A 57,671-nucleotide genomic window follows, 5' to 3' on the forward strand; every position below is an offset into this window, starting at 1 on the left:
TTAGCGTGGACCATGAAGGCCTCCCTGGACGTGAAGCGGTTCCTAGACAGCTCCACTCTCACCCCGGGAGGCCTTCCCCATCGCCAGATCAAACCCGTGTCACGCAACAACGTCCCTGGACATCACAGCTAGCTCCGCAAGTACCGATGACGCAGCCGATGACGGGCGTCCAAGTCGGCGGCCCATACTTCGTGCATTCAGCGACCGCCGTGCCGCAGTCGGTGCTCGCGAGTCCCGCGAAGCATTCCAGGAACTCCTTCAAACCCGCCGGCTGAACTTGCGGCGTTTCCGACATCACCAACGGCGACGTCAACTGCAGGGAGGCCGGTACTGTTCCCGATGCAGGTTGCTGCTGTGGGTTTTCCTGTGGCCGCGGAAGCTGACCCCAATGCGATTCCAGCGATCGCCGCCCGTCCTGTCTGGTGAGGAGGAGAGCTGCGTCGTTGTTCGGGTCGGTCTTGGAGGCGAAGGTTGCGAAGACGAACACCGTGCCGTCGTCCAGCCTCGCCCCGCAGTGGTCGACCTTGCCCAGGTCGTAACCGGCCGTTTCGATCTCGGCCAGCGCGGCATCGATGCCGGGATTTGAACCAAGATCCTCGAAGCGACGGCGAGCGTCGTCTGGCCCGCCCTGCAGTCGCTGCCAGGGCTAACGATTCGCTTCGGGAAGTTCCGGGTGGACAAGAAGTACGCCTACCTTGGGTCAGTGGTCGGATGGCCCGGGCCTCGGTCGTCGAGGCCACCGGCGGAACTTCTTTACGCTGACGAAACGAAGCCTAGTGTCCAATTTGGCACGGGACGGGGTTGTGCGCACCGCTAGCAACCTCTGGAGCCTACAGATAGTTCGCCCGAATACCTACGTATTCGAGCCCCGAGCAAACCCAACAGGAGGCCAACGAATAATGCGGAAATTCTTCGCCACCCTTGTCGCGACTGTCGCGCTAGCGGCGCCGTTCTCCATCGCGACGGCTACAGTTTCAAGCGCAACTGTCGTCAGTCCAGCAGATTTCGCTCCGGCCGACAATGACATCTGCGGATCTTGCGGCGGTGCTATCGGGCCGGGTGGGCATTGCGGGTGTTCGTAAGTCCAACACGGCGGGGTGAGGCCCGGTGTCCATTGGTGGGCTTGCCGGGCCTCACTTACGTTTCTCGGCACGTTATCGGAATGCGCTAACCTGAACTCGCAACAACCCATCTCGCTCGACCACATACTCGTCACGCTGATTGAGTTGCACCATCCGTTGTACCGATTCTGGTTGAGCAACCTTCTGTGAGAACTCTCCAAAGAATGCGCCGCCTAGGCGCAACGCATTACGGACTAGCTGCCCGAACAGAGACTCTTCCTCGGCTGATGGTATCCGTACGTAGGACATGGACACGGCATCCCATGCGGAGTTTTCGACGCCCTCCAGCCATCGGATCGAATCTGCACACCTAACAGAAAGCGACCGCCCAAGTGTGGACGCACGAGTTCTCGCGGTTTCGCAACCAGCAGTCGTCAGCTCGACCATCGTCACTAGGTGGCGATGTGCGGCCCAAACTGCGTTCCGTCCCTCGCCCTCGCCTAGGAAGAGGATGCGGGACGCGTTAGGAAGTCGCTCAAGTTCTCCTCGCACGAAGTCGTTCGGATCTCTAAGGGGAACGCGCCCTGGAGTCAAGTACCGCTCGTTCCAATGAGTGGCTTCGGAAAGCAACTCTTGATGATCGCGTGGTGACCGGAAATAGAGGTTGTCCACATCTCCAATATCGCAGTTCTCGAACCGTGCAACGATCGGAGGTGTAGGTGCGATCGGTGGAACGACGGGAAGGCACCCCAATCGCCAGACCGTGACGAGAGAACGATTTCGGGCTAAGGGCTCGGCTCCAGCCACGCGATACAGAATCGGTGTACGATCTGCTTCGGTGTAAAGGAACAGCAGCTCACATGCAAGCAACCGTTTCCATCCGAGCGGCACGCAGAGTGTGTTGTCGTCTCGCCGAGTCCATGGCCGGGATCGGACAACTGCGCAGCGAATTGGCCTAGATGTGGGCATTCTCCAATATTAGTCATCTAGTTGCCGATTCAGTGAGCTGTTTGATGCTACTGTGTTCCAGAATCTCGGTGATCCTGGAACCGCTCAACACAGAACAGGCCTGCGTCCGACGCGAGATCAAGAAGGAAGGCCGGGGTCATCCAGCCTCGGGCCGTTCGTTGCCGTGCGCCCTTGCTAGACGGCATCCGCGAACAGCGCGCGCATCCGTTCTTCGGTCCCTTCTCACGTACTCGTCTCGGAGTACGAGGAGCCCTACTTGGGATGGTCGACCGGGATTGCAAGGTTGGCACCACGGAGGAGAGCAGCGATGTCGCCGATCTCGTGGCGTTGGTGCAGTTGAGAGTCAGGAACACGGGACGGGGTCGGACCGTGGAGCTTGACTGGGAAGTCAATCAGGTTGACGGGCTTCGCCCCGGTGCCGTCGACAAAGAGCTTGCTGCCGCGGGAGTCACGCTGCCAGCGCAGATCTAGCCGGCGGTTTCCCTTCGCCTCCTTTTGGGGTTGGGGTGCGTGTCGCCGGAGTTGGATCGGTTGCAGGTCGCCGAGAATCAAGATCGTGGCCGAGCCCGAGCAGATCGAGACTCCGCCGGCTCGGACGATCCTCTACGTGGATGGGTTCAACCTGTACTACCGGCTCCGGAAGACGCCGTACAAGTGGCTGGATCTCGGCGCCGTGTTCTGTCGCTTGCTGCACGATCACGACATCGTTGGTATCCGGTACTGCACCGCCCGGGTCAAGGAACTGCCGGACAACCCCGGCGTGTCGGCGCGGCAGGAGGCCTACCTGGCCGCCCTGCGGTCGGTGCCGGGCCTGACGATTCACTACGGCAAGTTCCGAGCGGATAAGAAGAAGGGCAGCGACGTCAACCTGGCGACACGGATGCTGGTCGACGCGTTCGACCAGGCCTGCGACGTGTCCGTGCTGGTGAGCAACGACTCGGACCTGGTCCTGCCGTTCTCGCTGCTCGGCAGTCGATTTGGTCAAACGACCGGCCTGGTGAACCCCTGGGACGCGCCGCTGAACCGGGAGCTACTGACAGCTCGCCCCGCGATCATTCGCCGGCTCCGCGACGGGTTGCCCGCTGTGTCGCAGTTCGATAGCCCGCTGACGGTCGGTAACCGGACCTTGCACCGGCCGGCGTCCTGGCCTGCTCCGCCGAAGCCGCGGCCACGATATAAGAAAGCAGAAACCCCGCCGTAACGGGGTTTCGCGGCCAACTGCTCAAGTCAGCTGGTGGGTTATAGCTCCAGACTAGCAGCTACGTCGCAATTCAGACGACCGACGGCCAGCGGACCGTCACGACAACGGCATCTGTCACGGCCTGCCACGAGTGGTCTGTGTCGGGGCTCCCTAGCACGTAGTCCCATTGCCACTCAACCCGGTTAAAGGTGCACCCAGCAGGTGGGATGCATCCAGACTTGAGGACGAGGCGGAGTTCGTTCGTCGGCTGGAGAAGCGGGGCGTGCCGGTGACTGTATGCGATACGCGAGGCAGGGAGATCGACGCCGCCTGCGGCCAGCTTGCAGCAAGTGAGCGGAACTAGCGAGGGCTGGCGCACGGACTTCTATGCGCCAGCCCTCATTATGCGAGTAGTGCCTTCCCCCCCTAGCGCGGGTGATGTCTTGAACGCAACCGCCATCCGGCCGTCACGAAGACGGCAGTAAGAAGGGCGCTTGGAACGCCGAAGATGAGTGCTCTGAAGAACGTATCTGCAAGGGGGGATCCAGTCGCGGCTGCAGAGGCCGGTACTCCAACGATCATAAGAACCACGAAGAGGGTCGCAAAAACGATTAGGAACCGTGCGAACCAGTGTTCGGGTAGCTTTGGTGCCGTCATCAGCATGCCCTGTTCCAGTCAATCATGAGTTCAATTGTGACCTTAACACCTCCACATACTAGTCCCGGAACGACTCCAGCAAGTGCGGTTGCCCCACACAAGCCACCAAACCCAGCCTGCCAGGCCAGAAACGCGCCCCCACGCCTTCCAGCATGGGTCGGCCCCAGGACTCTTTGTCGGTGGCTTCACGGTGGAGGCAATGATCATGGATTGATCCAGCGTGATCACATAAGGAGACTGTAACGGATTCCCATTACACTCTCTTAACGCGCGGCATGGTCTACTAGACATCAAGCCCTAATAGGGTTTGAATCTGCGGAAGGATTTGCCACGGCGGAATGGGTCATTCGGGTTAGCGGTCGGCGCTCTGAGTCGGCGGCCCGCCGACCCGGATACCTCGACCCTGGCGTCACCCTAGTCAGACTGAATGCATGTTCAGTTGATTGGGCCATTCGGTACTATCGCTAGATCATGCCGTATGAAGGATAGGTGAGTTCGGGAATGAGAAGTAATGCCGCTATTCGAATGCTGGTCACGGGTGTTGCGACCGCTGCTCTTGCGGGGGCATTGGTGGGGTTCGGAGCCCAAGATGCTCGTGCAGGGAACGATCAACCATGCCCCCGTCCCACGCAAGAAGTGAGTAACGGAGCATTCGCGGCGTTGCTCGAGGAGGGAGTTCCTCCGGAGAGGTGCATCTGGGAATTCATTTCAGCCGACCAGCAGCTGGGCATCGTGATCTCCCCTCGAAGCTGGATCGAATTCGGAGTTGTATTTCAGAGAGCGGATGGGACTCGCGGCCTATTCGAATTCACAGTCACGAATCATAACTTTAATCGGGGGATGCATCTTCTGACACGTGACACTATTATTCAGAACACGCTTAGGCGGGTGGCTAGTGGTGAGAATATAGCCGTCGACGGTCTCGAAGATTCCACGTTGGTTGACATCGACTTCAGAGCTGAGGGCTCGGTGGTTGAGGGAGTGGACTATTCGCGATACGGACTTGTAATCGGCCAGCCCCGCGATGATTTGTAGGATTCGCATGGGTTGGCACCTAGCGCAGCTTGGGCCGACTTGACCCCTTTCTCGTGCTTCGAGGGGGCTGCATATGCCCAAAGAACCTCGCCGGATTCAAGTACACCTGGGATGAAGATTTGTAACCACTTCGGCTAAGCACAGCTCAATCGTGGATGCAGCCTGGCCCCTTCTCCTCTCGGAAGTGAATGCCCGCAAACCTTCCGAGTGGGGAAGGGTCTGGTCTATTTTGCCTCGACCGTCCGAGGTAACTGCATGGAGGATGCAGTTGAGTAGTGGACGAACCGTCAGGCTCAGGTCGACCTGCCAACCAATGGAGAAACCTTGTAGGACTGAGTGCTGGCAGCTGCCTTGCGGCCAGCGGGCGGCTGGGAGGTTCCCTTGGTGGGTGTGTCGCAAATGCAAATGAGTAGGGGCTAAAGTGTGATTAGTGAGAGTGGCGAACAAGATGATTAAGAACCCGTCCGCAGCTCGGTTTCTGATCGTGCTCTTGGCGCTAGTTTCAGCATGGTTAGGGGCGGGCACAATGGTCCCTCAGTTCAAGGATTTTGCCGGCGCCTTTGCGATTGCTGCGATCGTCCTGCTTGTTTTGGCTGTGATTGTCGGCATCCGTGTACACGTTCGGAGGGTTCGCTGAAGTCAGTAGTGAGCAGTGACTCCAGGTTCCTTTGCCTGTCGTAGTCCTGGCGGCGGCGGAGGGAGTAGTCCGTAGAAGCAATTAGGGCCGCGGTCTCTGGGTTGTGAGTAGGCCCGATTCTGTCCTAGTCGTCCACCGGGTCGGGTGCCGGCGCGCTCCCGGTCCTCGCCATTGGCCAGGATCGTCCCATGTGTCCGCGTCAGTTGCCCTCGGTCCCGCATCATTCGGGTTCACTTTTGGGCTCACGGTCAGCTGGCCATGCCGCGCGAAGTCTTCCAAGCTGTGGGCGAGTACGACGAGAGATTTTTCCTATCATGTTTGAAGACGCTGACCATGCGCTCAGGATGCGTAGCGCAGGGGTTCGACTTGTCGCCACTGCCATGGTTACGGTTGAGCATGAATTCCGTAGGGGTTCCTATCCCAAACTCCAAGAAAAGTGGTTTGCGAATCTATCGCTCCTCTATTCGAAGCATGTACCTCTACGTACATCCGTTGAGTGGATTTGTCGAACTTCTGAATTGTCTGGCAATTCGGACTTTTGGTGCGAATTGGTCGAGGCATACGCCTTTAATGGACAAGCTGAAGCGCAAGGCGACTGGGATCGCGTCAAGTCGATGTTCGTAAATGATCCGAGGCGCGAACTAGCTGTCACCCAGCGACTTAGCCGAGTGTTGGGAAGAGAGTACGCGCTGCTCGCGCGGCGAGGGAGGTTTACCTCGTTGGGCGCAGCTGCGAGCGGTGACATACTGCTCGATATAGTCGACGATTCTGTCGTCAGGACCGAATTGATAACCGAGTCAGGTCAATGAACTCGCTCCGGGACATGCTGGAACCATTGTACTGTCCTGACCAGGAACTTCGATTGTGGGTAGGATTCTCGTGAGCGATTCTCGACCGGCACTAGACTCGGCGCTGTGGCTATTTCGCCACGCGTGGCGAAATCACAAGCTGCACCTCCTGTTCGCGATGACTTCGGCCATTGTGCTGGCGTTGATCCCGGCTCTCCAGGTACAAGTCGTCGCGCAATTGATCGGCGCGTCGAGTGACGTCCGAACCGCGGCCGTACCCCTGGTTGTCCTGATCTTGATCGTGACCATGGCGCAGATCCTGCACTCGACCGACCTTTTCACGAGACAACGAGGGGGTGTCCAGTTTCACCGTTCCCTTCAGGAACATCTGCTGACTTCCATAGCGAACTCAACTCCGCGTGAGCTCTCGAATACTGACACAACTGGGCGGATCCAGTCGGTACGATCCGGACTGCAGAGGATGGCAGAAGCCCCTTGGTCATTACTCAGCGCAGCGTCAGCGGTTCTGGCGTTCGTTGCGCTGTTTGTGTCGATATGGACGATTTCGCCGGCAGCCGCGCTCCCTGTTGTCCTTTCTTTGGTGCCGAGCATCGTTCTGTTCTCATGGGCTGCGAAGAAGCAGCAGCGTTGTTTGTCGACGCTGGCGAACGGCTCCGCCGGACCGGATATTTGGTGGAACAACTGGTTCAGCAGCGGACGGCTACAGAGCTTTCTGCCTTGGGATCGGGTAGTCGAATCGTTGCCTTGGCGTCGAAGAGCCAAGGGAGTGCCGACGCGATCGTTGATCGTCTGCTTTCACTCTTGACCAGGGGTTCTGCCATTACTGGAACAATCGGTGGTGCCATGCTCGCCGTTTCGCTAGTGGTGTTGATTGTGTCCGGAGTTGGTGGTGCCGGCGTGGCGGCTGGAATTCTGGGTGTCCTGTCGGGGATCGAGGCCACCAGGGGTGCCGCCTTTGCGTTAGGGGATGTCATCGGCGCGCTTCCAATCGTCGGAAACTACCGTAAGTTGGTTGGCAAAGTAGTGTCGACGCGGCATCCGCTGATCGCCACGCGGGCGCAGTGCCTCGAAGCTGAAGGTGTGTCTGTGCAGTATCCGGCCTCCAGTGGCTATGCACTTCAGGATGCTTCGATTATCGTCCGCCGCGGAGAGATGGTCGCATTCGTGGGTGCAAACGGTGCTGGCAAGACATCGCTGGTCAATGCGTTGCTGGGAATAGCACCCGCGGTAATTGGATCCGTCACGATAGACGGCAGGCCTGTGAATGAAATGCCTGCGGAGGAGCGGATATCATATTTCGGCCTCTTGGCTCAGGAGTTCGGCCGGTATGAACTTACTGTGCGTGACGCCATCTTATTGGGACTCCCGCCGAATCGGACTCCGCCGGATGACCATGTGTGGAAGGCGCTAGCTGAGTCCAACCTGTCTGAGCACGTACGGTCGCTCCCGGATGGACTGGACACCCAACTAGGCGAGCAATTTGGTGGTCCTGGATTGTCTGGAGGTCAGTGGCAAAGGCTTGCGCTAGCACGGATTGCCGTGCGGGGAGCCCCGATTTGGGTTCTGGATGAGCCTACGTCGGCGGTGGACGCGGAAACCGAGCGGCAGATTTTTGGTGAACTCGCAGTCAATCGATCCGACCGAATCACAATCGTTGTTAGCCACAGGGTCAGTACGCTTCGGCACATGGACCGGATCTATGTATTCGACTTCCGGTCGGATCGTGCAAGTTGGCACGCATGACGAGCTCTCGGGATCTGCGGGACCTTTCACCGATTTGTTCAAGGAATAGCGGCGGCTCGTGTTGCGGTTGCTCGTCGGAGGCGGGCATGTCCTGGCCCGTGCCGGCCAAGACGGCTCCGCTTACTCCGTTCGATCGACTGGCCTGAGCTCCACTCCGCTCGAGTTATCACCCGAGTCGAGCGCGGCCAGGTGATCTGCACGGAGGGCGAACAAGGCAACGCCCGCGGTACCACCTGCACCTCGAAGTTCGCCGCGACGGCGCCGTCATGAACCCTGATCACCTGTCTCGAGCAGCAGGGTGCCCTTCACCGCGAAAGGGATTAGGCAGCTCAAGGTGGCATAGGCGAGAAGTCCGCCCGAGGAGACTTGTCCGATCTGCCCGAGGAAGCTGAACAGCGCGATCATGACGGTGTAGCGATCGGGGGTGCTGAGCAGGATCAGCGGGTTCAGGAAGTCGTTCCAGGAAGCCATGAAGACGACCAGGATCACGCTGACCAGGCCGGGGCGTATGAGTGGCATGGTGATGTGGCGAAGGACCTGCCACTCACTGGCACCATCGATCCGGGCGGCTTCCTCGAACTCGACTGGGATCTGCCGGACGAAGCCGATCAGCAGCCATATGCCGACCGCGGACGAGGGGATCAACTCGGCGGGGGACACGCCGAGCAGGGTGTCGGTCAGCCCGATCGAACGCAGCGTTACGTAGACCGGGATGATCACCACGATGCCACCGACAACTTGCGCGATCCGGATCCAACCCGTCATCACGTGGGTAGACAGATTGGTGTGTCGGGCGATCACCAGCGCTGCCGGTGCCGCGATCACCAAGGTGAGCACGATCGTCGTGACGGCATAGGTCAAGACTGCATTTCGATTGCTCCGACAATATCTACGTCCAGATCTTCGGATCCAAGAGCTTCTACATTGGACCCCCGACCTGAATTGCACTCGATCCGCCGCAGGACAGCGTACATTGGCGCAAAATCCGGATGGATCCGCGAGTGACTCCTGCGGATGGATTGCGAGAAATAGTATTAGACCCCGGCGACGTCCTCATCTTGCCGGCCTTCTGGCTTCATGATGTACTTGCTATCGACGACAGTGCAGCGGTGAACTTTTGGTTCTCGCCCCAAATAGATTCTTGCGAACCCGAGACACTTAGACGAATATATGCATTCGCACGCACGTGCGGAATGCATCAAGTCTTACTCCAGGAGTTGCCAGTGGGGCAGAGGCGCGATCTTCTGCGCATCGTGGGGGGTGTCCCTATGTCGGATGTCAAGCCGCTTTGGGGAGTCGGGGTTGGTAGGGGGTTCCGGGTTTTGAGCATGGTGTGGAGGACGTCGCAGCGGCGTCGGGCGAGGCAGATGAGGGCGGCGTTGTGTTTCTTGCCCTCGGCTCGTTTCCGGTCGTAGTAGGCCCGGCTGGTTGGGTCGGCGCGCAGTGCGGCGAACGCGGAGAGGAAGAATGCACGTTTGAGGTGTTTGTTGCCTGAGCGGGCTGGGAACTCGCCGCGGATCGAGGTGCCGGAGCGGCGGGTGACTGGGGCCAGGCCGGCGTAGGCGGCGAGGTGGCCGCTGGTCGGGAAGCTTGAGCTGTCGCCGACCTCGACGAGGATCCTGGCTGTGGTCCTGACTCCGACGCCGGGCATCGAGGTCAGGACCCGGGCAAGAGGGTGCGCATCGAGGACCTGTTCCACCTCGGCAGCGAGCTGGGCTCGCTGGTCATGGGTGTCGGCCAGGCTGGTCGCGAGCCTGGGCAGGACGCGTTCAGCTGCGGCCGCGCCGGGAACGGTGACGGTCTGCTCGCCCAGCACAGTCATCACCGCGTCGATCAGGGCTGTCGCGCCGCGGGGGTTCGCGGCCTTCGCCGTCTTGATCAGCCGTGCTCGTCCGGCAGCGGCCAGGCCGATCGGTCCGCCGTATTTGGTGATCAAGGCCAGTACCGTCTTGGTGTGCAGGCGGGGCCCGAGGACGCGTTCCAGGGCAGGGAAAATCTGGGTCAGGAGGCCGCGGATCCGGTTCGTCAGCCGGGTCGCTTCGCCGGCCAGGTCGTCGTCGAACCCGATCAGGACCTTCAGCTCGGCCAGTACTTCCTCGCCGACATCGACGCGGCGCAGGGTGTGCGGCATCGTGCGGGCCGCGTCGGCGATCACGTAGGCGTCGCGGGCGTCGGTCTTCGCGTTGCCCGGGTGCAGATCAGCGATCCGGCGCATCGCCAGCCCGGGCAGGTAGGCGACCTCGATCCCCAGCGCCCGGGCGACCGCGACCGGCAACGCGCCGATCGTGTTGGGCTGATCGACCACGACCAGCACCCGGCCGTGTTCGGCCAGTCGCCCGAACAGCTGTTCCAGCCGTTGTTGATCTTGGGGCAATTCGGCGTCGAACACCCGCCCGCCCTGCTGGTCCAGCGCGCAGGCGTGGTGAGTGCTCTTCCCGGCATCCAGACCGCACCAGATCGAGAACGGTGCCTCTTCGTTGATCAACACTGGCCTCCTCTGCGTGATGACCGGTCACCGATCAGGCATCAAGTCCCGGCAGCCACGTTACAAAGAGACCTCGTTGGGCCGTGTCCCTATCAGCGGTCACCTGACGCCACCCGGCCCGGCGACAACACCCCCCGGATCATTGATAACAGGGGCAGTAAGTCATACCAGGCCCGGCGACCGTGGCCCGTACCTCAAGGACCACCTGCGCGACGCCGCCGAACACCCCTCACGCACGATGCCCGCCGTCCTGGGCGTGACCTTCTCGCTCCTGGCGGCATCGAGCCTCGTCGTGATCGGCGCGTCCGCCCACGCCAACGCGAGGGAGAGTTCGGAGACGATCGACTGGCAAGGCACCTTCTTCGTCGCGCCGCGTGTGCCCATCGACCCGGAGTTCGATCGGGCACTGACCGCCGGAGTGATCGATGACCTGGCGAAGACCATGCCGCAGATCACGGGCGGCCACGCCCTCGAAGCTGTCGCCCACGGCTCCTCGGTCGGCGTCGAAGCCCGGCTCCCCGATGGCCGCAACTGCCCGGCGGGAGAGCTGGTGCACGCCGCGTCTTGATGGGAATCGCAACCCTCACAAGGCGGGCGGTTCGCGTGCGCACGATGCGACTACCTGCAGCTTGAATCAGTACAGGGCAGTCGTGTCCGGGTTATCTTTCCCGCCCGTGCGTGTCACGCGTTGCCGTGCCGGACCTGAGGAGGTGCAGGCGAACTGTCTTGGCGTCGAAGCCCAAGGTCGAGCCGATCTGTGCCAGTGATTCTCCACGAAAGTATCGATCCCTCATCTCTCGCACCTGGGTCTCCGATGGACCTCTCGGGCGTAGTCTGACGCCGTTCTGTTGAAGGAGCTTCGATAATCGGGCTCGGCTTACCTGTAGTCGACTCGCGATCGATCGCAACGATTCGCCGGAGGCATAGCTGGAGGCCGCGTGTGCGGCGTACTCGTCGGTGAGGCGCTTAGCAGTTGACGCGGTGTCGGGTGATGGAGTCCCCCTTGACGAGGGGCGTTGCCGGATCTGGTTGTGAGTCCTGACGGCGCGGAGTATTGGCGGGGCAGGGTTTGAACATCGTCGTGTTAGGTCCACCGGACTCAGGACGATCCTGCTCAGCTGCTTCGCAGCTTAGGCGGGGTCGTCCGGTTGTTTCTGGGGTGTAGACCCCGGGCACCGCCCGGAGGGCTTCGCCCCAGGGCCCCGTGCGGTGGTCGGGTCGGCGTGTCGTGTGGTGGGCTTTGCCCCGGCCCCCAGTGCCTGATCCGGATGGCGGAATGGAATGAAGGGTTCTGGGCCGGCCGGCAAGACACGTTTGCCGGCCGCGGGTCGAGACAGCCATCGATCCAAAGATCGCTACGCCGAGCTTGGTCCCTGCTCAGCCGGGATTCGTGTGCAGCACCCATGCACCGTCGTCTCACGGCTCACCCGTCGGGAACTGAGGTGTTGATCACTGAGGGTCGCGAGTTTCCATCGGCGTCAGACAAGCGGGTGGTGGTCGGATAGGTTCTGGCGCATGCGGATTGGTCGGGGCAGGTTGCGGGTTGTTGGAATTGTCCTTGGCCTGGCGATTGTGGCCGGGCTCCTCTGTCCGCCGGGCGCGCTGCCCCAGGCAGAGGCCGAGCCACAAGCCGGTCGAATTGAGGTCGCTGCGGCATCACCGCCGGCTGGATTGCCGGACGTGGACAGCCCTCGCGTGTCGCCTCCGTCAGACGGAGGTGGAGATCCGCCAGTTGACTTCATCCCGGTGGCGCCGCCTACACAGACGAATGTGTCGTATGCGGCGGAGGGGTTGCCGGCTGTCTACGAGACTTATGCGGTGGCTCCGCTGGACGATGCCACGGGCGTGGGCGTCACGCCGAAGCTGGTGGGTGGTGTCCGAGGCGCCTCTCCCGGTGGAGACCCGTATGAGTTCTCGTACACGGTCTGCCCGGTCAGTGCAACGTCGGTCGGTAGCACCTGTACGATGCCCGACGACAAGGAACAGCCGCCTGTGGCAGCGTCGGGCTGGGTCGCTGGGGCATGGACGGTGCCGGCCGGAAAGCTGAAGGCAAACACTAGCTACAAGTGGGTCGTCAGATCACGGAACAATCCCTATGTAGGATCGCTCTTCGATCAGACGTGGTGGTTCTCGACTGGTAGCACAAAGCCGACTCCTACATCGAATGACTACGACGCCTTGCTGAAAGCGCCAGCCACCCAGTCAGTCCTGACCACGAACACGCCGACTCTTGAGGCAAGTGTTCGTCACACGACGGCAAATACAGAGTATTTGTACGAGTACAGCATATCGATTTGTTCGAAGATTGACGATTGTGGCGATACAGAGGAAGTTCTGACGTACGGCTGGACGAAGAATTCGAAGTGGACGGTGCCAGTCAATATTCTTCCGTATAATCGCGCTTATGTCTGGACGGTCTCTGTCGCCGACAACCCCTATATAGGTACGCTGTTCAATCCTCGCCGCGCTTTTGTCATTAAGGCTCCGGCGACCGATCAACGGGCGGAGTCCGGTGCGCGCGCACCCAGAGTGTCGGGGGTGGGTCTTCACAGCTTGGACTTCGAGCAGGTGACGACGGACGCATCCTTGCCCACGACCGCTGCTCCACTGGAGATTTCACGAAGCTACTCATCCCTCAGGGATACGGCCGGTGCGTTCGGAACTGGGTGGGCGTCGATCGTGGATGCTCGGCTCACGGGGACCGGATCTGCACGCACGGTCGCCCTTGGCGACGGACGCTCGGTGACGTTTCGCCGCTACGCCGAGACCAAGTGGGGACCGGAGGCCTTCGGCGAGGGCATGAAGCTCGCGGATTGCGCGACGCCCTGTACGGGCCGGGTCACAGACCTGACCGGCGCGGTCCTGGAGTTCGAAGCCACCGGTCTCAAGTCCGTCACGAGCACAAACGGCCAGATCACTCGATTCGACCGAGATACCGCGGGCAAGGTGTCGGCAATCGTCGACGTGCGGTCAGGCCGCAAGCTGACGTTGACCTGGTCCGGGGCGCGCGTGAGCAAGGTTTCCCTCGGCGGTGCTCCTAACGCGGCAATCGGGACCTGGACGTACTCCTACGTGGGGGACCAGCTCACTCGTGTCTGCCGTCCCAGTGAGGTGACATCATGCACGACGTATGCCTATGTCGCCGGCACGCCGAACCTGTCGGCCATCACCTCGCCGACGGGCGCGACGACGACCAGCATCACGTACTCCGGCGAAGTGGTCACCAAGATCCAGACTCGCGATGGCACTGCCCAGTTCTCGGCGGTGAAATCGACAGACGGTTCCCGGAAGGTCACCGTCACGACGAACCAGAGCAGCAAGACGGTCTACGTGTTGCGGGCCGACGGTCGAGTCAAAGACGTGACCAATTCTTGGGGTGGCACGGAGAAATGGAACTACGACGCTGCCGGCAGAACGACGGCCTATAAGTCGGCTCAGGATTCCTACGTGGAGTGTGAATATGGCGACTCCGGACTCCTGCAGCGAAGGATCACGACGCTTGCAGAAGGTTCAAAGAGTGAGGAGTTCTACAAGTACGTCGAGGACGGCGCGAACGCCGGGCGACTGCAGGTTGTTGCCAAGCCCACTGGCTTGGTGATCTTCCCGCCCGAGACTCTCGACGAGTTCCGCAAGCTCGCCGAGGTGGAGTATGCCTACGACGCAGCTGGAAATCTGACCAAGAAGACGGTGGGCCCGTCGGGCACAACCCAGGCGGTTACGACGTATGCCTACGCCTCTGGACAGGAGGCCGCAGTCGGCGGCGGCCTAGTGCCCAAGGGGCTGCTGGTGAAGGAGACTACTCCGGGCAACGCCGTAACGCAGTACGGGTACGACAAAGCCGGCGCACTGGTTTCCGAGACTAGTCCACTTGGCGCCGTGACTGGATACACCTACGACTGGGCCGGCCGAGAAATCTCCACGACCGTCAGCGGTACGGGAATCGAGGCCGTCACCAACACCTATACCTACAATGGCGCGGGATTGCTGGCATCGACGACGATGCCAGTCGTGACGAACACCGTATCGGGTATAAAGAGCCGATTGCGTCACGAATGGGCCTATGACGCCGATGGAAACGTTGTCTCCGAGTCCCTCGTTGACTTGGAACGTCCAGACGGCAGCCGCCGAACGACGAACTACACCCTTGATGCGTTCGGAAGAGTGCTGACGGTCAAGGGTCCGGACGGCAAGCTTGTCCAGCAGAACACCTATGATGCACGCGGGCTGGCGACCAAGCGCGAAGACGGGGACGGCGTCAGCCGTCTCATGCAGTACACGCCGCAGGGAGACCTCGAGCGCGTGACGCTCCCTGACTATGAGGCATCCGGCTCATCCGCTGCCAACCTCCTCGAGGTGCAGTACACCTACGACAAGGCCGGTCGTGTCAAGACTGCGACCGACCGCGCAGGCGTGGTGCGCGAATACACGTACTACCAGGACGACCAAGTCCGGCAGATCGAAGCGTTCACCGATGCTTCCCGGGAACAGAGCCGGATCGAACTCATCAAGGAGTACGACAAAAAGGGCCGGGTGACGGGGACCGACGACAACGGCCAAGTCAGCGAACTCGAGTACAACTCCCTGGGACACGTCGTGGCTATCACGACCGGGACTGGTGATCAAGGATTCGGACCGCAGGCCCGCCAACTGACCCGGCAGGTCGATACGCGCGGATTGCCTCTGAGCGAGACGATCACCGCGACCGGATCGGTCCGTACCACCGACTACAAATACGACGCTGCGGGCAACGTCGTTCAGATCGCAGTCGGGTCGAAACCGGCCGATCCAGATGCGGCCATCACCAAGATCACCCGTGATGTTCTAGGACGCCAGCGCACACTCACGGACCCCCGGTCAACGACGGAACGGCCTATAACGACCCAACAGACCTGGGATGCGCGCGGCCAACTCATCACCACGATCACGACAGGAGACAGCGGCAGCGCGATCGCCAAGACCGGCTACGACGCCTACGGCAACCCGACGCACACACTGTCGCCCACCGGGGCGATCGTCGAGACGACCTACGATCTGAACAACCGGAAGACTGCGCAGACCTATCCCTATCGCAGCGGTGAAGCATCGTCGAGTCGAACTTGGACCTACAGCAACGCCGGCCGCATCACCGAACACGCAGACCCATCCGGCGCTCACGATTCCTTCGAGTACGACAACGCAGGCCAGCTGATCAGGACCATTCGCAGCGGCGCGGGCGAATCGGACACCGTGACACGGTGGGAGTACGACATCGCCGGCAACCCGGTCAAGCAGGAACTGCCCGACGGGACCACAATCACGTCCGCGTACGACCCCTTCGGACGGATGGTCGAACAGCGCCGACCCCACGACGGATCCACTGCTACGGCCACCTTCACGTACGACCAACGAGGTAACCAAACCTCCGCCACGTCGCCTGGCGGGCGGCTGACAAAGGCGACCTACAACACGTTCGACGAACCGACATCCATCACCACGCCCGAAGGTCGCACAACCAAGTTCATCCGTGACGTCGCCGGACGAGTCGTCGAGTCGCGCGAGTCCTCCGGCACGCTATCGCCCTCGACCAATCTGATCGTTTGGACAAACCACGATTCCCGTGACAACCCAGTTCGACTGTCATTCGTTGATCCAAGCGATTCAAAGCCAATCCAGAGCTGGAACTGGTCGTACGACAAGAACGGCAACCAAACCCGGCAGATCAATCCGATCGGTGGCCAGCGGTCCTTTGAATACGGCCCTCAAGGACAGCTCACAAAGACGATCCTCGAGGACGGCGAGTCGGCCACCCTGCGCTACGACCTGTCCGGAAACGTGCAGGCCCACACCGATCCCAACGGCAACATCACCGAGATGGCTTACTCGGCCCGCAACGACATCGTCTCCATGACCGAGCCTGCAACAGCTGAAGGTCAGCCCGCCGCGGACCGCCGCACGACCTGGACCTACGACAAGCTCGGTCGACGGACAACCGAGAACCGACCCGGCGCAGCAACCCGCACCTTCACCTACGACCGCGACGGAAACGTCACCAAGGAAACCGCCACTCTGGATGGGAAAGCCGCCAGCCGCATTTTCAGCTATGACCAACTCGAGCGTCTGACCGAGTTCGACCATCCAGACGGCAAACAGAAACTCACCTACAACGAGTCTGGCCTGGTCACCACCTCGACCGGCCCCATTGGCGATGCCGCATTCAGCTACGACGCCGACGGCAACGTCACCAAGCTCGTCGATGCCAACGGCACCACCCAGTTCGACTGGGGCAAGACGGGCCTCCTGAACACGGTGACCGATCCTTCCGGCGAGAAGTACTACTACACGTACAAAAGTGGACAGCTCACCTCAATCGCATCGGTCGCCAGCACCGAGAAGTTCACGTACGACCTGCTGGGCAACCTCACCTCACAGCTCGTCACCAGGGCAGAGGAAACCCTCGTCGACGACACCTACACCTACGACGCCGCCGGGAACCGCACCTCCCGGACGAGTTCTCGCACCGCTGGCCAACGGACCACCTATACCTACGACCTGCGCGACCGTCTCACCGGATGGACAACCGGCAGCGAAACCCACACAGCCCAGTGGGACGCCAGCGGAAACCTCACAAAGTACGACGACACGGCACGCACCTACAACGCACGGAACCAGCTCGTCGCCAACGGCGACACCGAATACACCTACGCCCCGGACGGTCGCCGCACGTCCGCGGGCGACGTGGCGTACACGTACAACCCGTTCGGCGAACTGTCCTCGGCTGGCGGCAACACCTACACCTACGACGGACTCGGCCGGCTCGCCGCTGCTGGCGACCGCAAGTTCCACTATCCCGGTCTCGACCGAAACCCGTCCGCGATCGGTGACAACAAGATCATCCGCGAGCCCTCCGGCACACCTCTCGCGACAGGTGGCGGCCGGACCTTCTCAGACCAGCATGGCGACCTCATCGGCGCCCTTGCTCCCGACGGAACCCTGGCCGACACCACCTACAGCCCGTTCGGGCTATCGACCGATACCGACGACGCCCTCGGCTACCAAGGTGATTACACCGCCGATGGCCTGGTCAACATGGACGCGCGTTGGTACGACACCGCCACGGGCACGTTCACCAGTCGAGATAACGTTGCGCTCAATATCGATCAGTCAAATCGCTACAGCTATGCCCTTGGTAACCCGCTGGCTCACAGCGATCCGAGCGGGCATTGCATCGGTCCGGCTATCGTGATCTGTGGTGGTATAGCGATCGGTACCCTGGAGGCGATCGTCATTTCCGCAGTTTTTGCCGGGATCTCCCTGGCTGGGATCTACGCGTTCAGTCGAATCGACTTCAGCAACTTCAACTTCAACTTTGAAATGCCGAACCTGTCGATCCCCAAGATCTCGATCCCGAAGGTATCGATCCCCAGCATGGACCTGAGTGGCGCCATGCCAACCTTTAACTTCGATTTCTCCACACCTTCATACAACTTCGCCATGAAGGACCTGAACATCTCGGCACCCAGGATTCGTGTGCCGGAGATCACGATGCCCAAGATCTCGATCCCGGACATCAGCGCCAAGGTGGGGGACCTGGAGTACTCCACTCCTCGCATCGATGTACCCCACATCAATGTCCCCACGATCTCGATACCCAAGATCTCCATACCCAAGATCGGAACATTCAACCCCTCAATTCCGCACATTGCCGTACCGGATATTTCGATTCCCACGATAAATATCCCGGACTTGTCAATGCCTAGTGTCTCCATTCCGGACATCTCGTACCCCGGTCTGGACATTCCGGACCCTTCCATCCCGCAGATCAGCATCCCCGATCTACCGTCGCTCGGGCTGGGGGCATTTGCTCCGAAGTTGGTGCTCTCGACCGCGCATCCCAACGACCCGACCCGCGACGCCACGCCAGAAATTGCCACGACCGGCGGGCGTTCCAAGCTCTCTCCTGGTTGCGAGCCCGGTGAGATCCTCGGCCCGTCCGGAGAATGCGAAGATCCGCTGGACTTCCTCCAGCGCAAGACCGACGAGATCCGAGACCGGCTGGCCGGGGATCCCGGTTTCAGGCGACAGCAGTTGTCCCGTGCCGAGCAGCGGGCCGAGCGCACCGAACCTTGGCTCCGGATTCTGAACAACGGAAAGGCTGTCGAGCGAGCGCTCAGGCGAGAGGTCGATGGGTTCTTCAGCTTCCGGGGCGGGAAAGGGCGGCCCGACTTCGTCAGTCGCGAGACTGGGCGATATTACGAAGTCACGACGACGAATCCTCGCACGCTGCAGAACCACCTACGCCGACCCTACGTTGACCCGTCACGTGTAGCCGCATACAAGAACTGGCTGTCACGTCTCTTTGGGGAGTGATGATGCCCAAAATCACAAGAATACTCAGTCAACTACTTGAGGCGGGGACTATTCTCAGGGGTATCGTCTCGGAACACGTGCTACTTGACGACTGCCGTACTGCCCCCGTGGGTATCGACGAAGGGCGCGCGATCATAGAGGATGTGCGTGTTACTGACCTGCGAATAAGGTCATGCCTTCTGAATTACGCGATCCTGCGAGATGTCACGATCGACGGCCTGACCTTGGACCGCGATTCGGGATTCTGTTTCGCCAATCAATTCGAAAGGGTCACGGTTCGTGGGAGGGTAAAAGGTGGCGCCCTGGTACTCAATCGGAACTCAGTCCAAGTTGGCAATTATCCCGAGCTTGAGGCCTACACGAAGTTCCTCGCTGATTGGGATCAAGGGGAAGGCTGGACCCTCGACATCTCAGAAGCTGAAGGGGAGATCGAAATTCGTGGTTACTCGGCCGACCGAATCCGCCTTGACCTGGAAACCCAAGCGGTGGTGCGCAGGCGCGTCGCGCAAGACAGCCTGTGGAAGACCGTCGACTATGAGGACACGGCGTTCGGGGTCGCCATCGAGGATATGTTCGTGTTCGACCATGACGACACCGTGCTCTCGGCGAACAAGGCATCCCGCAATCTGCCGGCCGAGCTTCGAGTGCTGCAACGTCTCAGAGACGAAGGTATCGCCGAATGAGTTCTGCACGAGGTATAGCTTCGATGGCGATCTTGATTTCCGTCCTGATCGCTGCCGCCTGCAGCGCGCCAGCGGGGAACCCGACGAGCACGATGTCTGCACCGTCAGCGTCGGCCACACAACCTTCCATCAGCGCACCGACCTCCAGTAGGGCAGGGACCCCCGCGAGTTCGCCCGCGAAGCCCACTCCTGCCGAGTCACCGCGTGTCCAGGAACCAGATCCGGATGAGAAGGTCGAGGGTGACTGTCAACTACTGATCGACCGCGTCACGACGTCCGCTAGATCAGCGGCGGACTCGTTCGGGGCCTTCGACGCAAATCCAGAAGCAACCTTGCGGCGACTGGCGGACAATGCACAAGGCTTCGACCAAGACACGACCTCATGGACGGGACGGCCTGGAAGGGGAGCCAAACGCTACAGCAGCGCGCTGCGAACACTGATCGATGAGGCCGAACGCGTGATGCGCAGTGGCGCAAAGAAGTCCCTGTCCTCGGCCGGGTCCAGGTTCCAGAGAGAAGCTGTAGCCGCGGTCGCTGACTGCCGCCAATGATCGGGCGCCCTGCTGACGGCCCTGCGCAGTACGTTGGCCTCGTACTTGACGAATCTGTGGTGGCGCGGAGGTTGTTGGACGGTGCCTCGACATCGCGGCGACAAACCTAGCGGCCGTGGCCGTGCATATCGCGCATCCGAACGCCGCGTTCGCGGAGGCGCAACTGAACAGTCCTCGCTGTGACATCCAGGGCCCCGCCGACTCGAGCTCTATGTCTTCCCGGCTGGCTGTTCTGGGAGTCGGACTGATGGGTCGTCTGCCAAACTGAATGCAGGAAGAGGTCTGTTCGGCCGTCGAGCACCTTTCCCGTACCGGACGATCCGTAGCCTCGCGACAGGCCATCGGACCATTCCGGTCCCAGTGTGTGACGCTCGTTGATGGAGCTTCAGTGGACAGCCGCTTCGAGCGGTTATCCGGCGGTAGAGTCGTCGGTATGACCAGGGAGATCGGTGTGTCGCTGTCCGGCGATCTCTTCGAGTGGACGACGGCTGCCGTGGCCGAGGGGCGGGCGGAGTCGGTGTCCGCGCTCGCGGCCGAGAGCCTGGAACTGTTGCAGGCAAGGGCACACCTCGAATGGATCGTGGCCGATCTGCGTACCGACGTGACCGTCGACGAGGCGTCGGAGGAGAAGCTGCGTGAGCTGACCGCGGCGGCTGATCGGGCGCAACGGCGTCCTCGGAGTAAGGGCGAGTGAAAGGCGTCTTGCTCGATTCCGGCGCGCTGATCGCGCTTGAGCGACGGAAGTCGATCATGCTCCAGTCGTCTGATGGTGGCGTGGTCGAACTTCAGCGGGAAAGCTCGATGGAGGTGCCGAGGCCGCGGGCCGTCGCCTCCTGGTAGAGCAGGTGGGCGATGGCGAGGTCCTCGGCGCCGACGCCGACCGAGTCGAACAACGTGATTTGATCATGGCTCGTACGACCTGGGCAGGAGCCGGTGGCGAGTTCCGCGAGGTCGCCGACCACGTCCTGCTCGGACAGCGCTCCCTCGGCGACGGCCATGATCAAATCGCCGGACTTGGTCAGTGCGGTGGCCCGGTGATCAACCCACACGTCGGCCCGCCGCATCGTCGTCGCGTCGACCTCTCGTTCGTCCTGCCTCGGCCGCGCACCGACGACGTTGAGGTGCTGGCCGGGCGGGACCCGGGAGCCGTCGATGATCGGAACGACGGACGGCGTCAGGGTGCAGAGCACGTCGGCCTGCTCGACGACGGATTCGAGCGCGTCGCAGGCGATCAGCTCGCCGTCGAAATCGGTGTCCTTGATCAACTGGTCGCGGCGCTCCTTGGTCCGGGACCAGACCAGGATCCGCTCGAACCTGCGAACCTCGGCCAGGGCGGCCACGTGTTCCCGGGCCAGCGCTCCGGCGCCGACCAGTCCGAGCACGCGGCTGTCGGGGCGGGACAGGAGCCGGGTGGCGACGGCGCTGGCGGCCGCGGTACGGACTCGGGTGGGGACGCGGCCGTCGAGCAACGCCAAGGGCTCGCCGGTGCTCCGGTCGCAGACCAGGACGGCCGAACGCTGGGACGGCAATCCACGGGACGCGTTGTCGGGCAGGTCGGAGAGCAGTTTGACTCCGGCCAGGCCGGTGCCGTCCGACACCGCGGCCATCAGGAGGTGGCGGCCGCTGCCGGCCGGCGTACCCATCGAGGTCGGGGCCGGCTGTGTTGCCCGGCCGACGCCGATCTCGGCGAAGATGCGTTGCACGGCGTCGATCGTGGCCCTCCGGTCGATCACCTGCTCCAACTCGGACGCCGTCAGGATCAGGGTCATGCCGCACCGTCCGGGATCAGCTCGCCGTGATCGGCGACCACGACACCGCGGTGCAGCACCGTACGATCCGGGCCGCGGTCCATGATCGCCGCGGTCACCGTGTCGCCGGGGACCAGGACCAGGTCGGCCGGGTCACCGACCGCGACGCCGGGCCGATCGTCCACCGAGGCCAGCCGCACCGAGGGGTCGATGACGGAACGACCACCGACCGTGGCGACCGCGGCGCAGTGCTCGATCAGGCGATCGGGTCGGAATCCGTTGGTGAACGCGAGTTGCCAGGTCCGGTCGAGCATGTCGCAGTTCCCGTACGGGCTCCAGTAGTCACGTTGGCCGTCCTCGCCGAGCCCGACCCGGATGCCGTGTTCGGCCAGCGTGACGAGCGGGAGCGGCGTGCGGGCCGGTGCGACCGTGGCCCAGGCCACGTCGAGTTCGCGGAAGGTCTCCAGCAGCTCGCGCAGCGTCGGCTCGGGCAGGGCGGCCAGGCCGTAGCCGTGGGAGATCGTCACCCGGCCCCGCAGGTCCAGCGCCCGCGTGCGTTCCATGATCAACTCGGTGGAGAAGAGCGCCAGCTGATCGGGTTCGTGCAGATGGATGTCGACACCGACGCCGTAACGCTCGGCGAGGCCGAAGACGATGTCCAGATGCCGTACGGGATCCCGGTCGAGGGCACACGGGTCGATCCCGCCCACCAGGTCGGCGCCGGCCCGGACCGCGTCCTCCAGGACTGCGGGGGTGCCGGACTCGCGAAGCAGGCCGGCCTGGGGGAAGGCCATGATCAACACGTCCGCGCGATCGGCGTGCGCCTCGCGTGCGGCGATCACCGCGTCCAGGCGTTCCAGCCCGCAGTCGACGTCGACCTGGGCGTAGCTGCGGACCCTGGTGGTGCCGTTGGCGATCATCCTGCCCAGCGTCGTGGTCGTTCGTTCGGTCATCGACACTTCGGCGTCGCGCCAGTTCCGGCGATCGTTCTGCATCATGTTCCAGACGCCGGGCGAACCCGTGTGGGGCCGGAACGGCAAGCCGATCCGGCTGGAATCCAGATGGACGTGCACGTCGCAGAAGGATGGCAGCAGGATGCGGCCGCGGCCGTCGACGACGGTCCCGCCGCCCGGCGCCGGGTCGGGCCCGGCGGGGGCGATCGCGGTGATCGCGCCGTCGTTCATGATCACGTCGGCAAGGGCGCCGCCCCAGGGCCGCGCGTTGCGGATGATCGTGATCACTCGATACCTCGATTCGGGTTGGCCTGGATCAGGAGAGTTCGATCTCGCCGAGGTCGTCGTACAGCTCGGCGATCCGGGTGATCCGCTCGTGGGCGACCGTGGCCGGAGCGGTGCCGACGGCGTTCGCGAGCACCGCGACCGCGCTCATCGCGGCGGCGTACGAGTCGAAGGGGCCGTCGGAATCCAACGGAACCTCGATCCACCAGGTCGCGGTCGGCGTGTAGCGCCGGGCCGAACCGTCGGCGATCAGGAGCAGGTCGGCGCCGCTGTCCGCGACGGCCCGGACGATGGCCGCGAACCCCGAGGGTCGGCGTCGGAATCCGACCAGGATCACCGTGTCGCCCCGGGTGAGACCGACCAACTCCTCGGCGAGCGTCTGGCCCGGCAGCGGCAGCAGCCGGACGCCGTCGCGGAGCTGGGTCAGCTGCTCCCGCAGGTGCAGGGCGACGGGATAGGAGTTCCGGAAGCCGACCACGGTCACCGAACGTGCCGCACGCAGGTTGGCCGCGATCGCGTCCCAGTCGGACGGCTCGGTGGAGTCGAGCATCCGGCGCAGGTTGCGGTGTTCGGCGGCCAGATGGTCCTCGTGGGCGACCGGACGGTCACCGACCGGGACACCGCGGCTGCGCAGGGTTCGGGCCTGCTCGCGCAGGTCCGCAAAGGACGCGAAGCCGAGCTGCCGGTAGAGCCGGCTCAGCGTGGCCCGGGAGACCCCGCTCAGTTCGGCGAGTTCGGCGGAGGAGAAGGTGGCGAGGTCGTCTCGGTGCTGGAGGATGACGTCGGCCGCGCGCCTGGCCTGCGGCGTGAAGTCGGTGTACCGGGCCATGATCCGCTCTTCGATCGTCATCGCGAGACCTCTCCCTGTTCGTGGCGCCCGGCGAGTTCGTCGACAACTGCGACCATGGCCCGGACCATAGCGGCGACGTCGTCGACCGTCACCGACTCGTCGGGATGATGGCTGATGCCGCCGCGACAGCGGACGAACAGCATCCCGACGGGGCAGAGGTCGGCCATCGCCATGGCGTCGTGCCCGGCCCGCGACCACAGGCGGGGCGGCCGATGACCGTCGGGGCGCGAGGCACTGATGCCGGCGGCGATCGCGTCCTGCAGGGCGGGGTCACAATCGACGGACCGGGCGGTGTGCGTCTCGTGGACGGCGAGCTCGAGCCCGCGCCGCGCGGTGATCCGTCGGGCGTCCTCGAGGACGGCCGCGACCGCCGCGTCGCGCTCCGGATCCGACCGGGCCCGCAGGTCGACGGTCAGGGTCGCGTTCCCGGCGATGACGTTCGCGACGCCGGGCGAGATGGCCATGTTTCCCACGGTGGCGATCACGCCGCGTTCCCGGCCCAGTCGCTCGACGGCCAGGCAGACCTCGCTGGCACCGGCGAGGGCGTCCCGGCGGTGCTCGTACGGTGTGCCGCCGGCGTGCCGGGCCTCGCCGATGATCTCGAGCTGGAGGCGCCGGGCACCGGCGATGCTGGTCACGACGCCGAGTGACTCGCCGGCCGTTTCGAGCTCCGCACCCTGCTCGATGTGCGCCTCGAGATAGGCGAGGACGTCCTCGGGCCGGCGGGCTGCCCCGGAAACACCGGCCGGGTCGAGGCCGAACTGCCGCAATGCGGTCCGCACCTCGATGCCGTCGCCGTCGACCCGGTCGAACCACGCGTCGTCCCAGGTGCCGGCGACCGCCCGGGATCCCATCAGCGTGGTGCCGAACCGGACCCCTTCCTCCTCGTGGAAGGCCAGCACCTCCAGCGCGAACGGCAGCTCGGCGGCGCGATCGCTGAACACCTCGGCCACCGCGATCGCTGCCAGCACACCGAGGATCCCGTCGAAGCGCCCGGCGTCGGGCACCGTGTCCAGGTGCGAGCCGAGCAGGACGGCCGGCAACCCGGGACGGGCTCCCTCGATCCGGCCGCAGCGGGTGCCGGCCGGATCCAGCCAGGTGGTCAGTCCGGCCGCCTCCATCCAGTCGGCCGCGAGCCGGTCGGCGTGCCGATGCTGGGGGCTCAGATAGAACCGGTGAATGCCGGCCGGATCGGCCGAGATCGCGGCCAGTTCGTCGCACCGGGCCATGATCGACTCCGCCGCGCGATCGACATCGGTGGTGAGGGTTTTCACAGGGCTCCCGCTTCGTCGTAGTGTCGCCGAGCGGCTCGTCCGCCGGCACCCGGCTCGACCGGCACGCCACGCCGCCGAAGGACCTGTTCCATCGCCGCCAGCGTGACGAGCACCGCGTCGCGACGGGCGTTCCAACCCATCACCCCGATCCGCCAGACCGTGCCGGCCAGGGGACCGAAGGACGTGCCGATCTCGATCCCGTAGTCGACCAGGAGTTCACGCCGGAAGTCCTCGCCGTCCACGCCTGCGGGGATCCGCGCGGCGACGACGTTGGCCATCCGGTGCGCCTGGTCGCCGAACAGGTCCAGGCCGAGACCGACGAGACCGGCGGCCATGGCACCGCCGTGCAGCGCGTGCCGCTGGGCCGCCCGGGGGACCCCCTCGGCCAGCAGCAGCCGGGCGCACTCGCGGGTCGCGTACAGCAGGGTCGCCGCCTCGGTGTGGTGGTTGAGCCGCTGTTCACCCCAGTAGTCCATGATCATCGCGAGATCGAAGTAGTTCGAACCGATCCTGAGTCCTCGGCCGGCGGAGCCGTCGGAGATGCCGGCCTCGACGTGGCGCCGGGCCCGGATCACGTCGACCGCCGCGGGGGACAACGTGATCGGGGCGGCGCCGGACGGGCCGCCCAGGCATTTCTGCAGGCCGGCCGTCACGACATCGAGCCGCCAGTCGTCGGTGTGCAGTGGGTTGCCGCCGATCGAGGCGGTGGCGTCGACATAACTGAGCACGCCGTGCCGGTGGCACAGGTCACCGATCTCGGCCAGCGGCTGCAGCATCGTCGTCGAGGTGTCGGCCTGCACCAGGGCGAGCAGCTTCGGCCGGTGCTGTAGGACAGCCGCCTCGACCTCGTCCGGCGTGAAGACCTCACCCCAGGGCCGGTGGATGGTGGTGACGACCGCACCGGCCCGTTCCGCGATCTCGGCCAGCAGCAGCCCGAATCGGCCCAGCACTGGCACGAGCACCCGGTCGCCCGGCTCGAGCAGCGAGACCAGGGCCGCCTCGATGCCCGCCCGGGAGGTCCCGTCGACGACGAACGTGGCCTCGTTCGCGGTGGCGAACACCCCCCGCAGCAGGCCCGCCGTCTGGTTCATGGTGTCCGTCATCCAGGGATCGAACTGGCCGACCAGGGCCGAAGCCTGGGCCAATTGAACCCGTGGATCGGCGTTCACCGGTCCCGGTCCCATCAGCAGACGCGTCGGTGGCGCCGGGAAGTCCGCAGTCGGGTCGGTCATGCGGCGACGCCTCCTCGGATCAACAGCCGACCGGTTCCGGCCCCCGCCTCGGCGGACGTACGGCCGGCCAGCCAGGACCGGCTGACCGCTCCCCGGAGCCGGCGGCCGTGCCAGGCACTCACCGGGTTCCGGTGCAGCAGCCGGTTCGCGTCGATCACCGTCGCGCGGTCCGGGTCCCACTCGATGAGGTCGGCGCGGAGGCCTGGCGCGATCCTGCCACGATCCGGCAGCCCGACCAATGCAGCCGGCCGGCCGCTCATCCAGTCGGCCACCCGCTCCGGTCCGATCCCGCGCCCGGCGGCGGCGTCGAGCACGGCCGACGGTCCGACCTGGAGGCCCGAGACGCCGCCCCAGGCCTGGAGCAGATCTCGGCCCGGCGGGTACTTCAGGTCGGGCGTACTGGGCGAATGATCGGAAACGATCAGGTCGATCACGCCATCGACCAGTCCCGCCCAGAGCGCGTCCCGGTTGCCGCGATCACGGATCGGTGGACAGCACTTGTACTCGGCCGCGCCGTCCGGCACCTCGGCGGCGTCGAGGCAGAGATAGTGGGGGCAGGTCTCGACCGTGACCGGCAGCCCGGCGGAGCGTGCCTCGGCGAGCAGGGGCAGGGCCCGGCCGCTGGAGAGGTGCAGCACATGGGTCCGGGCTCCGGTGAGTTCGACCTCGCGCAGCAGGCCGCGGATCGCCTCGGTCTCCGCCGCATCCGGACGGGAGAGCAGGAAACTCGCATAGGCGGGTGACGGTGCCGCCGGGCTCCGGTCCAGCACGGTGGGGTCTTCCGCATGCACGATCAGCAACGCCCCGAGCCGGGCCACTTCGACCATCACCCGGTGGAGTTCGGCCGGATCGAGCGGCGGGAACTCATCGACCCCGCTCGGCGAGAGGAAACACTTGAAGCCGAACACGCCCGCGTTCCACAGCGGCTCCAGCTGGTCGAGGTTGCCGGGTACGGCACCGCCCCAGAACCCGACGTCGACCGAGCAGCGGTCGCGTGCCGCCTGCCGTTTCGCAGCGAGGCCTTCGACGGTCGTGGTCGGCGGCAGCGAGTTGAGCGGCATGTCGATCACCGTGGTGACGCCGCCCGCGAGCGCCGCGGCGGTCCCGGTGGGAAAGCCCTCCCACTCCGCGCGGCCCGGATCGTTCAGGTGGACATGGGTGTCGACGACGCCGGGCAGCAGCACCGGCCCATGGCCCGGGTCGTTGCCGGCCTGGTCGACGGCCATGATCAACTCGTCCCTGACGGTGATCTTGGCCTGGACGACCCGGCCGTCGACGACGGCCCGGCCTTCGAGTTCGTACGCCTCGGTGATCATGGACGCGGTTCCCGCCGGTACGTCGGCGGGAACAGCTGATCGGCCGACCGGCCGAGGCGATCACGCTCGCCGTAGGCCTGCCGCATCAGGCCGAACAGCTCCTGGGCCTGCCGGGCGAGTTGATCCTGGTCGACGCCGAGGACGACGCCGTCGAGCATCACGGTCCGGCCGGCGACGACGGTCCGGGTGATGTCGCGGCCCGAACCGTTCACGATCAAGGTGCGGATCGGGTCCTCGACGACTCCGGTGGCGAAGTCACCCAGGTCGGCGACGACCAGGTCCGCCGCGCAGCCGGGCGCCAGCCGACCAAGATCGGGACGGCCGAGCACATCCGCCCCGGTGGCGGTCCCGGCGCGCAGGTAGTCGGCGATGTTGCCCGCGGACAGCCGGCCGTCAATGATCTTGGCGACCTGGACGCCCACGTCGATGCCACGGACCAGGTCCGGTGGGAACGAGTCGGTGCCGAGCACCATCGTCAGGCCGGCCTTCCGGTACGCCTCGAACGTGTGCAGCGCGCCGCCGTACCGGGCGGAGGTGAGCGGACAGTGGATGATCGGCACCCCGGCCGCCACCAGGCGCCGGACATCCGGGCCGGCCGCGACGGCCGGATCCCGCAGGTCCCCGAGGGTCTTGCCGTGCGGGATCAGCAGCCGGGTGCCGAGCAGGCCCGTCTCCTCCAACGTGTCGATCACGCCCATCCCGTACCAGCGCTGAAGATAAGGCTCCTCGGCCGGCGATTGCAGGCAGTGCAGCCGGACCGGGACGTCGTAGTGGCGGGCGGCCTCGGCCGTGGCCCGCATCAGGTCCGGGGTGAGCGTCTCGATCCGGCAGGGGAGCAGGGCGGGACGCACCAGGTCGAGGTCCAGCCCGTTCACGTACTCGATGAACCGGACGGCATCGGCGAGGCCGGCCCGGCCCAGCTCCTCCTCCCGGTGCACGTCCGGGCCGTGGTCGGTGACGACGTTGACCCCGGAACGGTAGGACGGGCCCAGGTAGCCCCGCAGCCCGATCCGCCGGGTGATCTCGACGACGTCGACGAAGTCCTCGTACGTCTCGGCCCACGCGGAGTGAACCTCCGAGGCGATCGGCATGAACGTGGTCACCCCGTGCCGGGCGAGCTGGGCGATCGCGAACTCGCGGACGATCGCGCGCTGCCGTTGATCGAACACGTGCCGACGCCGAGGGACGTAGTCGGCGTCCCAGTTGAACGACCCCGAGACGTCCCGGTCGGCCCAGGAGTCGAGCAGGCAGTGATCGATGTCGGCCAGCGCGTCCAGATCGATGAAGCCCGGCATGATCACCGACGGGCCGGCGTCGAGGTCCTCGTCGACGGGACCCGACCAGCCGTGACCGACGTGCAGGATGGTCGCGCCGCGGTACACCACCTCGCCGCCGGTGATCAGGACATGGTCGGTGCCGTCCCAACCCAGCACGTGATCGGCCCGGATCCGGGTGATCTTCGAGTCATCGGTGATCACCGGCTGTTCCTTGATCATCTTTTCCTTGATCACTGGGCCGTGCCGCCGAAGAAGAACAGTCCGTCCGCGCGCGGTTGCCAGGCGAGCCCGGCGTCGACCACGTAGTTGGTCTCCGGGGTGTACAGCGGGATCAGCAGGGCTCGTTCGAGGTTCAGTTCCATCAGCTCCCCGTACGTGTCGATCCGTTCCTGGGCGGAGGTCTCGCGGGTCTTCAGCACGAGGGCGTTGGTCTCGTCGAGTTCGGCGTAGTCGTTGCTGCCGCCGGCGAACATGTCCTCGATCACCGGGTCGCCGTCCATCTGCGACGGCGCGTAGGTGTTGAGGTAGACGCCCGCCATGTCCTCGGTGCTGTAGATGCGTGACGAGAGCGTGGCCTGGTCCATGCCCTTGAGGTCGAGCGTGATGCCGGCCTCCGCGGCCATGCCCTGGATCGCCTGGGCGATCTCCTCGCTGAGCGGGATCCGGCCGTCGACCGCGTACTCGAACGGAATCGGCTCGCCGGAGTAGCCGGACTCGGCGATCAGGGCCTTGGCCTGCTCGAGGTCGTGGACGTTCCGTTCCACCGAGGGGTCGAAGCCGGCCACCCGCGGCGCGATCAGCTGGGCCCGTGCCGCCGCCCGGCCGGACAGGACGCCGGACGCCAACGCCTCCTTGTCGATCGCCAGTGCCAGGGCCCGGCGCACCTTCTCGTCCTGCAGCGGCCCGGCGGTGGCGTTCAGACCGAGGAAGGTGACGCCGTTGGACTCCATCGATTCGGCGCGCACGTCGGGGTTGCCCGCCAGGCTGTCCACCTGGTTCGGCGCGATCAGGGCAAGATCAAGACTGCCGGACAGCACGCCGTTCAGCCGGGCGTCCTCGTCGGCGACGGTCTGGAACGTGATCTTGTCCAGCGGCGGGCGCGGTCCCCAGTAGTCGTCGTTGCGGACCATGACGTAGCTGACGCCCTTGGTCCAGCTCTCGAACCGGTACGGCCCGCTCCCGACCGGCGCCTTGGCGAACTCCTCGGACCCGAGCTCGGCGTACACCTCCTTCGGGACGATCGACACCGAGGTGGTCACGGACGGGAACGGCGAGAACGGGGTCTTCAGGTGGAACACCACGGTGGTGTCGTCGGTCGCCTCGACCGACTTCAGCGGCTGCATGTAGGAGCGTGGGCCGGACTCGGGGTTGGCCAAGATCGTTTGGTACGTGTACGCGACGTCCGCCGCGGTGAGCGGATCGCCGTTGTGGAACGTCACGCCGGTGCGGACGGTGAACGTCCACGTCTTCAGATCGTCGCTGGACTTCCATTCGGTCGCCAGCCGCGGCGTGATCTTGCCGTCGTTGTCGAGCACGGTGAGGCTGTCGTACAGGTTGTAGTAGTAGCTGTAGCCGGCCAGCGAACCGTCCATCACGGGATCGGGGGAGTTGGCGGGCTCGGTGACCTGGCCGAGGACGATCTCGGTCACCGCCGGCCCCGAAGCGGAGGTGGTGCCGCCACAGGCGGACAGGGTCAGCGAAGCGGCCAGGAGCGCGGTCGCGATGGCGGCGGGAGCTCCGCGAAGACGTCGTACGGACATGACTCTCCTCATGCTGGGTCGGGCGCTGGTGCGGGGTTGAGACAGGCGGCCGCGTGAGCATCTCTGGTCAGCACGGGGACGATCGTCGAGCAGGTCTCGATCACGTGGGAACACCGGGTCCGGAAGCTGCAGCCACTCGGCGGATCGGCCGGATCGGGCAGCTCGCCGACGATGCCGGGCGTGGTCGGCCGACGTGCGTGCGGGTCGGGAACCGGCACCGAGGCCAGCAGTGCCCGCGTGTACGGGTGCCGGGGCTGGTCGAAGACCTCGTCCCGCGGACCGAGTTCGACCAGCCGGCCGAGGTGCATCACCGCCACCCGGCTGGCGATGTGCCGGACCACCGTCAGATCGTGGGCGATGAACAGATAGGACAGGCCCAGTTCTTCCTGCAGGTCGACGAGCAGATTGAGCACCTGGGCCTGGACCGACACGTCCAGCGCTGAGACCGGCTCGTCGAGGACCAGCACCTCGGGGTTGGTTGCGAGCGCACGGGCGATGCCGATCCGCTGCCGCTGGCCGCCGGAGAACTCGCGGGGCAGTTTGCGGAGCGCATCGGTGCCGAGCCCGACCAGGCCGAGCAGTTCGGTGACCCGGGCGGGCGTGTAGCCGCGAACGATCCGCAGCGGCTCGGCCACGATGTCGTGGGCGGTGAGGTGCGGATTCAGGGACGAGAACGGGTCCTGGAACACCAGCTGGATCCGGGTGCGCAAGGCGCGCCTGGCGGTCGCGTCCGCGGTCCGGAGGTCCTGCCCGAGCACCCGGACCGAGCCGCGCCTGATCGGATTGAGCCCGAACAGCGTGCGCACCAGGGTGGACTTGCCGCACCCGGACTCGCCGACCAGGCCGAGCGTCTCGCCCCGGCCGACGGTGAGGGTGACCCCGTCGACGGCGCGGACCCGGTGCCGGCGCAGCCCGCGCCGGGTTGTGAACTCGACGTGCAGGTCGTCGATCTCGATGACCGGCGGGTTCACGGTACTCATCGGGACGCTCCTTCGGGCCAGCAGGCGACCGAGCGGGTCGCGGTCAACTCGACCAGGGTTGGCACGTCGGCCGAGCACCGCTCCGACCTTGCCGGGTGCTCGCAGCGAGGGGCGAACGGGCAGCCCGCGGGGCGGGCGGAGGGCGCGGGTGGGGCGCCGGGGATGGCGTACGCACGCCGGCCGATCCGTTGTCGGGTGAGCAGGCTGGCCAGCAGCCCGGCGGAGTAGGGGTGCCGCGGGTCGTCGAAGAGATCCCAGACGGTTCCCTGCTCGACGATCCGGCCCGCGTACATCACCGCGATCCGATCGGCGACCTGGGCCACCAGACCAAGATCATGAGTGATCATGATCATCGCGGCGCCGGTGGCCTCCCGGCGGCGGGCGAGGACGTCGATCACCTGGGCCTGCACGGTGACGTCGAGCGCGGTGGTGGGTTCGTCGGCCAGCAGAACGGACGGGTTGTTGGCCATCGCCATGCCGATCACCGCCCGCTGCCGCATGCCGCCCGACCACTGGTGCGGGTAGCTGCGAGCCCGTACCCCGGGATTGGCGATGCCCACCTCGTCGAGCAGCTCCCGTACCTGAAGGTCGGCCTCGGCCCGGCCGAGGCCGGGCCGGTGCGCGAGGATGGCCCGCCGCAATTCGCTGCCGACCCGTTTCACCGGGTTCAGCGCGGTCATCGGGTCCTGGAACACCATCGAGATGTCCTTGCCCCGCAGCGGCCGCAGCTCGCGGTCGGAGAGCCCGATCAACTCGCGGCCGCGGTAGCGGATGCTGCCCGACAGCACCGTCAACGGCGTCGGCAGCAGTCCGAGGACGGCCAGCAGCGTCAGGCTCTTGCCGGAACCGGACTCGCCGACGATGCACAGGGTCTCGCCCGCGGCGAGGTCGAAACTGACCTGCTCGACCGGCGTGATGCGGTCCTCGCCGGTGCCGGTCCCGATCGTGAGGTCACGGACCTCGAGCAGCGGCTCAGCCATGCCGGGCCGCCGTCTCGGAGGTGAAGCGCTGGCTGAACAGGTTCATCCCGGCCACGACCAGGAAGATCATCGTGCCCGGCACGACCGCCTGCCAGACGTTCTGGCGCAGGTACTTCTGACTCTCGCTGATCATGGAACCCCAGCTCGGCGTGGGTGCCTGGATGCCCAGGCCCAGATAGTCGAAGGACGACATCAGCAAGATCACCTGACCGAGATCGGTGCTGGCGAGGATGAGGATCTGGGACAGCACCCCGGGGAGTACGTGTACCCGGAGGATGTGCGGTGTGCCGGCACCGAGGAGCTTCGGCGCCAGCACGAAGTCACGCTCCCGTAGCGATCGCGCGGCGGTGCGAGCCACCCGGGCATAGCCGACCCAGTAGGTGACGGACAGGACGGTCACCATCAACATCACGCCGGGGCCGAAGGTCGCCGAGAGCGCGATCAGAACCAAGATCACCGGGAGCGCGAGCTGGATGTCGGCGACGGCCATCAGGAGGTTGTCCAGCCGCCCGCCGAAGTAGCCGGCCACCGTTCCGATGATCAAGCCGATCACGGCGTTGGCGACGATGATGGCGAGAACGATCAGCAGCGTCACGCGGCCGGCCAGGGCGAGCCGGCTCGCCGTGTCCCGGCCCAGGCTGTCGGTGCCGAGCAGATGCTCCGGGTGCTGGCCGGGCCTGAGCAGGATCATCGTCAGGTCCTGGCCGTACGGGTCGTAGAGCGGCAACAGGGGGACGATGATCACGTACCCGATGACGACGAGCATCATCGTGGCGCCGATCCAGGGCAGCGGACTCGGTCGGCCACGCCGAGCGGGTCGGCCGCGGGACCGGCCGGAACTGGTGGCGGTGGCGCCGGACGACGGCAGGATCGCTGCGGTCACGCGAGCCTCGCTCTCGGGTCGAGGACGCCCTGCAGCAGGTCGACCAGGAGATTGGCCAGGATGAACAGGATCGCGACCATGATCAGACCGGCCTGCACCACGGGGAAGTCACGGGCGTAGACGGAGTTGACGATCAGCTGGCCGAGGCCGGGCCAGGCGAACACGTTCTCCACCAGGACCAGACCGCCGAGGAAACTGCCCAGGTTGATTCCGGCGACGGTCATCACCGGCAACGCCGCGTTCGGCAGGATCGCCGACAGCACCACGCGGGCCGAGCCGTCGCCGCGGGCCCGAGCCGTGCGGACGTAGTCGGCGAGGCGCTCTTCGTTCATCGCGTTGTCGAGCAGCCTGACGTACACGACGAATTGTGCCGACCCGATCGTCAGGGCCGGCATGATCACCGACAGTGGTGATCCGCTGCCCAGGGAAGGGAGCAGGTGAAGTCCGACCGAGAGGATGATCACCAGCAGTAGTCCGAAGAAGAAGTCGGGGACGGACCCGCGGATCGACCCCGCGGCGAGCATCAGCGAGCGGAGCAGCCGGCTGCCGGTCAGCTGGATGATCAAGGTCGCCGCGAAGGCGAGCACCAGGCCGATCGCCAGGCCGGTGGCGCCCAGGTGCAACGAGGACGGCAGCCGTTCCCACACGAGGGCCATCGACGACTGTCCGGTCTGCCGGTAGGAGTCGCCGAAGTCTCCCCGCAGCAGCCCGACCAGGTAGCCGACGTACTGCTCGGCATAGGGCCGGTCGAAGCCGAGCTTCGCGTTCAGCGCGTCGATCTGCTCCCTCGTCGCCTGCTCGGGGAGCAACTGGACCGCGGGACTGCCGGCCAGCCGGCCGAAGACGAACGCAATGGTGACGATCGCGAAGATCGTCACCATCGCCTGGGCCAGGCGGCGGGCCAGATAGATCGCCATGAATCCCCCGTCGATGAAACGATGTGTTCGCACAGCCTTGCCGTGAAATGTTGCGTTCATCGCCGGAGTTCGTAACGGTCCCGTGAACCGCCCTCCTAGGTCACGGCCGGAACTGCCGTCGCTTGTGCGGCAGCGGCGGGGCGTACGGACCTGCCTTGCTGGTGGACTTTCCGAGCCGTACCAACACTTCGGCGACGCCGATGGCGGCGGAAACGCCTTCGACCACCGGCACCCCGAGGATGTCCTCGACCGCTCGATCCAGCCCGGCCATGCCCGCGCAGCCGAGCACGAGCACGTCCGCCCCGTCCTCGATCAGCGGCCGGCCACGTTCGGCGAGCGTCCGGGCCGTCGCAGCGAGGTCGGCATGCAGCCCGAGCACGGGCAGATCGCAATGGGTCACCGCGACGCAGCGGGACGAAAGTCCGGCGGTGGTCAGGCTGTCCGTGATTCCGGCGACCGTGCTGGCCAGGGTGGTGACGACACCGAACCGGTGACCGAGCAGGCAGGCGAGTTGCGCGGAGGCCTCGGTGATGTCGACGACGGGGATCGTCAGCAGCTGCCGCGCGCCCTCGCGGCCGTGTTCACCGTAGCCGGCGAGCACCACGGCGTCGGCCCCACGCGTGTCGGAGTTGAGCAGGTCGAGCACCGCGGCGGCACTGAGGAAGCTGTCCAGGTAGCCCTCGGCCGACTCCACCCCCCACTCGGGCTGTACGGCCTCGACGGTGGTCCCTTCCGCGGCGGCTTGGCGGGCGGCGATCCCGATGGTGCGGGTGGTCGCTGCGGAGGTGTTGCAGTTGACGACCAAGATCTTCATCCGGTGCTCCTGAGTCAGGCGATGATGGCGCCCCAACGTGGACCGGACTGCGACAGTCCGGTCTGGTCGGGATGATCAGCTGGCGGCCAGGGCCAAGGCCCGGCTGACCAGTTCATGATCATGTTCAGGTGCTCCGATCAGGGACACGCCCACGGGCGCCGGTCCCTGCGGCGTGGTCACCAGGAGCCAGGGCGCCGAGACCGCCGGCAGACCGCCGATCGCCGCGACGGTCGTCAACCGCAGGGTCGTCGTCCGAACCTCATCGAGCTCGGGTCCCGAGACGGCGCGGGACGGAGCCGGGCCGGGTGTCGTCGGCAGCGCGAGCAGCCCGTCGTCGACGCAGGACCGGATCCGCGCTCGAAGTTGGGTCAACCGGGACCGGGCGGCGTCCTCCTGCTCCGGCGTGATCGCGGAGGCGGCCTCGAACCGGGCCGCGACGGCGGCTCCGAGCGCTCCGGGATGGGCTTCGACCCAGGCGCCATGGGTGCGCCAGGCCTCGGCGCCCTGGATCACGCGGAACGTGTCGAACCAGTCGGCGGTGTCGCCGAGCCGGACCTCGACCACCTCGGCGACCCGCCCGCGGGCTCGTACCGCTGCGATCCAGTCCTCGAAGGCCGCGCGAGTAGCCGGTGAGATCGTGTCGATCAACTCGGTCGGCAGCAGCAGGCGCGGCGCCGCGGATCCGCTGTGGGCACCGGTGCCGAGCATTCCGGCCGTGACCCGAGCGAGTGTGGCCCCGTCGCGGGTCAGCCAACCAACCGTGTCGAAGGACGGGGCCAGGGGCAGCAGCCCCTCCCGGGAAACCAGGCCATGCGTTGTCCGCAGACCCCAGAGACCCTGGTACGAAGCCGGCACCCGGACCGATCCGGCGGTGTCCGTCGCGAGCCCGAGGTCGACCTGGCCGGCGGCGACCGCGCTGGCCGGTCCACTGGACGAGCCGCCGGGCAACCCGCCGGGTAGCGCGCCGTTGGGCGGCGTCCCGTAGTGCGCGTCCGTTCCGGTGATGCTGTAGGCGAACTCGTCCGTTCGTGCGATGCCGGCGACCGATACCCCGGCCCGGAGCAGGTCGGCCACAGCCGGCGCCGTGACGTCCTCGGCCGGACGTTCGGCGAGGAAGGTGGGATTGCCCGCTCCGACGGCGAACCCGGCGATCGAAAAGAGATCCTTGACGGCGACCGTGAGGCCGGCCAGCGGCCCCTCCGCCGAGCCGCGGATCAGCGGATCGCCGACCACCCGCCAGATCGATCGGTCCAGCGCTGCCGCGCGGCCGGTCACGTGGGCGGCGGTGATCTGCCATCGGCCGCCGATCCGCTGCCACAGTTGGGTTTGCAGCCCGCGACCGCCCCCGCGGAACGCCGATACGGAGACGATGAGTGCTGTGTCAGCGCCGAGCATCCGAGTCTCCATCCCGACGATCTCGCGCGGCGGGATCCCACCACGAGCGCCCCGGAACGCGCTGATCTCCGGATGGCCGACCAGAAGACCGTTGCCATCACCCCGCAACGTCTCGGGGTCGTCGGCGAACGCGGCATCGAGCGCGGCGACATCATCGGCCAGGAGCGCGGCCTCGTACTGGTCAAAGGCCGCCAGCAGGTCTGCCGGGACACCGGGTCGTTCGCTCACCGGACGATCCTGTCGAAGTCGGCCAGCCGGATCCGGGCGTGGACGCCGGACACGATGTCGACGACCTGGGAAATGTCGAAGTCGGTCGCAGCGCTGAGATAGGCGTACGCGAGGTGTTCGGCCATGCCGTACCGCGCCTGCAGTAAGCGAAGAGCCTGCCTGACGCACTGTCGCATCGCCTCATCCAGGTCGACGTCCAGACCGGTCGGAATCAGATAGTCGGGCGTCCGGCCCAGCGGGCCGGTGACCTCGCCGAACTCGGCCCGAGCGACCTCGCGGGGTACGACCTCGAACCGCACCGTCGCGCGCAGCGATCCCTCCAGCGCCGTCAACGCCACCTCGCCATCGCCCTGGGCGAAATGCGGATCTCCGACGTAGGCAAGGGCACCGGGGACCTGGACCGGTAGATAGAGCGTGCTGCCGACCGTGAGCAGGTTGATGTCGAGGTTGCCGCCGTGCGGGCCGGGCGGCACCGAATGAGGGCGTTCGGTGCCGCTGACCGCGACACCCATCGTGCCGAGGAACGGCGCGAGCGGGAATTCGACCACCCGGTCGCCGCCGTCCATGATCGGGAGCAGACCGACGGATCCGGAGTCGCGCGATGCGATCGGCGTGAAGACGCTCACCGACTGCCCGCTGCGGGGCAGTTCTCCCGGCAGCGCTCCTTTGCCGTGCCGGTTGGAGATCACGCCGTACGGAACCCGAGGGACGAGTTCCAGCACGGACAGGGCGAGCAGATCACCGGGCTCGGCGCCCTCGATCCGGATCGGGCCCGTGATCACATGGGGGCCGTCCCGGTCGGGATCGTGCGGCACCTTGGCGGCGATCATGATCGCGTCGTCCAGGACATCGTCCGCGGCGACGCCATGGCCGGCGAAGAAGGTGATCGGGTCCCGTCCCTGATCTTCGAGGATGCCCTCGTGGCTGACGGTGTCGATGATCACCGTCGTGCCCGGCTCGATGGTGAGCACCGGGTCGTCGGCCGCACAGGGCAATCGTCCCCAGAGCACCGTCTCCGGATTCGCCGGAAGGTGGACGGCGGTCAACGTGGCTCTCCTCGAACTGGACTCCGCAGGCTCCCGTCATCTGATCGTAAGCAGATTGCGCCGGGTCGCCGGCCGGGTTTCGCCGCTGTTACGGCTGACCTCGTGGTCCTCGTCCCCCCAGAAACCTTTCGAGCCCATGAGCCCGTGATCATGAATACAGGTCGGAGGCCGTGACCAGGACGAGGGTGGGGTCGGTGTTGGCCTGCTCTTGGATCTCGGGTGTGAAACCAGCGGCGCTGACACACAGCAGCCGGGCCTGATCGGCAGCCGGCATGCCATTCGCTTGTAGCAGTGATCGAACATGCTGGAGTCGCTCTACATGGGCGCGGCCCACAATGTCGCCCCACTTGACTTCACCGATGGCCAGCAGCGGGTCAGGGCCGTTGTCCGCGAATCCGAAGGCTGCGATGTCGAGCTGATGCGAAGTTCGCGCGGTGGGATCGTTGACCACACCTGACCCGACCTGATGGGGTGCGTCGGCGAGGAGGTCCTCTGGCGCGAGGTGCCGAAGCCAATGGCGGGTCAGTTGTTCAAGGTGCGGGCCCAGAACATTCCCGACGAATCGGGGTTGCGCGGTTCGCCATAGCCGTGACGCATCTCTGGTGTGCTCGAGATCCGACCAGATCGGTCGCATCACGGCGTGGTAGAAGCTGATCAGGGGCTCGGCTATCCGGAAGTTCGTCCGGTTGCGGCGGAAGGCGTCGGGCTCGCGTATGACCAGCCCGCAATCCTCCAGCACGGTCAACGGGTGCGCGAGGTCCCCGGCCTTGCGCCCGAGGAAGGATGCGATGTGGCCGCGCGTCGTGTTGCCGGTGGCGATCGCCGCCAGCACGGAATGGTAGAGAGCGGTGTCGCGTAGCTCGGGCTCGTCCGCGAGCAGATAGCGCGCCTCGCGAAACAATGCACTCGTCGGGGAGAGTACGGTGCGCAGGACCCAGGCGTCGAAGTCGTCGGGACCCTGGGGTACGTCGTCGCGGACGAACTCGCGGCGGTACGCGGGAGTGCCTCCGACGATCGCATTCACTTTGAGTGCCGTGACGGGATCGGACATTCCCCAGAACTCGGCGGCGCGCTGGTGGTCCAGGGTCGGAACCACGAGTTCCAGCGTGGCACGGCCTCGTAGGGGAGCGCCGCCACTCAACAACCGGCCCATGAAAGACATCGCGGACCCGCAGAGGAGCAGCCGTGTCCTGCTCTGATCACGTTCTAGACGCAGTGGTGCGAGCGCGTTCTGAATGATGGACGGCAGGCGGGGATTGGCGCGCGCCAGGTAAGGGAACTCGTCGATGACCACTGGTGTCGGGGAGTCGTTGCCGAGGGCGAGCATCGCATCGACGGCTTCGTTCCAGTCGCGGAACGTCAAGGGAGCCGGTACGTCAAGATGATCGGCCAACGCGGCGCCAAGCCGCTGCAGCGATTCGGCGTCGGTCGCTTCCTCGGCTGCGAAGTAGAACCCGCCCGTGGCCTGGCACAAGGCTCGAAGAAGATACGTCTTGCCCTGCCGTCTGCGGCCCGACACGATGCCCAACGATGCGCCGGGCGTCGGGTCCTGCGCGAAGCCGGCAAGGGCAGCCCACTCGCGATCGCGGTCGAACATGTCGTCGGGGCGGGGCAGGTCCGACCGAGGACGGGAAGGCATGATCACCTCTTTCATAGGTGTACTTATGATAACTGTACTTATGAAAGAGCTTTCGGGGTAGTCCCTCCCGCAGGCGTATGGCCTGGTCAGGTGATCAGTTCTCATCCATCGGCGGTGGTTCCAGTACGTCGTACATGGCCTCCAGCGCGTCGTATCGCCACTCCGTCGGCACCCCGGACAGATACCGCAGCAGTGCGGTCGACAGCTTCTCGTCGTCCTTCGTGGCGAGTCCGGGGAAGACCGGCGGGTAGGGCAGGTTGTCGAGATCGGTCCGCTCCGGGTGACTCGGTCCCGGCGCCGCAGCGGCACGCGCCACGTCCTCGATCGACTCGGCCACCGCGTCGAGCTCGCGGATCGCCTGGTCGGCGGCCGCCCGGGGCACGGCCCGCAGCATGGCGACGGCTTCCTCCCCAAGGATGGTCTCGGGCGGAACCCACGCGGTGTGGGCCACGCCGTTCTCGTCGATCCACACGATGCCCACCCTTGCAGGTGCTCAAAAGCTGATGCCACGTCTCGAGACCATGGTCACGTCCGCACACGATGTACTCGAGGCCCAATCTGAGCCTGTAGCCGCGCCGGTGTCCGGCATGCCGGAAGGCATGGCTGCCCGGGGGCAACTGGATCAGGTGAGCAGTCGTCCGCGATCGCGCTGGCGACGAGCAGTCATGGTGCGACCCGCAAAGCCGTGATCCACTGGGACACCGATCAGGTCGAGACCAGCACCGGACCCTGAAACGTCCAAGTCGAGTGCGCCGTGCTGCTCCGAGGGCCCCAAGGATCGTGGCAGCGCGCTCCTCTCCGTGCCACATGCCGGTGCTACTGCGCTCCAGGACGGTCGGCACCGTCTGCGACCCATCCGGTGTCGGTGGCGGCTGTCAGACTTGCGAAGGTTGCTTCCATGAACAAAGCGGGAGGTTCTGGTGAGGAGTGAGTGCGATGGCTCGCGAGAGCACGGAGTTGCTCTGTGGTTACAGATTGAACCTGTACCGACTACTGCGGCACGCGACTTAGGGTTCCGGGAGGCATTGGCTGTGAGGAGAATCAGGGGAGCGCGGCAGCCAGCATCATCTCGGGGGGCGACGCCGAACGGGGGCTGCGGTGACTAATCGGCAGTGGCAAGTTGGGAAGCCCTCGCCCCGACTGGTGCAAACGTATGTGCGAAGGCAGATCCAACAGTTCGGCGCGGACGTATGGGATCGTTACCTTCCTCGGGTGATGGGGAACTTGATGCGTCTCCTAATCAAGCTGTGCGACGGTATCGCCGACGTGCCGAAACAACGGCTAAGAGAGCTGTGGACACTGGGTGAGCTGCGGGCGTCGAAGGTTGTTGTACTCGAGGATATCGATCAGTGCACGCGAGAACGAATATCGCCACAAGTTGCGGCGGCGGAACGATCACTTGAGATTCGATCAAGTTGGATACGCGCTGTTGACGGGCTTCCTGATCGATTCCCGGTGCTGTGGGTGGTACTCGCTGGCACCTACATCGGCATCGGTTGGGCTATGTTTCGCTGGATCGGAGATGGTGCCCCGGCGCCGAAGATCATTCCGCTGGCTGTCCTTCTGCTCGCCCTATTTATTGCCAGTTCTATCATTACTCGCATTCTCTACACTGTGCTGGGTTCTGCGGGTGAACTACTAGCCATGGTGATTCTTCCAGTTGTGTTCGTCGGTCTGGCGCGCAATCCGGGCTGGTGGCAGGAATGGCTCAATCTATGGTTGCAGCAGGTAAATCTTGTCGCTTTGGAAAGCTTCTTCGGCAGCAGTATCAACAATGCACTTGGGATTTCTGCAGCCTTATTCGCCGTGCTCACCATTCATCGACTGGTGGTCTTCGCTGCGCACGCTCGTGGACCGCGAGAGGCTGAGAGCGATCTGGCGTGCGCGCTCCTGTTGAACGGGTTCCTAGATGTCGCTCTCAAACTTCAGGGTCGAACGACCGATTCGCGCGTCAGGGCCGTTCGGCAGGTCAATCCCGAAGGAAGGCGATCGGTTGATACCCGATGCGAGGGTGGATCCGTCATTGACGCTGAGGAAGAGTCGGAACTCGCCGCCGAAGCGGCGGGCATCGGGCTTAGACTCCACATCGCTGACGACAGTCGACTCGGGCTAGTTCAGGAGTTGGAGTCGCTGGCCCGATTCACTGAACGTCAATGGCGTCGCGCTCTGCGCACAGGCGACCCAGCGGTCGACCTTGAGGTGGATCGAATCGCGACCGGGATCGCCTCTCGAATTCGATATTGGAAGACAACCGCAGTGCTCGGGGGTGCCGACCTTGTTCGTATGCGAAAGGCATTCAGTGCGGCTGTAGTTAACATTTCCGACGAAGATTGGAAGGCTATGGCAGTAGCGGTTTCAGACCGCGACTTGGTCGGCCTTAGGATTGTGAATTGGATTCGAAGTATCGCAGCAGCGGTCGTGTTGGTAGGTACAATCACGATCCTGGTCGCAAAGCCATTCGCCTGGGTTGTGGTCGTGCATGAATCCGGAATGGGTAATGTCGTCTTGGTGCTGGCCGTCGCTGCTGCTTCATTTCTCGAACCACGGGTCCGCGATCGCATTGTCGGTCAGATCAATCAGGTGGGCTCCGTCAAGAATGCGTTGGTGTGAGGCAGTCGTCGACGCAAGCGTGCGGAGATGTGCCCGATTACCGAATAGCGAATTCCTGAACTGTCATCCTCGGTTGTTCGTGGCCTATAGTGTCGTGCCTCGTACGCGTCAGAGTTGAGGCTGACCGATGAGTCACCCTCCGCCGGCGGATAGACATGAGCCGCCAGATTGGCCGGTGTCCGGTCACGACTTGTTGGATTCCGGCCGCGGCCCGAGCTTAGCCAGCACCGCTGGTCGCGATACTCAACATCTTCGATAGCCCAGTTAGGGTCTCTGCGGCGGGATCTGGCCGCACTCGCCAATCATCCGGCGCCGGGATCGCCGGAACCGGCGAGGTCCGCTCGCACCCGGTCTGCGGTCTCGAGGGCCAGGGTCTCGCTGAGGCCCAGGTGCCGTTCCGGGTCGAGCAGTTCCTGGACCTCGTCGCGGCTGAGGATCGTCGTGACGGTGGGTTCGGCGGCGAGCACCTGCACGAACGGCTTCCCGGTGCTGGCCGCCTCCGTCGCCGCGCCGTGGACGAGGGAGTGGGCCTCCTGCCGGCCGATCCGCTCGGCCAGCCGCATCATGACGGCCTCGGCCGTGATCAAGCCCCGGGTCAGGTCGAGGTTCTCCCGCATCCGCTGCGGATGGACCCGCAGGCCGCCGAGCAGCTGTTCCAGCCGGTCCAGGATCTCGTCGAGCAGCGACGCGGACCGTTCGAGCGTGTGGTCCATCGTCGCGTAGCGGGCGCCGTCGACCTCGTGCGCCTGGATGGTGGCTTCCACGGCCAGCGGGGCGAGGGCGCGGGCCTCGGCGGCCGCGGTGATGATCGCCATCGACGCCTTGGCGTTGCGTTTCTGCGGCATCGTGGAACTGCCGACATCCGTTGCGGGCAAGGCCTCCTCGACCTCGCAGAACTCGGCCGACATCAGCCGGACCACCTCCTCGGCGATCGACTGCGCCGTCGCGGCGATCAGGGCGAGCAGGTTCACCCACTCGGCGAAATGATCAGCGATCGACCGGGACGGCACCGCCATCGGGGTCAGCCCGATCCGTTCGGCGACCCCGCGCTGGATGTCCGGGCCGAGCCCGCCGAAGGTCGCGAACGTACCGGCCGCGCCGCCCGTCATCGAGACGAAGAGGCGCGGTTCGATCTCGCGCATCCGCTGCCGGTGGCGGAGCAGGATGTCGGCCCAGACCGCGGCCTTGTACCCGAAAGTGATCGGCACGGCGTGCTGGCCGTGGGTGCGGCCCGCCATGGCGGTCCCCGCGTGCGTCTCGGCTAGGTCGGCGAGCACGCCGAGGATGCGCTCGATCCGCGCGGTGAGGATCCCGTGCGCCGCCCGGATGCCGACGGTGTCGCCGGACTGCTGAATGTTCTGGGTCGTGGCCCCCCAGTGCACCCAGCCGCCGTGTTCGGGGCCGACGAGGTCGGCCAGGGCCGCGACGAGCGGGACCATCACGTGGCCGGTGGACTCCTCGGACGCCGCCAGCGCAGCCTCGTCGATCTCGGAGATGTCGGCATGATCGGTGATCGCCGCGGCCGCGTCCGGCGGTACCAGGCCGGCGTCCGCCTCTGCCTGGGCGAGGGCAGCTTCGACCTCGAGCCAGCGCTGCCGTTTGGCCCGGAGGCCGAACAGGTCCGCGATCGATGGTGTCGTCAAGGGGTCACCGCCGGAGTCATGATCGAGTCGTCCTTCGCAGTCTTGGGTTTGTGCTCGATCAGGTTGGCGATCAGCAGCACGACGAAGATCAAAAGGATCTGCAGGGATCCGTACGCGGCGGCGGAGCCCAGGTCGGCCGAGTAGAGGCGGTTGTAGATCTCGACCGACATCGGTGCGTAGCCGGCGGGGTAGACCACGACGGAGGCGACGTACTCGCCGACGCCGTCGATGAACGCGAGCATTGCGCCGGCCAGAACTCCCTTCCACACCAGCGGCATCACCACGGTCAGCAGGGACCGGATCGGCGACGCCCCGAGCGATTGCGCGGCCTCGTCGACCGCCGGGTCGAGGGTGTCGATCGACGCCCCGGTCTCCCGGAAGACGAGCGGTACGTACCGTACGAAATACGCCACCGGCAAGATCAACAGCGATCCGACGAGCACCAGGCCGAGGTTCGACCAGGTGGGTTCGGCGAACGCCGTGACCAGGTTGACGCCGATCACGGTGCCGGGCAGCGCCCACGGCAGCATCACCATGGCGTCCAGCAGTCCTTTGCCTCGCCGGAGCGGCCACCGGGAGATCACCCACGCGGCCGTACCGCCGATGATCACGGCCACGATCGTTGCGTAGAAGGCCATCTGCAGCGACACGTTGATGGGGAACAGCGACTCGGGGTCGGTGAAGATCGAGACGTAGTTCTCGATCGTGTAGCGGCTCGGCAGGATCTCGGTCGTCCAGGACCGGTTCTTGGAGAACGACAGCAGCAGGATCGCCGCGACCGGCGCGATCAAGATCAGCGAGATCAGCGTGCTGCCGACCGCGGCCAACCCGGAGACCCAACCGGTGGTTCGGGTCCGCGTTCGCTGGATGCCCTTCGACAGGCTGCGGTACGTCTGACGCCCCTGGTACCACCGCATCAGGAAGAGGAAGCCGACCGAGACCACCGCGAGCACCGTCGCCTGAGCCGCGGCGAGGGAGTAGTTGCCCCCGGTCCGGGTCGAGACGATCTGCATCGTGAGCGTCTGCACGTTGTAGAGCTGCGGTGCCGTGAACGACGCCATCGACGTCATGAACGTGAGCAGCGCGCCGGCCACCAGGGCGGGGGTCAGCATCGGCAGGACGACGGTCGTCCAGACCTTCCAGCGCGGCGCTCCGAGGTTCGCCGCCGCTTCCTCCAGCGACGTGTCGAGACCGGCGAGCCCGGCGGTGACCGAGAGGTAGAAGAACGGATACATGGTGAGGACGTGGACGAGCATCACCCCGCTCACGCCGGAGACGGCGACGGCACCCGGGTCGACCCCGAGGAGCGCGTGCAACGCCCGCGGGAAGATCCCGGTTTCGTTGTAGAGCAGGGTGAACGACGCCGCGCCGATCAGGGGCGGCAGCGCCAACGGCAGCACCGCGAGAACCTGCAGGATGCGACGCCCCGGGAAGTCGAACCGGGTGAGCAGGACGCCCAGCGCCGTCCCGACGACCGCGCACAACGCGACCGTGCCGAGGGAGATCCCGACCGAGGCGATCAAGGCCCGCTGGGAACCGCCGGAGAGGAAGCTCGCGTAGTTGTCCGCCGCACCGTCGCCGCCGGCGCTCTGGATCGCCGTCTGCAGCATCGGCAGGACGACGAAGAAGATGATCACGGCGAACACTGGCAGCGCGAGCATGACGACGAACCGCTCGGTCGGCGCGAGCCGTCGCCGACGGCCGGTCGCGGCGACGGCGCTCATTCCGGAATCACCCAGCCGGACCGTGGCTCGACCTCGAGTCCGACCCGGGCTCCCTGCTCGACCTGAAGGTTCGGCGTGGTGACCGTGACGGTCCCGTCGACTCCCTCGAGTTCGACCTCGAGCACCGCGGTCGAACCGAGGAACTCCCGCCGCCGGACCAGGCCGCGCAGCCGTGCCGTCTCGAGCGAGGTGACCAGCAGCGACTCGGGCCGGATCGACAGCTCGACCCGCTTTCCCTTGTCTGCCTGGATTTCCGGGTGCCGACGCGCCTCGAACGACCCGTCGCCCAGCCGGACCTCGGCGGTGCCCGCGGCGAGCCCGACGAGCTCGGCCGGTATGACGTTGCTGCGGCCGATGAAGCGGGCGACGAACGCCGTCGCCGGCTCGGCGTACACCTTCTCCGGCGTATCGATCTGGTGCGCCCGGCCGTCCGCGAGGACGGCGATCCGGTCGCTCATCGCCATCGCCTCGGCCTGGTCGTGCGTGACGTAGATCGCCGTCGTCTCCGCGGCCTGCTGCACGTCGCGGATCTGCATCCGGGTCTCCTCGCGGAGCTTCGCGTCGAGGTTGGAGAGCGGCTCGTCCAGGAGCAGCACCTCCGGCTCGATCACGATCGCCCGGGCGAGCGCGACGCGTTGCTGCTGGCCACCCGAAAGTTGATCAATGCGGCGCTGGCCGTACCCCTCGAGACCCACGCGCTGCAACGCCTTCTCGATCCGCGGCTGGCGGGCCGCCTTCGTGATCTTGCGCAGCTTCAGGCCGTACGCGACGTTGTCCGCCACGCTCAGATGCGGGAACAGGGCATAGTTCTGGAACACCATGCCGATGCCCCGCTTGTGGGCCGGAGTCGTGGTGACATCCCGGTCGGCGAAGCGGATCCTGCCGGACGACGGCGCCACGAAACCGGCGATCATCCGGAGCAGCGTCGACTTGCCGCACCCCGAGGGGCCGAGCAGGGTGAAGAACTCACCCTGCTCGACCGTGAAGTCCACGCTAACGGTCGGAACGGCCGTGGCGGACTCCTGGTAGGTCTTGCTGATCTGGTCCAGGTGGATGGGGATCACGATGGTTCAGCCTTGGTTCTTGATGTTCTCGAGCCAGTGATCGATCCACTCCCGCTCGTGCTCGGTGGCGGCTGCGCGGTTGTACTCGAATTCCTTGCGGGTCAGGCCTTTCAGCCACTCGGGTTCGTTCGCGAGCTCGATCGTCGGGATCTGGTACGCGTTGTTGGCCAGCCATTCCTGGGTCTCGGTGCTGAACAGGAACTTCGCGAACGCCTCGGCGCCCTCGGGGTTCTTGCCGCCCTTGATCTTGGCCACGCCGTCGGTGTTGATCGGCGAACCGGAGGTCGGCTCGAGGATGGCGAACGTCGCGCCCTCCTTGGCCTGGGCCAGGATGTCCTGCTGGTTCCACAGCGTGATCGCGGCTTCCTGCCGCTCCAGCCGGAGATAGAGATCCTCCGGATTCGCCGCGTAGTCCTTCGTGTTCGCGTCGAGTGCCTTGAGCCAGGCGTAGCCGCGGTCGGGCTTCCCGTCCTCCTCGTAGAACCGGTCGATCATGGCCGAGTAGATCGCCCGCATCGTCCCGGAGGCGGCGACATCGCGGATGAGGATCTTGTCCTTGTACTTCGGGTCCAGCAGATCGTCCCAGTCCTTGGGCATCTCGTCTGCGGTGATCATCTCCGTGTTGTACGCGAACAGCTGCAACTGGAGCTGCTCGGCCACCCACTTGTCGTCGTCGTACTGGTACTCGTCGTCGATGATCTTGAGTACGTCGTCGCTCCACGGCTCGATCAGGTCCTCGTCGGCCGCCGGGCCGAACAGCGAGGAGGTACCGCCCCACCAGACGTCGGCCTGCACGTTCGCCTTCTCGGCGCGGACCCGGTCGGCGACCTCGGCGGCGCCCAGCGTGACGAGCTGGACGTCGTAGCCGGACGCCTCCTCGAACCGCGGGATGATCTCGTCGGTGATTGCCGACGGGCGCGGTGAGTAGATGGTGACGGTGCCCTTGGAATCACCGTCGGCGCCGGCGCCGGGTTGCTGCAGACCACAGCCGGCGAGGGCCAGGCCGATCGCGGCGACCCCTGCGACGGCCGTTGCGAGCTTGCGCGTCATCTCCATGTGCCTTCCTTGGCCGGTTGATGGATCGATCCACCACCGTGGTGGACCGATCCACCATAACAGCATCGTGTGGAAGGTCGTCAGTTCGGCAGCGTGACCCGATAGGGCTGAGCGGACGGATGGGGGCCACACGATTCGCGGACCATCAGCGAGGGCTGAGGCCGTCTCGACTCGACCTCGGCGCCGGTCTCGATCGCGGTCACCAGCGACTCGGCGGCGAGCTGCCCGAGCTCGTCGGCATTGACGGCGAGGGTCGTCAGCGCCGGTTGCCAGTACGCGGAGGCGTCGACACCGTCGTAACCGATCACCCGCACCGAACCCGGTTCTCCGGGCGCGGACATCCCGAGGTCGCGCAAGGCGCGTGCGGCGCCGAGCGCGATGAGATCACCATGGCCGATCAGGCCGTCGAACGTGATCTTGTCCTGGACCAGCCCGGCCGTCATCCGGTAGCCGCCGGCGCTCGTCGTCTCGCCTTCGATGACCGTCAGCCGAGCCTCGTCGGGCCACTCCTTCAGCGCACGGCGCACGCCGGCCACCCGCTCGAGATGGATCGAGATCCCGGGATTGCTGCCGATGTAGGCGAGGTCGCGGCAGCCGTGCTCGAGCAGGTGCTGCGCCGCGACGTACGCGCCGTGCTCGTTGTCGATGCCCACGTACGGATGCTCGATGCCGGGGATCCACCGGCTGACGAACAGGTTGGGCACCCCCCAGTCCTCGAGCAGGTCGATCAGGCTCTGATCACTTCCCGTCGCCGGCACGATGACGAGGCCGTCGACGTTGTGCTCGCGCAGCGTGCCGAGAGCGCGTTCCTGGCGTTCCAGTTGATCCATCGTCGAGACGACGAAGAGCGTGTAGCCCGCTTCGGTGAAGGCCTGTTCCAGGCCGACCAGGAGCTCGCCGAAATGTGCTCGGTGGATATTGGTGATGACGACTCCGACGGTGCGCGAGGAGCTGCCACGCAGCGACCCGGCCGCCCGGTTGTAGACGTAGCCGAGCTCTTCCATGACGGCGAACACGCGATCGCGCGTCTCCTGGGATGCGCGGCCCGTCCCGCGGACCAGGTTGGAGGCCGTCGTTCGCGAGACGCCGGCCCGATCCGCGACGTCGCGCAGCGTGACCCTCTTCTTCGACACCGGATCAACGTATCTCGCGGGCGGCGATTCCGCGCTGTCCGCCGGCCAGGTGCCCATGACCGCGCGGCACCGAACCGCAGTCGATCTTGATCACCGCGGGCTGGCGTCGACCATGATCGTCTTCTCCGTACGGGTTGGTGCGGACCTCAAGATCACGCAGGGGTGCGATGGACGCGATCGACGCGCAGCGTCCAGAGGTCGTACGTGGTCGTGACGGTGTCCCGGTCGCCGATGCTGTAGGCGATGCGGTTCCGGCCGGAGAACTGCACGTCGGTCGGGAGCGGCCCTTCGAGCGGGCCGCTGTAGACGAGTGACTCCTGGCGCAGGGGGCCGCTGCCGTTGCGCAGCCAGATCTCCGGTCTCCGATCGACGGACCAGTGTCGCCACACCACGACCAGCTCGTGGCCGGTACTCGCCTTCGTCGACCGGACATCTTCAAGTCGGTCAGTGAAGATGGCCCCGACGGCCAGCATCGCCCCGACCAGCACCAGGCCGAGGACGCCCGCAGCCACGGCCGTACCGATGCGAGCGGCCACGGGCCAGCGGGCCAGCGCGAAGATCACGGCCAGGGCCACGAAGAACGCGGCAAGGCCGACGGCGGCCAGCTCCAGGCTGTGGGTCAGGTGGAAGGGGCCGGCCAGGGCGACGCCGGCGACGCCTGCACCCGCCAGGCCGATCGCCGCCGCGATCACGAAGGCAGGCCGCCGCGAGCCTGCCCGGCGGGCCCGTTTCGGGTCGGTCATGACGTCCTACGGCACGCCGGGTGATCATGCCGTCGACGGCGCAGTTGACCTTGTCGCAATCTGGTCACCTTCTGCTCCCCAACTCGAGATCGCCGACCCCCGCAGGTCGGCCTGATCCAGGAGCCTAGGGAGTGGCCGGCCGAGATGGCACCGGATCGACGGTGCCGAATGGTTATGGGCCCATCAGTGAGGCCGGATCGAGCGGGGGACAGCTCGTTCGGAGGTGGGCGGGCGGCGCGTCGGTGCGGTGCTCGGGTTACGGTGAAGCCGAACTGTCCGGGTGTCGGTCCAGGTCGCCGAAGACATGATCACGGTCCACGGGTTCCAAGATCAGCTTCTCGAGTCGGCACCCGAGGAGGACCGGCGACGTCGTCACGTTCCGCAGCACGTAAGGAGTCGAGCTTGACCGACAGCCAGGCTGAGGCCGATGCCGGCTACGGCTATTCGCTGGAGGAGTTGTCGGCGGTCGGCGCGCCCTCCGTACCCGACGACTTCGCGGAGTTCTGGACCGCGCGGCATCGGGTGGCGCGGGCCGTCGACACCGCGCCGATCATGAGGCCGAGCGCCGATCCCGCACCTTCCGGCGTCGTCCTGTACGACATCGAGTTCACCTCGACCGACGGGTTGCGGCTGGGCGGCTGGCTCAGCCTGCCCGCCGACGGACCGGTCGAGCGCGGCCTCGTGGTCGGTCACGGGTACGGCGGCCGGTCGGCACCGGAGTTGGAGGTGCCGGTCGACCGGGCCGCGGTGCTGTTCCCGACCGCGCGCGGGCTGCCGGTCCGCGGCTCGCAGCCGGACATCCCGGAGGGCGGCCGGCTGCACGTCCTGCACGGCATCGAGAGCCGCGACCACTATGTCCATGGCGGGTGCGTGGACGACTACTGGTGCGCGACCAGCGCGCTGCTCCAACTCGTCCCGGAATCGGCGAGCCGGATCGACTACCTGGGCGGCAGTTTCGGCGGCGGCATCGGTGCGCTCGCCCTGCCGTGGGACGACCGGATCAGCGCCGCCTGTCTCATGGTGCCGAGCTTCGGGAACCATCCGTTGCGGGTCACCCTGCCCTGTTCCGGCAGCGGCGAGTCGGTACGGCTGACGGCGCAGGAGCGTCCCGAGGTCCTCGACGTGCTGCAGTACTTCGATGCCGCAACGGCGGCCGGCTTCATCACCATCCCGACCCACGTCGGGCTGGCCCTCGCCGACCCGGCCGTTCCGCCGCCGGGCCAGTTTGCGGTGTACAACGCCCTGGCCGGGAAGCGGGAACGGTTCCTGCTCACCGCCGGGCACATGGAATATCCGGGCCAGGTCGAGGAGCGCCAGGCGCTGCTGGACGCCCAGCGCAGGTTCCTGTCCTGATCAACTGAGGAGGAGTCGTGAACCGGTCTCGACCGAACGTCCTGGTGATCATGACCGATCAGCAGTCGGCGACCGCGATGAGCTGTGCCGGCAACACCGAACTGAGCACGCCCGCGATCGATTCGCTGGCCCGGGCCGGGGTGCGCTTCGAGCAGGCGTACTGCACCAGTCCGCTGTGTACGCCCTCGCGCGCGTCCATGATCACGGGGCGGCTGCCGTCCGCGCTCGGCGTGAACGACAACCTCGAGCTCGTGCCGGAGTCCTTCCCGACCGACACGCTCGGACGGCTCTTCGCCGATGCCGGGTACGACTGCGCGTACGCGGGCAAGTGGCATGTCCCGGGGATTCCGCACGAGGGCGCTCGCTCCGACACCGAAGCAAGATCGACAAGCGGGTTCGAAGAGATCTTCGCCGGCACCCATCAGGGACTCGCGCAAGCCTGCGCCGGCTACCTGTCCGCAGCCGAACGGCAGGACGCCCCGTTCCTGCTCGTCGCGTCGTTCAACGAGCCGCACGGGATCTGCGAGTGGGCCCGGAGTCAGGCGCCGCCTTCGGGCGAGGTCCCCGATCCCGACTGGCGTGATCTTCCGCTGCTGCCGCCGAACTTCGCGGCGGGCACCGAGGAACCCGAGGCGCTGCGACAGGTCCAGCAGTTCGCCTGGATGGTGCATCCGACCCAGCAGTGGGACGAGGAGCGGTGGCGCCGGTACCGGTACGCCTATCAACGGCTGTGCGAGCGGGTTGACGCCGAGATCGCGACGCTGCTGGCGGGGCTGGACGCCTCGGGGCTCCGCGAGAACACCTTGATCATCTTCACCTCGGATCACGGCGACATGCAGGGCGCGCACCGGTGGAACCAGAAGAAGGTCCTGTATCAGGAGGCGGCCGGCGTGCCGTTCATCGTCGTCCCGCCGGGAGGGGAGAACGCCGGCCGAACCAGCGGCGCACTCGTCTCGGTCGGACTCGACCTGCTTCCCACGCTGTGCGACTACGCCGGGATCGAACCGGCCGGGGCCGCGCCCGGCCGGAGCGTACGGCCTCTGGTCGAGGGCGATCCCTCGGCCCGGGCACCGTGGCGGGAGCAGGTGGTGGTGGAGACGGAGTGGACGTTCCCCGGCCTGATGCCGCCGCCCGCGATGTCGACGCTGCTGGCGCGTCTGGTCCGGACTGAACGCTATGCGTACCTGTGCCATTCCTGGGGACTGCACCGGGAGCAGCTGTTCGATCTTGAACGAGACCCCGGGCAGTTGATCAATCTCGCCACCAGCGGCCGACATCAGCAGGTGCTGAATGATCATCGACACCGGCTGCGAGAGCACTGCGCCACCGGCGCGGACAGCCGCTTCGCACGTCACGTCCCGGGCGACGGAGTCCCACCCCGCTGACCCTTGAACTCCTATCTCTATATAGCTAGAGTTACTGCATGGAGCCTCTGCCGCGGCTGACACCGGCCACGATCGACGTCTTGACGGTCCTGCTGGACGAGCCGGCACAGGTCTGGGGCCTGGCGATCGTCAAGGCCAGCCAGCGACCGGCCGGCAGCGTCTACCCGATCCTCGAGCGCCTCGAGCGCCTCGGCTGGGTCACCTCGGTGTGGGAGACGGACGATGCCAGGCCCGGGCCGCGTCGCCGGTACTACGCACTCACCCCCGATGGCCGGGTGGCAGCCATCGCAGCCGTCGCCCGGATGCGCGCGAAGGAGAAGCGCGCGCAGGGCTGGTCGAAGGTGGCCGAGGCATGAGCGCGGTCAGCGCCGGAGTCCGGTTCGCCGTCCGCGCCCTGCCACCCGCGCTGCGCCGGCGCTATCAGGAGGAGTGGGAAGCTGATCTTGCCGGGGCGCGGGAACTCGGGATCTCTCCCGGGATGGTGTTGGTCGGGGCGGTCGGCACGGTGCTGGCCGTCGACCGGACCGATCCCATGATCACCGGAGTGCCGCGTTGGGTGCTCCGGCAGCGTCGCGGGCGATGGGCGGTGGCCCTTCTTCTGGCTGCAGCCCTGGTGTCCGCCGGCAGCTATCTGTTCGGGTACCAGGCCGGGTCGTTGCTCGGCGTCAGCCTGTCCGTGATCATGACGACGTTCGGGCTGGCGGGCTGCTGGATGTTGATCAGTGCCTTCCGGATCCCGCCGGCCGGCCGGCGACCCTCCCCGCCCGGCACCTCCGCAGTGATCATCAGGAAGCCGGCCCCGGGGTCGGAGCGGTGGGGGTACGGCGTCGGGTTCGGCCTGGCAACACTCGCGGTGGCGACCCTCGGCCTGCTCGACATCGCCGTCTGGGGCCCGCTGGCCAAGGTGCCCGGCTCGTCGCTGGGCGAGATCTACGCGGCCATGGCCGCGGCCGGCGAAGGGACCGGGGTGGTCTGGCTCATCGGCTGGGTGATCATCGCCGCATGCGGGGTCGTCGGCTACCTGGTGCTCTGCGGCCGGGCGGGACGGTCCGCATCGCTGACCCGGCGCAGGCTGCTGGCGCTCGGGCTGTTGCTGGTCGGCGGAACCGTTGTGGTTGGTGGATTCGCCGGGTTCGCGATGGGCATGGGTCTGGCCGACACGTTCAGCCTCGACGGCGGAGTCGAGGCGCCGACCGGCCCGGCGCTGCGACTGATCGGCCTACTCGCGCTGAGCTGCGGAATCGTCCTCGGCCTGACGGATCGATCGGCGCGACGATGATCGATCGCGATCTGGTGCTGGACGGTCTCGCCGAGTTGGCCGACTCGGTCCATCAGGAGCAGGCCTGGGCCGGGCCGGACTCCGGTGCGAGGGACGCCTTCGCCGCCTGCACCCGGAAGCTGTTCGACGACAGCGGCCTCAGTGCGGCCCTGGGGCCGGTCTGGTTCTTCGGCCGGGGGAGGCCGTTCCGGCCCGTGGTGTTCAGCCGGAAGATCGACATCGCGCTGCGCATGCTGCGTACGCTCACGAAGATCATCGGGGATCGGCCGCTCGGCGATCTGCTGGACGATCCCCGGCTCCAGGGGTGCCGACAGTCCGCAACGTGGATCCTGGAACAGCTCCGACTCCAGCCGGCGTCCTGACCGGTCGGTGATCACTCACGCTTCCGTATAGCAGCTGAGCCGGTAGCCGTCCGGATCGTCGAACTCGAAGTAGGCGACCACTCCGGGGACGTCGACCAGTTCGTCGACCGCGATGCCCAGGTTGATCAGCCGGGTCCGTTCCGCCCGTACGTCGGGAACGCCGAACCGGACGACCGTGTTGCCCGGAGCGGGGTCGCCCTGACCGAGCTGCAGCCAGGTTCCGCCGAGGTCGTACTCGACCACGGTCTCGACCGGCCGAAGGTCCGGGTCGCCGAGTTCGAGTACGCGTTCGTACCAGCGGGTCGATCGGTCGAGGTCGCTGACGGACCGGCCGACCGTGACACCGGTGAGCTTCATGCTGCCTCCTCAGGTTGATGTCCCTGGGACGAACGGCCTGGCCCGAAATCGACAGCGCCAAGCCCGATCTCCGAAACTTGATCTTGGTCCGTCCGTCAGCGCGGGTGTGCCGTTGCCGGAACAGAGCCACGTGGGCCTGAACTGTTTTAGTCCTCGACATTGGTGCATTTGTGCTGTTCTGTTCGGTTTTCGTGATGTCCTGACACGGATCAGCTAAATCGGTACAGTGACGATCGTGCACAGCGGCGTGCCCAGGCATCTGCCCGCGCAAGCCGCTGACAGCTCGTTCTCCACCGGGAGGCAGGCATGTCCGATCAGCCCCGCTCGATGTCCCGCAAGACCTTTCTCACCGTCGGAGGCGCGGGTCTGGCCGCGCTGCTGGTTCCGCACGGGCACCCGGCGTCCGCCGCCGCCGAACCGGGCCGGGCCGACTTCCCGAAGCCCGGTTCCGGTGGCATCCCGCCGGGCCCGTCGACGTACGGCTGGAATGCGGCCGACGTCCTGGCCTTCGATCCGGCGGCCGTGCCCTGGGCCGAGCATCTTCGGTGCACGATTCCGCGCGCCGAGCGCATTGCGCCGTTCGCGCCCACCCAGGCGCATCCGGATCTCGATCCCGAGGTGCAGCTGTCCACCCTCACCATGGACGACACCGGCAGCATCTACGAGGCACGGAATCAGCCCATCGGACTGGAGTCGCAGACCTACACCCAGCGGTACTGGGCCTACATCGACATCTGGGGCACCTGGCACGGCCAGGTGCTGAAGACCGTGTCCGACAAGATCATCACCACGCCCGGCGCGCCCGGCAGGGACTACGGCGTGATCGACATCCCCAATCCGGGCTGGACCGAGGCGGCCCACAAGAACGGCGCCCGAGCGATCGGCGGCTGGTTCTGGCCCCGGTCCTCGATGAAGTTCGACGAGTTCCTGGTCCAGCGCGAGGACGGCAGCTTCCCGATCGCGGACAAACTGATCGAGATCAAGCGCTACTTCGGCTTCGACGGGCTCTTCATCAATCAGGAAGCTTCGATCACCGCGAAGCAGGTCGGGAAGCTCAAGGGCCTGTTCGCGTACCTCAAATCGGTCGACCCCGACTTCTACCTCCAGTGGTACGACGCCGTGCTGCCCGACTCGGGCTACCTGAACTATCAAGATCAACTCAACGAGAACAACCTGCCGTGGCTCGGCTCGCCCGACGAACGCCTGATGGATTCGATCTTCATCAACTACGCCTGGCCGTACGTCGACCGGGACCTGTCCAAGAGCGCCGCGGCGGCCAAGAAGGCCGGCTTCGATCCGCGACGGGTCGGCTTCGCCGGCGTCGAACACCAGCAGGGCGGCTTCAACCCGGGGGAGTGCTTCGGGGACTACGCGGCGCCCGGCAAGCCCGGGCCGCTGTCGGTCGCGCTCTTCGTCGACACCAGTATCTGGTCGGCCGGCTTCGCGCAGGGAAAGATCTTCACGATCGAGGGGAGGGCGACCTTCCGGGACTACGAGCAAAAGTTCTGGTCCGGGCCGACCGGCAACCCGACCACCTCCGGCCGGCTCGAGCCGCGGAAGCCGCCGTACCGGAGGGACATTCTGAACTACCGGCGTTGGGACGGGATCGCCCATTCGATCGTCGAACGATCTCCCTACGGCGAGCTGCCGATCGTCACGACCTTCAACATCGGCGTCGGCTCCGGCTTCTGGCTGGACGGCGAACGGGTCCGGGAGACGGGCTGGGACAACATGGGCTGCGCCGATCGTGCGCTGACCTGGCAGTACTGGATCGACGGTGATCTTTCGGTACGACTCGACGAGACGATCGCGTACGAGGGCGGGCACAGTCTGGCCGTCGACGGCGCCGGAGTGCTGCACCTGTTCAAGACCGACCTCCGGCAGGACCGGGCGACCAAGATCGAGATCCGGGCCCAAGGGCTGCGGAACGTCGAGCTGGGCCTGACCTGGTCGGATCGCCCGGACCGGATCGACTGGCGACGGCTGCGTCGTACCGGCTCCGGCTGGGAGGGCTGGGTCGGCAACCTGCCACGGACGGAGGGGTCCATCGCCCGCGTCTCACTGCGGGTCGACGGAACCGGCCAGCTGGGAAGGGTGGCCCTCGTTCCGGCCGGCTCGCCCGGTGACCGGCCCGGGCTGGTCACCGGATTCACGGTGCAGGACGAGGGCGCGGCGCCCGACGGCCGTCGCCATCTCTCGTTCCGCTGGCAGGCGCGGTCGGACGCCTGGGCCTACGACGTGCTGCAGACCGGTGAGCGGGTGACCTGGCTCGGGCGCGTCCATCGCGACGTCTTCTTCGCGGAGGCGGTCGATCTCGCGGCCGGGAAGTCCTTTGCGCTGGTCCCGATCTTCGTCGACGGCGGACGGGGCGAAGAGAGCTCGACCCGGCTCGCTGAGGCCGGGCCCCCGCCTCGCGGGTGATCACCGAGTGTGCGCCGCGCACCGGATTCCGTCGGGGGAGACCGGTGCGCGGCGCCTTTCTGCTCAGGTCCGGTTCGGCGCCAGGACCTTGATCGTCTGTACCGGATCGCCGTAGCTGTCGAACTGGGGCCGGAAGTCGTCCACCGCATCGGGCAGTGGGAAGCCGTTCCAGTTCTTCGTCGTCCACAGAACTTGAGCGCCGAGTCCCTGGTACGGAATCACCGGCGCGGAATCGCCGAAGATGACCTGAAGCCTGCGGATGAGGTCGGCGGTCTTGTCGAGGTCGTCGCGGGGAATCTCCTTCAGGTCGTGCAGGAGTTCGTTGCCCTCGTCGCTGATCGGCCACAGGCCCTGGTTGCCGTACCCCATGGCCTGTTTGGCCGGGTCCAGATTCTCCAGGAGATAGGCCTGGTACGTGTTGTACGGCGAACCGTTGAACGTGGTGCCGAAGATGACCAGCCGGTACTTGTGCTTTGCGAGGTTGTCGTTGAACGTTTTGTCGGACAGGCCGTTGTATTTCACGTCGACGCCCAGCACCTGTTTCCACTGACTGCAGAGGACCGGCCCCGCCACGATGTCCTCCTTCTCGTTCAGGTTCACGTCGAGCGTCAGCGGGTACTTTTTACCGTCCTTGGTCAGGACTCCGTCTTCGACGGCGTAGCCGGACTCCGCGAGTGCGGCCTTGGCCGAGTCGACGTTCTGAACCATCGGCTTGTCATAGGGCGCAGTCAGCATGTTCGCGAAGAGGAGTGGACTCAGCCCGGCGGCGGTCGGGATTTCGTAGCCCGTGTTGATCGAGGCCTGGATG

The 57,671-nt window shown here is 65.9% G+C and carries 42 protein-coding genes and 3 pseudogenes (1 of these 45 running past the window's edge); 16 read left to right on the forward strand and 29 right to left on the reverse strand.

Features of this window, described 5'->3' with window-relative positions; translation table 11 throughout:
- Positions 1-2,586 precede the first annotated feature (2,586 nt).
- The 3 genes and pseudogenes from ACFQU4_RS28105 (at position 2,587) to ACFQU4_RS28115 (ending at position 5,539) form a co-directional block, all read left to right on the forward strand.
- Complete coding sequence (locus tag ACFQU4_RS28105) at positions 2,587-3,231, forward strand: NYN domain-containing protein (RefSeq protein WP_377498469.1); 645 nt, start codon at positions 2,587-2,589, stop codon at positions 3,229-3,231.
- 154 nt (positions 3,232-3,385) lie between these two features.
- Positions 3,386-3,574, forward strand: a pseudogene (locus ACFQU4_RS28110) (23S rRNA (adenine(2503)-C(2))-methyltransferase RlmN); the annotation flags it as partial.
- A gap of 1,764 nt (positions 3,575-5,338) precedes the next feature.
- Positions 5,339-5,539 (forward strand): hypothetical protein, encoded by a 201-nt coding sequence (locus tag ACFQU4_RS28115; protein ID WP_377498471.1) that lies wholly within the window; start codon positions 5,339-5,341, stop codon positions 5,537-5,539.
- A 918-nt stretch (positions 5,540-6,457) separates the two neighbouring features.
- Here the strand turns inward: ACFQU4_RS28115 and ACFQU4_RS28120 are convergent.
- Positions 6,458-6,715 carry a hypothetical protein gene (locus tag ACFQU4_RS28120; RefSeq protein ID WP_377498473.1) on the reverse strand — a complete coding sequence of 86 codons (258 nt, stop codon included), beginning with the start codon at positions 6,713-6,715 and terminating at the stop codon, positions 6,458-6,460.
- A 167-nt stretch (positions 6,716-6,882) separates the two neighbouring features.
- Here ACFQU4_RS28120 and ACFQU4_RS28125 point away from each other — a divergent pair, with 167 nt between their 5' ends.
- Positions 6,883-8,091 (forward strand): ATP-binding cassette domain-containing protein, encoded by a 1,209-nt coding sequence (locus ACFQU4_RS28125; RefSeq protein WP_377498475.1) that lies wholly within the window; start codon positions 6,883-6,885, stop codon positions 8,089-8,091.
- Positions 8,092-8,355: 264 nt separating this feature from the next.
- Here ACFQU4_RS28125 and ACFQU4_RS28130 read toward each other — a convergent pair whose 3' ends face one another.
- Positions 8,356-8,952 (reverse strand): carbohydrate ABC transporter permease, encoded by a 597-nt coding sequence (locus tag ACFQU4_RS28130; protein ID WP_377498478.1) that lies wholly within the window; start codon positions 8,950-8,952, stop codon positions 8,356-8,358.
- A 128-nt stretch (positions 8,953-9,080) separates the two neighbouring features.
- Here ACFQU4_RS28130 and ACFQU4_RS28135 point away from each other — a divergent pair.
- A pseudogene (locus tag ACFQU4_RS28135) lies at positions 9,081-9,218 on the forward strand (cupin-like domain-containing protein); the annotation flags it as partial.
- 158 nt (positions 9,219-9,376) lie between these two features.
- Here the strand turns inward: ACFQU4_RS28135 and ACFQU4_RS28140 are convergent.
- Positions 9,377-10,573, reverse strand: a pseudogene (locus ACFQU4_RS28140) (IS110 family transposase); the annotation flags it as partial.
- Between the two features lie 241 nt (positions 10,574-10,814).
- Here ACFQU4_RS28140 and ACFQU4_RS28145 point away from each other — a divergent pair.
- Positions 10,815-11,144, forward strand: coding sequence for a hypothetical protein (locus ACFQU4_RS28145; protein ID WP_377498480.1), 330 nt, complete (start codon positions 10,815-10,817; stop codon positions 11,142-11,144).
- A gap of 91 nt (positions 11,145-11,235) precedes the next feature.
- Here ACFQU4_RS28145 and ACFQU4_RS28150 read toward each other — a convergent pair whose 3' ends face one another.
- Positions 11,236-11,670, reverse strand: a complete 435-nt coding sequence (locus ACFQU4_RS28150) for a helix-turn-helix domain-containing protein (protein WP_377498482.1) — start codon at positions 11,668-11,670, stop codon at positions 11,236-11,238.
- A gap of 724 nt (positions 11,671-12,394) precedes the next feature.
- Between ACFQU4_RS28150 and ACFQU4_RS28155 the strand changes: the two genes are divergently transcribed.
- From ACFQU4_RS28155 to ACFQU4_RS28165, 3 genes are all read left to right on the forward strand, one after another.
- Positions 12,395-18,922, forward strand: a complete 6,528-nt coding sequence (locus tag ACFQU4_RS28155) for an RHS repeat-associated core domain-containing protein (RefSeq protein ID WP_377498484.1) — start codon at positions 12,395-12,397, stop codon at positions 18,920-18,922.
- A gap of 107 nt (positions 18,923-19,029) precedes the next feature.
- The gene (locus ACFQU4_RS28160; protein ID WP_377498486.1) at positions 19,030-19,605 is read left to right on the forward strand and encodes a hypothetical protein; all 576 of its coding nucleotides are present in this window, start codon (positions 19,030-19,032) and stop codon (positions 19,603-19,605) included.
- 984 nt (positions 19,606-20,589) lie between these two features.
- Positions 20,590-20,850 carry a hypothetical protein gene (locus ACFQU4_RS28165; protein ID WP_377498488.1) on the forward strand — a complete coding sequence of 87 codons (261 nt, stop codon included), beginning with the start codon at positions 20,590-20,592 and terminating at the stop codon, positions 20,848-20,850.
- A gap of 91 nt (positions 20,851-20,941) precedes the next feature.
- Here the strand turns inward: ACFQU4_RS28165 and ACFQU4_RS28170 are convergent, their stop codons facing one another.
- The 17 genes from ACFQU4_RS28170 to ACFQU4_RS28250 form a co-directional block, all read right to left on the reverse strand.
- Positions 20,942-21,925 (reverse strand): ornithine cyclodeaminase family protein, encoded by a 984-nt coding sequence (locus tag ACFQU4_RS28170; RefSeq protein ID WP_377498490.1) that lies wholly within the window; start codon positions 21,923-21,925, stop codon positions 20,942-20,944.
- A complete protein-coding gene (locus ACFQU4_RS28175; RefSeq protein WP_377498492.1) occupies positions 21,922-23,145 on the reverse strand; it encodes an amidohydrolase family protein in 1,224 nt (407 codons plus the stop codon). Before ACFQU4_RS28175 ends, ACFQU4_RS28170 begins: the two co-directional genes overlap by 4 nt.
- A 28-nt stretch (positions 23,146-23,173) precedes the next feature.
- Positions 23,174-23,992, reverse strand: a complete 819-nt coding sequence (locus ACFQU4_RS28180) for a MurR/RpiR family transcriptional regulator (protein WP_377498494.1) — start codon at positions 23,990-23,992, stop codon at positions 23,174-23,176.
- Entirely contained in the window at positions 23,989-25,266 is a 1,278-nt protein-coding gene (locus ACFQU4_RS28185; protein WP_377498496.1) for an allantoate amidohydrolase, read from the reverse strand. Before ACFQU4_RS28185 ends, ACFQU4_RS28180 begins: the two co-directional genes overlap by 4 nt.
- Positions 25,263-26,498 carry a pyridoxal-phosphate-dependent aminotransferase family protein gene (locus ACFQU4_RS28190; RefSeq protein WP_377498498.1) on the reverse strand — a complete coding sequence of 412 codons (1,236 nt, stop codon included), beginning with the start codon at positions 26,496-26,498 and terminating at the stop codon, positions 25,263-25,265. Before ACFQU4_RS28190 ends, ACFQU4_RS28185 begins: the two co-directional genes overlap by 4 nt.
- A complete protein-coding gene (gene allB, locus ACFQU4_RS28195; protein WP_377498500.1) occupies positions 26,495-27,814 on the reverse strand; it encodes an allantoinase AllB in 1,320 nt (439 codons plus the stop codon). Before allB ends, ACFQU4_RS28190 begins: the two co-directional genes overlap by 4 nt.
- Positions 27,811-29,310, reverse strand: coding sequence for a chlorohydrolase family protein (locus ACFQU4_RS28200; RefSeq protein ID WP_377498502.1), 1,500 nt, complete (start codon positions 29,308-29,310; stop codon positions 27,811-27,813). The genes allB and ACFQU4_RS28200 overlap by 4 nt, the downstream gene beginning before the upstream one ends.
- 11 nt (positions 29,311-29,321) lie before the next feature.
- A complete protein-coding gene (locus tag ACFQU4_RS28205; RefSeq protein WP_377498504.1) occupies positions 29,322-30,851 on the reverse strand; it encodes an ABC transporter substrate-binding protein in 1,530 nt (509 codons plus the stop codon).
- Between the two features lie 8 nt (positions 30,852-30,859).
- The gene (locus ACFQU4_RS28210; protein ID WP_377498506.1) at positions 30,860-31,831 is read right to left on the reverse strand and encodes an ABC transporter ATP-binding protein; all 972 of its coding nucleotides are present in this window, start codon (positions 31,829-31,831) and stop codon (positions 30,860-30,862) included.
- Positions 31,828-32,811 (reverse strand): ABC transporter ATP-binding protein, encoded by a 984-nt coding sequence (locus tag ACFQU4_RS28215; protein WP_377498508.1) that lies wholly within the window; start codon positions 32,809-32,811, stop codon positions 31,828-31,830. Before ACFQU4_RS28215 ends, ACFQU4_RS28210 begins: the two co-directional genes overlap by 4 nt.
- Positions 32,804-33,694, reverse strand: a complete 891-nt coding sequence (locus ACFQU4_RS28220) for an ABC transporter permease (protein WP_377498510.1) — start codon at positions 33,692-33,694, stop codon at positions 32,804-32,806. The genes ACFQU4_RS28215 and ACFQU4_RS28220 overlap by 8 nt, the downstream gene beginning before the upstream one ends.
- On the reverse strand, positions 33,691-34,611 hold the full coding sequence (locus ACFQU4_RS28225; protein WP_377498512.1) for an ABC transporter permease: 921 nt from the start codon (positions 34,609-34,611) through the stop codon (positions 33,691-33,693). The genes ACFQU4_RS28220 and ACFQU4_RS28225 overlap by 4 nt, the downstream gene beginning before the upstream one ends.
- Positions 34,612-34,711: 100 nt before the next feature.
- Positions 34,712-35,425, reverse strand: coding sequence for an aspartate/glutamate racemase family protein (locus ACFQU4_RS28230; protein ID WP_377498514.1), 714 nt, complete (start codon positions 35,423-35,425; stop codon positions 34,712-34,714).
- 75 nt (positions 35,426-35,500) lie between these two features.
- A complete protein-coding gene (locus tag ACFQU4_RS28235) occupies positions 35,501-37,048 on the reverse strand; it encodes an AtzH-like domain-containing protein (protein ID WP_377498516.1) in 1,548 nt (515 codons plus the stop codon).
- Positions 37,045-38,094, reverse strand: a complete 1,050-nt coding sequence (locus ACFQU4_RS28240) for an acetamidase/formamidase family protein (RefSeq protein WP_377498518.1) — start codon at positions 38,092-38,094, stop codon at positions 37,045-37,047. The genes ACFQU4_RS28235 and ACFQU4_RS28240 overlap by 4 nt, the downstream gene beginning before the upstream one ends.
- A gap of 148 nt (positions 38,095-38,242) precedes the next feature.
- Positions 38,243-39,748 carry an ATP-binding protein gene (locus tag ACFQU4_RS28245; RefSeq protein ID WP_377498520.1) on the reverse strand — a complete coding sequence of 502 codons (1,506 nt, stop codon included), beginning with the start codon at positions 39,746-39,748 and terminating at the stop codon, positions 38,243-38,245.
- 79 nt (positions 39,749-39,827) lie between these two features.
- The gene (locus tag ACFQU4_RS28250) at positions 39,828-40,205 is read right to left on the reverse strand and encodes a hypothetical protein (protein ID WP_377498522.1); all 378 of its coding nucleotides are present in this window, start codon (positions 40,203-40,205) and stop codon (positions 39,828-39,830) included.
- Between the two features lie 740 nt (positions 40,206-40,945).
- Between ACFQU4_RS28250 and ACFQU4_RS28255 the strand changes: the two genes are divergently transcribed.
- Positions 40,946-42,343, forward strand: coding sequence for a hypothetical protein (locus ACFQU4_RS28255; protein WP_377498524.1), 1,398 nt, complete (start codon positions 40,946-40,948; stop codon positions 42,341-42,343).
- A 302-nt stretch (positions 42,344-42,645) separates the two neighbouring features.
- Here the strand turns inward: ACFQU4_RS28255 and ACFQU4_RS28260 are convergent, their stop codons facing one another.
- The 6 genes from ACFQU4_RS28260 to ACFQU4_RS28285 form a co-directional block, all read right to left on the reverse strand.
- Positions 42,646-43,986, reverse strand: a complete 1,341-nt coding sequence (locus ACFQU4_RS28260) for an adenylosuccinate lyase family protein (RefSeq protein WP_377498526.1) — start codon at positions 43,984-43,986, stop codon at positions 42,646-42,648.
- On the reverse strand, positions 43,983-45,710 hold the full coding sequence (locus tag ACFQU4_RS28265; RefSeq protein WP_377498528.1) for an ABC transporter permease: 1,728 nt from the start codon (positions 45,708-45,710) through the stop codon (positions 43,983-43,985). The genes ACFQU4_RS28260 and ACFQU4_RS28265 overlap by 4 nt, the downstream gene beginning before the upstream one ends.
- Positions 45,707-46,774, reverse strand: a complete 1,068-nt coding sequence (locus ACFQU4_RS28270) for an ABC transporter ATP-binding protein (RefSeq protein WP_377498530.1) — start codon at positions 46,772-46,774, stop codon at positions 45,707-45,709. Before ACFQU4_RS28270 ends, ACFQU4_RS28265 begins: the two co-directional genes overlap by 4 nt.
- Before the next feature lie 6 nt (positions 46,775-46,780).
- Positions 46,781-47,830, reverse strand: a complete 1,050-nt coding sequence (locus ACFQU4_RS28275; RefSeq protein WP_377498532.1) for an extracellular solute-binding protein — start codon at positions 47,828-47,830, stop codon at positions 46,781-46,783.
- A gap of 80 nt (positions 47,831-47,910) precedes the next feature.
- The gene (locus ACFQU4_RS28280) at positions 47,911-48,963 is read right to left on the reverse strand and encodes a LacI family DNA-binding transcriptional regulator (RefSeq protein WP_377498534.1); all 1,053 of its coding nucleotides are present in this window, start codon (positions 48,961-48,963) and stop codon (positions 47,911-47,913) included.
- A 152-nt stretch (positions 48,964-49,115) separates the two neighbouring features.
- Positions 49,116-49,706, reverse strand: coding sequence for a hypothetical protein (locus tag ACFQU4_RS28285; protein WP_377498537.1), 591 nt, complete (start codon positions 49,704-49,706; stop codon positions 49,116-49,118).
- A gap of 402 nt (positions 49,707-50,108) precedes the next feature.
- Here ACFQU4_RS28285 and ACFQU4_RS28290 point away from each other — a divergent pair, with 402 nt between their 5' ends.
- From ACFQU4_RS28290 to ACFQU4_RS28310, 5 genes are read left to right on the forward strand one after another with little or no spacing between them, the layout of a single operon-like run.
- On the forward strand, positions 50,109-51,059 hold the full coding sequence (locus ACFQU4_RS28290; protein ID WP_377498539.1) for an acetylxylan esterase: 951 nt from the start codon (positions 50,109-50,111) through the stop codon (positions 51,057-51,059).
- A gap of 17 nt (positions 51,060-51,076) precedes the next feature.
- Positions 51,077-52,444, forward strand: a complete 1,368-nt coding sequence (locus tag ACFQU4_RS28295; protein ID WP_377498541.1) for a sulfatase — start codon at positions 51,077-51,079, stop codon at positions 52,442-52,444.
- Between the two features lie 38 nt (positions 52,445-52,482).
- Complete coding sequence (locus ACFQU4_RS28300) at positions 52,483-52,800, forward strand: PadR family transcriptional regulator (RefSeq protein ID WP_377498543.1); 318 nt, start codon at positions 52,483-52,485, stop codon at positions 52,798-52,800.
- Positions 52,797-53,723 carry a hypothetical protein gene (locus ACFQU4_RS28305; RefSeq protein WP_377498545.1) on the forward strand — a complete coding sequence of 309 codons (927 nt, stop codon included), beginning with the start codon at positions 52,797-52,799 and terminating at the stop codon, positions 53,721-53,723. Before ACFQU4_RS28300 ends, ACFQU4_RS28305 begins: the two co-directional genes overlap by 4 nt.
- Positions 53,720-54,085, forward strand: a complete 366-nt coding sequence (locus ACFQU4_RS28310) for a hypothetical protein (RefSeq protein WP_377498547.1) — start codon at positions 53,720-53,722, stop codon at positions 54,083-54,085. Before ACFQU4_RS28305 ends, ACFQU4_RS28310 begins: the two co-directional genes overlap by 4 nt.
- A 15-nt stretch (positions 54,086-54,100) precedes the next feature.
- Here the strand turns inward: ACFQU4_RS28310 and ACFQU4_RS28315 are convergent, their stop codons facing one another.
- Entirely contained in the window at positions 54,101-54,442 is a 342-nt protein-coding gene (locus ACFQU4_RS28315) for a VOC family protein (protein ID WP_377498549.1), read from the reverse strand.
- Between the two features lie 306 nt (positions 54,443-54,748).
- Between ACFQU4_RS28315 and ACFQU4_RS28320 the strand changes: the two genes are divergently transcribed.
- Positions 54,749-56,863, forward strand: coding sequence for a hypothetical protein (locus ACFQU4_RS28320; protein ID WP_377498551.1), 2,115 nt, complete (start codon positions 54,749-54,751; stop codon positions 56,861-56,863).
- Between the two features lie 63 nt (positions 56,864-56,926).
- Here the strand turns inward: ACFQU4_RS28320 and ACFQU4_RS28325 are convergent, their stop codons facing one another.
- Positions 56,927-57,671, reverse strand: the 3' portion of a protein-coding gene (locus ACFQU4_RS28325; RefSeq protein WP_377498553.1) for an ABC transporter substrate-binding protein. It continues 956 nt past the right edge of the window; 745 of the gene's 1,701 nt are visible here — the last part of the coding sequence; its start codon lies beyond the right edge, outside the window — the gene reads right to left on this strand; it ends in the stop codon at positions 56,927-56,929.

The sequence above is a fragment of the Microlunatus sp. GCM10028923 genome (genome assembly GCF_042666975.1).
GTDB lineage: Bacteria > Actinomycetota > Actinomycetes > Propionibacteriales > Propionibacteriaceae > Microlunatus.

Coding starts and splice junctions, on each gene's coding strand:
- ACFQU4_RS28120 (WP_377498473.1), bottom strand. CDS start 6,715: ATGTTCCTGAAGGGAACGGTGAAACTGGACACCCCCTCGTTGTCTCGT.
- ACFQU4_RS28125 (WP_377498475.1), top strand. CDS start 6,883: ATGGACGATTTCGCCGGCAGCCGCGCTCCCTGTTGTCCTTTCTTTGGT.
- ACFQU4_RS28145 (WP_377498480.1), top strand. CDS start 10,815: ATGCCCGCCGTCCTGGGCGTGACCTTCTCGCTCCTGGCGGCATCGAGC.
- ACFQU4_RS28165 (WP_377498488.1), top strand. CDS start 20,590: ATGACCAGGGAGATCGGTGTGTCGCTGTCCGGCGATCTCTTCGAGTGG.
- ACFQU4_RS28170 (WP_377498490.1), bottom strand. CDS start 21,925: ATGACCCTGATCCTGACGGCGTCCGAGTTGGAGCAGGTGATCGACCGG.
- ACFQU4_RS28180 (WP_377498494.1), bottom strand. CDS start 23,992: ATGACGATCGAAGAGCGGATCATGGCCCGGTACACCGACTTCACGCCG.
- ACFQU4_RS28190 (WP_377498498.1), bottom strand. CDS start 26,498: ATGACCGACCCGACTGCGGACTTCCCGGCGCCACCGACGCGTCTGCTG.
- allB (WP_377498500.1), bottom strand. CDS start 27,814: ATGATCACCGAGGCGTACGAACTCGAAGGCCGGGCCGTCGTCGACGGC.
- ACFQU4_RS28200 (WP_377498502.1), bottom strand. CDS start 29,310: ATGATCAAGGAACAGCCGGTGATCACCGATGACTCGAAGATCACCCGG.
- ACFQU4_RS28205 (WP_377498504.1), bottom strand. CDS start 30,851: ATGTCCGTACGACGTCTTCGCGGAGCTCCCGCCGCCATCGCGACCGCG.
- ACFQU4_RS28210 (WP_377498506.1), bottom strand. CDS start 31,831: ATGAGTACCGTGAACCCGCCGGTCATCGAGATCGACGACCTGCACGTC.
- ACFQU4_RS28215 (WP_377498508.1), bottom strand. CDS start 32,811: ATGGCTGAGCCGCTGCTCGAGGTCCGTGACCTCACGATCGGGACCGGC.
- ACFQU4_RS28225 (WP_377498512.1), bottom strand. CDS start 34,611: ATGGCGATCTATCTGGCCCGCCGCCTGGCCCAGGCGATGGTGACGATC.
- ACFQU4_RS28230 (WP_377498514.1), bottom strand. CDS start 35,425: ATGAAGATCTTGGTCGTCAACTGCAACACCTCCGCAGCGACCACCCGC.
- ACFQU4_RS28245 (WP_377498520.1), bottom strand. CDS start 39,748: ATGAAAGAGGTGATCATGCCTTCCCGTCCTCGGTCGGACCTGCCCCGC.
- ACFQU4_RS28265 (WP_377498528.1), bottom strand. CDS start 45,710: ATGAGCGCCGTCGCCGCGACCGGCCGTCGGCGACGGCTCGCGCCGACC.
- ACFQU4_RS28275 (WP_377498532.1), bottom strand. CDS start 47,830: ATGGAGATGACGCGCAAGCTCGCAACGGCCGTCGCAGGGGTCGCCGCG.
- ACFQU4_RS28285 (WP_377498537.1), bottom strand. CDS start 49,706: ATGACCGACCCGAAACGGGCCCGCCGGGCAGGCTCGCGGCGGCCTGCC.
- ACFQU4_RS28300 (WP_377498543.1), top strand. CDS start 52,483: ATGGAGCCTCTGCCGCGGCTGACACCGGCCACGATCGACGTCTTGACG.
- ACFQU4_RS28305 (WP_377498545.1), top strand. CDS start 52,797: ATGAGCGCGGTCAGCGCCGGAGTCCGGTTCGCCGTCCGCGCCCTGCCA.
- ACFQU4_RS28310 (WP_377498547.1), top strand. CDS start 53,720: ATGATCGATCGCGATCTGGTGCTGGACGGTCTCGCCGAGTTGGCCGAC.
- ACFQU4_RS28315 (WP_377498549.1), bottom strand. CDS start 54,442: ATGAAGCTCACCGGTGTCACGGTCGGCCGGTCCGTCAGCGACCTCGAC.
- ACFQU4_RS28320 (WP_377498551.1), top strand. CDS start 54,749: ATGTCCGATCAGCCCCGCTCGATGTCCCGCAAGACCTTTCTCACCGTC.